Source organism: Sphingobium sp. TA15, from assembly GCF_037101235.1.
Lineage (GTDB): Bacteria > Pseudomonadota > Alphaproteobacteria > Sphingomonadales > Sphingomonadaceae > Sphingobium > Sphingobium indicum.
On the sequence record NZ_AP025355.1, the window covers coordinates 1,515,586 to 1,573,256 of the forward strand.

At 65.2% G+C, this 57,671-nt stretch carries 49 protein-coding genes (2 of these 49 only partly in view); 9 read left to right on the forward strand and 40 right to left on the reverse strand.

From position 1 onward, the window contains the following. A protein-coding gene (locus Sj15T_RS07565) for a UDP-glucose/GDP-mannose dehydrogenase family protein (protein WP_013040480.1) crosses the window boundary here: on the forward strand, positions 1–1,097 show its 3' portion. The gene continues 223 nt to the left of window position 1, outside the view; only the last 1,097 of its 1,320 coding nucleotides appear in the window; the start codon falls outside the window, past its left edge; the stop codon is at positions 1,095–1,097. Then, the gene (locus tag Sj15T_RS07570; protein ID WP_013040481.1) at positions 1,097–1,222 is read left to right on the forward strand and encodes a hypothetical protein; all 126 of its coding nucleotides are present in this window, start codon (positions 1,097–1,099) and stop codon (positions 1,220–1,222) included. Before Sj15T_RS07565 ends, Sj15T_RS07570 begins: the two co-directional genes overlap by 1 nt. 126 nt (positions 1,223–1,348) lie before the next feature. On the opposite strand, the gene Sj15T_RS07575 is transcribed toward Sj15T_RS07570, so the two are convergent. Further along, on the reverse strand, positions 1,349–2,197 hold the full coding sequence (locus tag Sj15T_RS07575; protein WP_013040482.1) for an ABC transporter permease: 849 nt from the start codon (positions 2,195–2,197) through the stop codon (positions 1,349–1,351). 118 nt (positions 2,198–2,315) lie between these two features. Between Sj15T_RS07575 and Sj15T_RS07580 the strand changes: the two genes are divergently transcribed. Next, on the forward strand, positions 2,316–2,981 hold the full coding sequence (locus Sj15T_RS07580) for a GcrA family cell cycle regulator (RefSeq protein WP_013040483.1): 666 nt from the start codon (positions 2,316–2,318) through the stop codon (positions 2,979–2,981). 79 nt (positions 2,982–3,060) lie between these two features. Here Sj15T_RS07580 and Sj15T_RS07585 read toward each other — a convergent pair whose 3' ends face one another. Continuing rightward, positions 3,061–3,486, reverse strand: coding sequence for an organic hydroperoxide resistance protein (locus Sj15T_RS07585; protein ID WP_013040484.1), 426 nt, complete (start codon positions 3,484–3,486; stop codon positions 3,061–3,063). A 134-nt stretch (positions 3,487–3,620) separates the two neighbouring features. Between Sj15T_RS07585 and Sj15T_RS07590 the strand changes: the two genes are divergently transcribed. The 3 genes from Sj15T_RS07590 (at position 3,621) to Sj15T_RS07600 (ending at position 7,407) form a co-directional block, all read left to right on the forward strand. Continuing rightward, on the forward strand, positions 3,621–4,058 hold the full coding sequence (locus Sj15T_RS07590) for a MarR family transcriptional regulator (RefSeq protein ID WP_013040485.1): 438 nt from the start codon (positions 3,621–3,623) through the stop codon (positions 4,056–4,058). A gap of 63 nt (positions 4,059–4,121) precedes the next feature. Beyond that, entirely contained in the window at positions 4,122–6,098 is a 1,977-nt protein-coding gene (parE, locus tag Sj15T_RS07595) for a DNA topoisomerase IV subunit B (RefSeq protein ID WP_013040486.1), read from the forward strand. 346 nt (positions 6,099–6,444) lie between these two features. Beyond that, positions 6,445–7,407, forward strand: coding sequence for a transglutaminase-like cysteine peptidase (locus tag Sj15T_RS07600; protein ID WP_253720648.1), 963 nt, complete (start codon positions 6,445–6,447; stop codon positions 7,405–7,407). Between the two features lie 240 nt (positions 7,408–7,647). On the opposite strand, the gene Sj15T_RS07605 is transcribed toward Sj15T_RS07600, so the two are convergent. From Sj15T_RS07605 to recO, 12 genes are all read right to left on the reverse strand, one after another. Continuing rightward, complete coding sequence (locus Sj15T_RS07605) at positions 7,648–8,922, reverse strand: HlyD family type I secretion periplasmic adaptor subunit (RefSeq protein ID WP_013040488.1); 1,275 nt, start codon at positions 8,920–8,922, stop codon at positions 7,648–7,650. Beyond that, on the reverse strand, positions 8,919–9,896 hold the full coding sequence (locus tag Sj15T_RS07610; protein WP_041385959.1) for a cell wall hydrolase: 978 nt from the start codon (positions 9,894–9,896) through the stop codon (positions 8,919–8,921). Before Sj15T_RS07610 ends, Sj15T_RS07605 begins: the two co-directional genes overlap by 4 nt. A 110-nt stretch (positions 9,897–10,006) precedes the next feature. Further along, positions 10,007–12,166 carry a type I secretion system permease/ATPase gene (locus Sj15T_RS07615; protein WP_013040490.1) on the reverse strand — a complete coding sequence of 720 codons (2,160 nt, stop codon included), beginning with the start codon at positions 12,164–12,166 and terminating at the stop codon, positions 10,007–10,009. A 53-nt stretch (positions 12,167–12,219) separates the two neighbouring features. After that, positions 12,220–13,614 carry a TolC family protein gene (locus Sj15T_RS07620; protein WP_013040491.1) on the reverse strand — a complete coding sequence of 465 codons (1,395 nt, stop codon included), beginning with the start codon at positions 13,612–13,614 and terminating at the stop codon, positions 12,220–12,222. A gap of 12 nt (positions 13,615–13,626) precedes the next feature. Then, positions 13,627–14,331: an OmpA family protein gene (locus Sj15T_RS07625; protein ID WP_253720649.1), complete on the reverse strand. Its 705-nt coding sequence runs from the start codon at positions 14,329–14,331 to the stop codon at positions 13,627–13,629. Positions 14,332–14,371: 40 nt separating this feature from the next. Further along, a complete protein-coding gene (locus Sj15T_RS07630; RefSeq protein ID WP_013040493.1) occupies positions 14,372–23,110 on the reverse strand; it encodes an Ig-like domain-containing protein in 8,739 nt (2,912 codons plus the stop codon). A 735-nt stretch (positions 23,111–23,845) separates the two neighbouring features. Next, positions 23,846–24,487 carry a tetratricopeptide repeat protein gene (locus Sj15T_RS07635; protein ID WP_013040494.1) on the reverse strand — a complete coding sequence of 214 codons (642 nt, stop codon included), beginning with the start codon at positions 24,485–24,487 and terminating at the stop codon, positions 23,846–23,848. A gap of 270 nt (positions 24,488–24,757) precedes the next feature. Beyond that, positions 24,758–25,549 carry a LysR family transcriptional regulator gene (locus tag Sj15T_RS07640; protein WP_013040495.1) on the reverse strand — a complete coding sequence of 264 codons (792 nt, stop codon included), beginning with the start codon at positions 25,547–25,549 and terminating at the stop codon, positions 24,758–24,760. Beyond that, positions 25,546–25,944 (reverse strand): Co2+/Mg2+ efflux protein ApaG, encoded by a 399-nt coding sequence (apaG, locus tag Sj15T_RS07645; RefSeq protein WP_007685418.1) that lies wholly within the window; start codon positions 25,942–25,944, stop codon positions 25,546–25,548. Before apaG ends, Sj15T_RS07640 begins: the two co-directional genes overlap by 4 nt. Positions 25,945–25,977: 33 nt before the next feature. Further along, positions 25,978–27,186: an O-succinylhomoserine sulfhydrylase gene (gene metZ, locus Sj15T_RS07650; RefSeq protein ID WP_007685420.1), complete on the reverse strand. Its 1,209-nt coding sequence runs from the start codon at positions 27,184–27,186 to the stop codon at positions 25,978–25,980. Between the two features lie 10 nt (positions 27,187–27,196). After that, positions 27,197–28,243, reverse strand: coding sequence for a 3-isopropylmalate dehydrogenase (leuB, locus tag Sj15T_RS07655; RefSeq protein WP_013040496.1), 1,047 nt, complete (start codon positions 28,241–28,243; stop codon positions 27,197–27,199). A 61-nt stretch (positions 28,244–28,304) separates the two neighbouring features. Continuing rightward, positions 28,305–29,039 carry a DNA repair protein RecO gene (gene recO / locus Sj15T_RS07660; protein ID WP_013040497.1) on the reverse strand — a complete coding sequence of 245 codons (735 nt, stop codon included), beginning with the start codon at positions 29,037–29,039 and terminating at the stop codon, positions 28,305–28,307. A gap of 223 nt (positions 29,040–29,262) precedes the next feature. Here recO and Sj15T_RS07665 point away from each other — a divergent pair, with 223 nt between their 5' ends. Both Sj15T_RS07665 and Sj15T_RS07670 read left to right on the forward strand, forming a co-directional pair. Further along, a complete protein-coding gene (locus tag Sj15T_RS07665) occupies positions 29,263–30,936 on the forward strand; it encodes a histidine kinase (RefSeq protein ID WP_013040498.1) in 1,674 nt (557 codons plus the stop codon). Next, on the forward strand, positions 30,933–31,592 hold the full coding sequence (locus Sj15T_RS07670; RefSeq protein ID WP_013040499.1) for a response regulator transcription factor: 660 nt from the start codon (positions 30,933–30,935) through the stop codon (positions 31,590–31,592). The genes Sj15T_RS07665 and Sj15T_RS07670 overlap by 4 nt, the downstream gene beginning before the upstream one ends. Positions 31,593–31,782: 190 nt before the next feature. Here Sj15T_RS07670 and Sj15T_RS07675 read toward each other — a convergent pair whose 3' ends face one another. The 26 genes from Sj15T_RS07675 to Sj15T_RS07800 form a co-directional block, all read right to left on the reverse strand. Continuing rightward, entirely contained in the window at positions 31,783–32,313 is a 531-nt protein-coding gene (locus Sj15T_RS07675) for a prepilin peptidase (protein ID WP_013040500.1), read from the reverse strand. Continuing rightward, on the reverse strand, positions 32,310–33,122 hold the full coding sequence (locus Sj15T_RS07680; RefSeq protein ID WP_013040501.1) for a hypothetical protein: 813 nt from the start codon (positions 33,120–33,122) through the stop codon (positions 32,310–32,312). Before Sj15T_RS07680 ends, Sj15T_RS07675 begins: the two co-directional genes overlap by 4 nt. After that, a complete protein-coding gene (locus Sj15T_RS07685) occupies positions 33,119–33,895 on the reverse strand; it encodes a tetratricopeptide repeat protein (RefSeq protein WP_013040502.1) in 777 nt (258 codons plus the stop codon). Before Sj15T_RS07685 ends, Sj15T_RS07680 begins: the two co-directional genes overlap by 4 nt. Positions 33,896–33,915: 20 nt before the next feature. After that, the gene (locus tag Sj15T_RS07690) at positions 33,916–34,884 is read right to left on the reverse strand and encodes a type II secretion system F family protein (RefSeq protein ID WP_013040503.1); all 969 of its coding nucleotides are present in this window, start codon (positions 34,882–34,884) and stop codon (positions 33,916–33,918) included. Positions 34,885–34,888: 4 nt separating this feature from the next. After that, positions 34,889–35,890: a type II secretion system F family protein gene (locus tag Sj15T_RS07695; RefSeq protein WP_013040504.1), complete on the reverse strand. Its 1,002-nt coding sequence runs from the start codon at positions 35,888–35,890 to the stop codon at positions 34,889–34,891. Further along, on the reverse strand, positions 35,890–37,245 hold the full coding sequence (locus Sj15T_RS07700; RefSeq protein WP_007685441.1) for a CpaF family protein: 1,356 nt from the start codon (positions 37,243–37,245) through the stop codon (positions 35,890–35,892). Before Sj15T_RS07700 ends, Sj15T_RS07695 begins: the two co-directional genes overlap by 1 nt. Continuing rightward, positions 37,245–38,480: a pilus biosynthesis protein CpaE gene (locus Sj15T_RS07705; protein ID WP_013040505.1), complete on the reverse strand. Its 1,236-nt coding sequence runs from the start codon at positions 38,478–38,480 to the stop codon at positions 37,245–37,247. The genes Sj15T_RS07700 and Sj15T_RS07705 overlap by 1 nt, the downstream gene beginning before the upstream one ends. Next, positions 38,477–39,145, reverse strand: a complete 669-nt coding sequence (locus tag Sj15T_RS07710) for a TadE/TadG family type IV pilus assembly protein (protein WP_013040506.1) — start codon at positions 39,143–39,145, stop codon at positions 38,477–38,479. Before Sj15T_RS07710 ends, Sj15T_RS07705 begins: the two co-directional genes overlap by 4 nt. Next, a complete protein-coding gene (locus Sj15T_RS07715) occupies positions 39,142–39,693 on the reverse strand; it encodes a TadE family protein (RefSeq protein WP_013040507.1) in 552 nt (183 codons plus the stop codon). The genes Sj15T_RS07710 and Sj15T_RS07715 overlap by 4 nt, the downstream gene beginning before the upstream one ends. An 8-nt stretch (positions 39,694–39,701) precedes the next feature. Continuing rightward, a complete protein-coding gene (locus tag Sj15T_RS07720) occupies positions 39,702–41,333 on the reverse strand; it encodes a pilus assembly protein TadG-related protein (protein ID WP_013040508.1) in 1,632 nt (543 codons plus the stop codon). 22 nt (positions 41,334–41,355) lie between these two features. Beyond that, complete coding sequence (locus tag Sj15T_RS07725) at positions 41,356–41,622, reverse strand: hypothetical protein (protein ID WP_013040509.1); 267 nt, start codon at positions 41,620–41,622, stop codon at positions 41,356–41,358. A 14-nt stretch (positions 41,623–41,636) separates the two neighbouring features. Then, positions 41,637–43,268 (reverse strand): type II and III secretion system protein family protein, encoded by a 1,632-nt coding sequence (locus Sj15T_RS07730; protein ID WP_013040510.1) that lies wholly within the window; start codon positions 43,266–43,268, stop codon positions 41,637–41,639. 10 nt (positions 43,269–43,278) lie between these two features. Continuing rightward, a complete protein-coding gene (gene cpaB, locus Sj15T_RS07735; protein ID WP_253720650.1) occupies positions 43,279–44,253 on the reverse strand; it encodes a Flp pilus assembly protein CpaB in 975 nt (324 codons plus the stop codon). Positions 44,254–44,279: 26 nt separating this feature from the next. Further along, complete coding sequence (locus tag Sj15T_RS07740) at positions 44,280–44,477, reverse strand: Flp family type IVb pilin (RefSeq protein ID WP_013040512.1); 198 nt, start codon at positions 44,475–44,477, stop codon at positions 44,280–44,282. A 26-nt stretch (positions 44,478–44,503) separates the two neighbouring features. Further along, positions 44,504–44,701 carry a Flp family type IVb pilin gene (locus Sj15T_RS07745; protein WP_041385965.1) on the reverse strand — a complete coding sequence of 66 codons (198 nt, stop codon included), beginning with the start codon at positions 44,699–44,701 and terminating at the stop codon, positions 44,504–44,506. A gap of 870 nt (positions 44,702–45,571) precedes the next feature. Next, positions 45,572–46,357 carry a DUF2569 family protein gene (locus tag Sj15T_RS07750; protein WP_013040515.1) on the reverse strand — a complete coding sequence of 262 codons (786 nt, stop codon included), beginning with the start codon at positions 46,355–46,357 and terminating at the stop codon, positions 45,572–45,574. A gap of 146 nt (positions 46,358–46,503) precedes the next feature. Continuing rightward, entirely contained in the window at positions 46,504–48,159 is a 1,656-nt protein-coding gene (locus tag Sj15T_RS07755; protein ID WP_338756224.1) for a histidine kinase, read from the reverse strand. A gap of 141 nt (positions 48,160–48,300) precedes the next feature. Further along, positions 48,301–50,214 (reverse strand): excinuclease ABC subunit UvrC, encoded by a 1,914-nt coding sequence (gene uvrC / locus Sj15T_RS07760; RefSeq protein WP_013040517.1) that lies wholly within the window; start codon positions 50,212–50,214, stop codon positions 48,301–48,303. Positions 50,215–50,550: 336 nt separating this feature from the next. Further along, a complete protein-coding gene (locus Sj15T_RS07765; RefSeq protein ID WP_013040518.1) occupies positions 50,551–51,177 on the reverse strand; it encodes an ATP synthase subunit B in 627 nt (208 codons plus the stop codon). Continuing rightward, on the reverse strand, positions 51,170–51,664 hold the full coding sequence (locus Sj15T_RS07770; RefSeq protein WP_007685360.1) for a F0F1-type ATP synthase subunit b': 495 nt from the start codon (positions 51,662–51,664) through the stop codon (positions 51,170–51,172). The genes Sj15T_RS07765 and Sj15T_RS07770 overlap by 8 nt, the downstream gene beginning before the upstream one ends. A gap of 88 nt (positions 51,665–51,752) precedes the next feature. After that, positions 51,753–51,980: a F0F1 ATP synthase subunit C gene (locus tag Sj15T_RS07775; protein ID WP_004207392.1), complete on the reverse strand. Its 228-nt coding sequence runs from the start codon at positions 51,978–51,980 to the stop codon at positions 51,753–51,755. Positions 51,981–52,033: 53 nt separating this feature from the next. Continuing rightward, positions 52,034–52,819 carry a F0F1 ATP synthase subunit A gene (locus Sj15T_RS07780; RefSeq protein WP_013040519.1) on the reverse strand — a complete coding sequence of 262 codons (786 nt, stop codon included), beginning with the start codon at positions 52,817–52,819 and terminating at the stop codon, positions 52,034–52,036. Between the two features lie 51 nt (positions 52,820–52,870). Then, positions 52,871–53,191: an AtpZ/AtpI family protein gene (locus Sj15T_RS07785; RefSeq protein ID WP_007685346.1), complete on the reverse strand. Its 321-nt coding sequence runs from the start codon at positions 53,189–53,191 to the stop codon at positions 52,871–52,873. Between the two features lie 189 nt (positions 53,192–53,380). After that, positions 53,381–53,782, reverse strand: a complete 402-nt coding sequence (locus Sj15T_RS07790; protein ID WP_013040520.1) for a YdbL family protein — start codon at positions 53,780–53,782, stop codon at positions 53,381–53,383. Beyond that, a complete protein-coding gene (locus Sj15T_RS07795) occupies positions 53,779–53,967 on the reverse strand; it encodes a YnbE family lipoprotein (protein ID WP_007685342.1) in 189 nt (62 codons plus the stop codon). The genes Sj15T_RS07790 and Sj15T_RS07795 overlap by 4 nt, the downstream gene beginning before the upstream one ends. Further along, positions 53,964–57,197, reverse strand: a complete 3,234-nt coding sequence (locus Sj15T_RS07800; RefSeq protein ID WP_013040521.1) for a YdbH domain-containing protein — start codon at positions 57,195–57,197, stop codon at positions 53,964–53,966. Before Sj15T_RS07800 ends, Sj15T_RS07795 begins: the two co-directional genes overlap by 4 nt. Positions 57,198–57,325: 128 nt before the next feature. Here Sj15T_RS07800 and radC point away from each other — a divergent pair, with 128 nt between their 5' ends. Further along, on the forward strand, positions 57,326–57,671 hold the 5' portion of the coding sequence (gene radC, locus Sj15T_RS07805; RefSeq protein ID WP_013040522.1) for a DNA repair protein RadC. 350 nt of this gene lie beyond the right edge of the window; 346 of the gene's 696 nt are visible here — the first part of the coding sequence; it begins with the start codon at positions 57,326–57,328; the stop codon falls past the right edge of the window.

A 57,671-nucleotide genomic window follows, 5' to 3' on the forward strand; every position in this document is an offset into this window, starting at 1 on the left:
AGGGCGCGGACGCGATCTTCATCGCCGTGGGCACGCCGTCGCGGCGCGGCGACGGGCATGCGGATTTGAGCTATGTCTATGCGGCGGCGAAGGAAATCGCGGAAGCGCTGGACGGGCCGACCGTCATCGTCACCAAGTCGACCGTTCCGGTCGGCACCGGGGACGAGGTCGAGCGGATCGTGCGGGAAGCGCGGCCTGACCTGGACATACAGGTGGTGTCCAACCCCGAATTCCTGCGCGAGGGCGCGGCCATCGGCGATTTCAAGCGGCCCGACCGCGTCGTCGTCGGCACGACGGGCAATGAGCGGGCCATCGACGTGATGGCGCAGGTCTATCGTCCGCTGAACCTCAATCAGGCGCCGGTCATGTTCACCGGGCGGCGGACGGCGGAGCTGATCAAATATGCCGCCAACGCCTTCCTGGCGACCAAGATCACCTTCATCAACGAGATGGCGGACCTTTGCGAGGCGGTCGGCGCGGAGGTGCAGGACGTGTCGCGGGGGATCGGGCTGGACAACCGGATCGGGTCGAAATTTTTGCATGCCGGGCCGGGCTATGGCGGCTCCTGCTTCCCGAAGGATACGCTGGCGCTGGTGAAGACCGGGCAGGATTATGACACGCCGATCCGCATCGTGGAGACCGTGGTGCAGGTGAACGACCTGCGCAAGCGGGCGATGGGGCGCAAGATCGTGAAGGCGCTGGGCGGCGAGGCGCGGGGCAAGACGGTCGCGCTGTTGGGCCTGACCTTCAAGCCCAATACCGACGACATGCGCGACGCGCCCAGCCTGGCCATCGTGCAGGCGCTGGAGGATGCGGGGGCGCGGATTGTCGCCTATGATCCGGAGGGCATGGCGGTCGCCGCGCCGCTGATGCCGGGGGTGAGCATGGCGAAGGACGCCTATGAGGCGGCGGCCGGAGCCGATGCGCTGGTGCTGGTGACGGAATGGGATGCGTTCCGGGCTCTGGACCTGAAACGGCTGGCGGCTTCGATGAATGGGGCGGTGCTGGTCGACCTGCGCAATATCTACCCGCGCAGGGAGGCGGAAGCGGCTGGCTTTGCGCTGACGCGGGTCGGGGGCAAGGGCATTTCGGCCTGATGCGGTTGAAACCGGAGGGCAGGCGCGACGAGCGCGCCCTGCCCCGGCTGAGTCATTGGGTGATGGCGGCGCTTGCCCTGTGCGCGATCATGCTGGTGGTGCCGGTGATTGCGGGGTTGACCTGATAGAACGACGTGCTCCTGCGAAGGCAGGAGCCTAGCTCGACGTCTGAATGATTAGGCAAGACCTGAACTGGGCTCCTGCCTTCGCAGGAGCACGTTATCTTATGCTCGCCCCTATGCTCACTTTGGTCAGGCCTTCAGCTTCCACCCTCGCTTGAGCAGCGCGTAGCACAGCACGCCCAGCGCGACGTTCAGGCCCAGCAGCACAAGGCTGCCCACCACCACATCGCCGTCCGCCGCCGCGACGAAGCCGTAGCGGAAGCCGGAAATGGCGTAGAAGAAGGGGTTGGCATGGCTGATCGCGCGGAAGACGGGCGCCAGCCGGTCGATGGAATAGAAGGTGCCCGACAGCAGCGTCATCGGCCCGATCACGAAATTGGTGATGGCGGCGGCATGGTCGAACTTTTCCGCCCAGATGGAGGTCAGCACGCCGATGAAGGCGGTCAACCCCGCGCCCATCAGCCCGAACCAGAGGATCGCCCAGGGATGCGCCGGGGTCACGTGCACGCCCGGCCACAGCGCCATCGCCGCCCACAGCGCCAGCCCCACGCAAAAGGCCCGCGTCACAGCCGCGCCCGCCAGCGCCAGCAGCAATTCGCCGACCGACAGCGGCGGCATCAGATAATCGATCAGCGTGCCCTGCATCTTGCCCGCCAGCAGGGAGAAGCTGCTGTTGGCGAAGGCGTTGTTCATCATGCCCATGATCATCAGGCCCGGCGCGATGAAATCGGCGAAGGGCACGCCCAGCACATGGCGATTGGCCCCGCCCAGCGCCAGGGTGAAGATGACCAGGAACATCAGCGTCGTCACGGCGGGCGCCCAGATGGTCTGGAGCTGCACCTTCATGAAGCGCCGGATTTCCTTCCGGTAGAGCGCGCGCGTCCCCGCCCAGTTGACGTTGCGGATGACCATTTCGCCCGGCTCGTGGAAAGGCGGCCGGTGCGACGGGGAGACAGCAATTTTGGACTGGTCGTTCATGGTCGGATCGACTATCGGCTGAGGGGTTGTGCCGCAAGGGCGTTGTGCACGGGAAATTGAACCCCGCGCCGGCGCGCCCCATATAGGGCGCGGATTTGAGATTTTGAGGAGTCATTCATTGTCCTGGACCGACGAGCGCATCGACCAGCTCAAGGCAATGTGGGAACGGGGCCTGACCGCCAGCCAGATCGCGGACGAACTGGGCGGGGTCAGCCGCAACGCCGTGATCGGCAAGGCCCACCGCCTGGGCCTGCAATCGCGCCCTTCCCCGGTGAAAGCCAACGAAGTGCCGAAGAAGGCCGCGCCGCCCGCGCGCAAGCCCGCGCCCGAAGCCGAAGCGCCCAAGCCCGCTGCGCCGGTGCAGCATGCCGCACCCACCCCGGTTCGGCCTGCCGCGCCTGCTCCGGTGTCGGCCGCTCCGGCGGCGGAAGCGCCCGCCGCGCCGCAGCCGCGCATCATCTCCGTGGGGCCTGGCGGCTTCCTGCGTCAGGGGCCGGGCGACCAGCAGGCGCCGATCCCCCCTGCCCCGCCGCGCCGCCTGGTTCCCGCCAAGCCCAGCCCGGACATTGCGGGCAAGACGTCGCTGCTGGACCTGACGGAGCGCATCTGCAAATGGCCGATGGGCCATCCGGGCGAGCCGGATTTCCATTTCTGCGGCGAAGCGGTGAACCCCGGCTTCCCCTATTGCGTCGAACATTGCGGCCGCGCCTATCAGGCGCAGTTGCCGCGCGGCACGCGCCGTCCGCCGCCGCCCTTGCCCTTCGGCGGGCCGCGGGTTCGCTGATTGCCGGCATGAAAAAAGGGCCGCTCCAGTCAGGAGCGGCCCTTTTTCATTGGCCCCGCGCCGGGATGGGGCATCCGCATCAGACGATGGTCAGCCCGACGTCGAGGTTATTGCGCGTGGCGTTGGAATAGGGGCAGATCTGGTGCGCCGCCTCGACCAGCCTTTCCGCGTCGGCGCGCTCCACGCCCGGCAGGCTGATTTCCAGATCGGCGGTGATGCCGAAGCCGCCCGCCGAGCGCGGGCCGATCCCGACCGTCGCGGTGACGCTGACATCCTGCGGCACGCGGATCTTCAACTGGCCGCCCGCGACCTTCAGCGCGCCGATGAAACAGGCCGAATAGCCCGACGCGAAAAGCTGTTCGGGGTTGCTGCCGTCGCCGCCGGGTCCGCCCAGTTCCTTGGGGGTGGACAGCTTCACGGCGAAACGGCCGTCTTCCGTGCGGGCTTCGCCGTCGCGGCCGCCGGTGGCCGTGGCGCGGGTGACATATTTCACATCGATGGACATGGGCTTGCTCCTTTATAGTCTGCGATAATCATTATCGCGATAAATATCGAATAAGCGAGTCGCGCCCTCTTGTCCAGCATTTATTTATCGCGATATATATTTCCATGCCATGGAACCGGCAAAGGAGACACGTCATGCCCGCCGCCCTGCCTTTGGACGATCAACTCTGCTTCTCGCTCTACGCCGCCAGCATGGCCATCGGCCGCGCCTACAAGCCGATGCTGGACCGGCTGGGCATCACCTATCCGCAATATCTGGTGCTGCATGCCCTGTGGGAGCAGGACGGCCGCACCATCGGCCAGATCGCGGAGCGGCTGTCGCTCGAATCCAGCACGGTGACGCCGCTGGTCAAAAGGCTGGAGGCGGGCGGCTTCCTGACCCGCGCCCGCAGCGCGGCGGACGAGCGGCGCGTGGACGTGCGCCTGACGGAGCGCGGCGCGGCCATGCGGGAGGAATGCGGCTGCCTGGGCGAGGCGCTGCTGGAACGGTCGGGCATGGAAGGAGCGCAACTGGCCGACCTCAACGGGCGGGTGAAGCAATTGTGGGGGGCGTTGCGGGAATCCCTGCCCTGACACCTTCCTGCCATGACGAACGCGCGCTTGCGCCCGCCGCCCGCCTGCTTATAGCTTGCGTCCATGTCCGAAGACCTGTTCGCCGCCAATTCCTCCACCGCCCCGCAATATGACGCCTCCGCCATCGAAGTGCTGGAGGGGCTGGAGCCGGTGCGCCGCCGCCCCGGCATGTATATCGGCGGCACGGACGAGCGGGCGCTGCACCATCTGGCCAGCGAAGTGCTGGACAACAGCATGGATGAGGCGGTGGCGGGCCACGCCACGCGGATCGAGGTGCTGCTGGAGCCGGGCAACAGGCTGACCATCACCGACAATGGCCGGGGCATCCCGGTCGATCCGCACCCCAAATTTCCGGGCAAGTCGGCGCTGGAGGTGATCCTGACCACGCTGCATTCGGGCGGCAAGTTCAGCGACAAGGCCTATGCGACGTCGGGCGGCCTGCACGGCGTCGGCATCAGCGTGGTCAACGCGCTGTCGATCAGCACGGTGATCGAGGTGGCGCGCAACAAGGAATTGTTCCGCCAGAGCTTCACCCAGGGCCTGCCCAGCAGCGACCTTCAGAAGGTCGGCGCGGCGCCCAACCGGCGCGGCACGTCGGTCAGCTTCATTCCCGACACGGAGATTTTCGGGGAGCAGAAGTTCAAGCCGTCCCGCCTCTACCGGTTGGCGCGGTCCAAGGCCTATCTGTTCGCGGGCGTGGAAATCCGGTGGAAATGCGCGCCGGAACTGATCGCCGACGAGACCCCGGCCGAGGCTGTGTTCCAGTTTCCCGGCGGGCTGGCGGATCATCTGAAGGAACAGGTGGGCGACCGGGAATGCGCGACGAGCGCCTTCTTCTCCGGATCGCAGGATTTTCCCGACGCGGCGGGTCGGGTGGAATGGGCGGTGGCGTGGCCGCTCTGGTCGGACGGCTCCTATAGCTGGTATTGCAACACCATCCCCACGCCCGACGGCGGCACGCATGAGACCGGCCTGCGCGCCGCTTTGGTGAAGGGCATCCGCGCCTTTGGCGATCTGGTGGGGCAGAAGAAGGCGAAGGACATCACCGCCGACGACATCGTGACCTCTTCGGAGATCATGCTGTCGGTCTTCATCCGCGACCCGCAATTCCAGAGCCAGACGAAGGACCGGCTGACCAGTCCGGAAGCGGCGCGGCTGGTCGAAAATGCGGTGCGCGACCATTTCGACCATTATCTGTCCGACCATATGGAGCGCGGCAAGGCGCTGCTCGCCTATGTGCTCGACCGGATGGACGAGCGGCTGAAGCGCAAGCAGGAGAAGGAGGTCAAGCGCAAGACCGCGACCAATTCGCGCAAGCTGCGTCTGCCGGGCAAGCTGACCGACTGTTCCAACGACGATCCAGAGGGCGCGGAAATCTTCCTGGTCGAGGGGGATTCGGCGGGCGGCTCCGCCAAGCAGGCGCGGGACCGCAAGACCCAGGCGATCCTGCCCCTGCGCGGCAAGATATTGAACGTGGCATCCGCCAATACCGCCAAGATCCTGGCCAATCAGGAGATTGCCGACATGATCCTGGCGCTGGGCTGCGGCACGCGCAAGGACTGCAATCCCGACAATCTGCGCTACGAACGTATCGTCATCATGACCGACGCCGATGTCGACGGAGCGCATATCGCGACGCTGCTGATGACCTTCTTCTTCCAGGAGATGCCGGAACTCGTGCGGCGGGGGCACCTCTATCTGGCGCAGCCGCCGCTCTATCGGCTGGTGGCGGGGGGCAAGAGCCTCTACGCCAGGGACGACGCGCATCGCGAGGAAATCCTGGCGAAGGAGTTCAAGGGCAAGAAGGTGGAGGTCAGCCGCTTCAAGGGGCTGGGCGAGATGAATCCCGGCCAGTTGCGCGAAACGACGATGGACCCCAAGACCCGCAGCCTGATCCGCGTCACGCTGCCCGACGATATCGAGGACCGGCAGCAGGTGCGCGAACTGGTCGAGCGGCTGATGGGCACCAATCCGGCGCATCGCTTTGCCTTCATTCAGGAGAATGCGGCGAATGTGGATGAGGAAAGCATCGACGCCTGAGAAGCGATTTACTTGAAAATCGCGGCAACCAGATTTCGCGATTTACTTGAAAATCGCGGCGATCGGATTGCGCGATTTACTTGAAAATCGCGACGGCCAGATTTCGCGATTTACTCGAAAATCGCGGCGATCGGATTGCGCGGTTTGACTGAAATGGCCCGGCAAAAAACTGCCGGCAATTTTTTGCCTACCGGCGCGTTAACCAGCGCGGGGCACCTGATGTTCAAATTTCGGCGCGATACCGGCAAGCATGTCAGGCTTCGCCCCGTCCTGTTGCACGGCCCCTTGCCGCACCGCGCTTCGCGCCGCCCCTGCCCTCCTGCTGGCAATCGCGAGCGGCCATGCCTTGGCTCAGGCTCCGCTGGCGGCGTTCCCGGACGCTTTCGGTCATAGCCGCGCCTATACGCCCGCCGAACGCATTTCCGCCAATCTCCTCGCCGGCGGCATGAGCCGTCTGGCGGCGATCAGCGCGCAGCAGGGCGGTGCGGCCAGCCCCGCGCCCTGGCCGACGCAACCGGCCGCTCCGGATGCGATCGTCAACGAAAGGCGCATCAGCGACTTCAGCGGCAAATTGCCCGGCTGGCGGTTGCAGGGCGTCCAGCTTTCCGTGGTGAGCTATCGCCAGCCGGAACTGGTGCCGGGCTTCATGCGGGGATTTTTGTCGGTGCCGACGGCTGCCGCTGTTCCGCAGGCGAGCGCCTTCGTCATTCCGGTTCGCCAGGTTCCCGTGCTTTCGGGCCAGGTCATGCCGCCGCGCAACGGCCAACCCGATGTGTTCGGATCGGTCGCCATGCCGATTTCCCGGACGCTGCTGGACGGCAAATGGGCCTCCGTTTCGGCGACGCTGCCCGGCAAGGGCGTGTGGAGCGGCATGTTGAACGCGGCGCGGGGATCGGCGGCGCAGCAGCAGGTCGAGATGATCAATAGCTGGGTCAACGGGCGGCTGCGCTTCGTGGACGACCGACAGGGCGGCGACAATTGGGCGTCGGCGGCGCGGACGCTGCAAAGCGGCGTCGGCGATTGCGAGGACTATGCCATCGCCAAAATGAAGCTGCTGGAGGCGGCCGGTTTCGACCGGCATGCGATGTTCCTGGTGATCGCCCGCGATCTGGTGCGGCAGGCGGACCATGCCGTGCTGGCGGTGCGGATCGGCGGGGAATTGATGATCCTGGACAATATGACCGATCGGGTGCTGCCTTCGTCCAGCGTCGGGGACTATCGGCCGATCATGAGCTTCAACGCCTTTGGGCGGTGGACCCATGGCTATCGGGTGACGACGCCCGCGAAGGTGCAGTTCGCTGCGCGGTGAGCGAGTCCTGGGTGGCAAATGGCCATTTCAGGACATCAATCAATTCCTCCCTACGCGGAGCGTGGGGAGGGGGACCATGCGGAGCATGGTGGAGGGGAAATGGCGTGACCTGCGTATCTTCCCCTCCACCAGCCTTCGGCCGGTCCCCCTCCCCATCTAGCGATGGGGAGGAATAGGATAGGTCCGTAATCCAACCAATCACCTGCCTGCACGTGAGCACAATTCCCATGGCGTGAAGGCTTACCGCTCCCGCAGCGCTTCCGAACGGGCCTTCATGATGGGTTTCAACAGATAGGCCAGCACCGACTTGCGGCCGGTCAGTATCTCCACGTCGCACACCATGCCCGGCGTGATCGGCAGCTTGTGCGCGCCTGAGCCGAGCCAGGCGCGGTCCGTTTCCACGACCACGGTGAAATAGGCTTCGCGGGTCGCCTCGTCATAGACGCTGTCGGCGGAAACCTGCTGCACCGTGCCGGTCAGGCCGCCATAGATGGAGAAATCATAGGCCGTCACCTTCACCACGGCGCGGTCGCCGGTCTTGATGAAGGCGATGTCGTTGGGCTTCACCCGCGCCTCCACCAGCAGCTTGTCGCCGACGGGGACGATCTGCATGATCTTCTGGCCCGGACTGACATAGCCGCCGATGGTCGTCACCTGCACGTCGTTCACCACGCCGTCGACGGGCGAGCGGATCTCAGCCCGCTGCGCCCGTCCCTTTGCGCCCCGAAGAGACTCGCTGTTGACGGCGATCTTCGCCTCCAACTGGCTACGCTCGTTGAGCGCGTCCTGACGGAACTGGTAATTCGCCTCCGATTGCTGCGCCTGCGCCTCGCGGATGGCGGCGGCGGCGCGGGAGGCCTGCTGCTGCGCGGCGTTCAGCCGGCCCTGCGCGTCCACCAGATCGCGGCGGGCGTCCAGCAATTCGGTCTGCGGGATGATCGATTTGGCGGCGAGCGGCTCCAGCATCGCCACACGCTGGCGCGCCAGTTGCACGCTGCCGCCCAGGCTGTCGATGGTCGCCTGCGCCTCGCCCAGTTCGCGGCGGCGCTGGTCGACCTGGGCCGACAGCGCGTCCTGCTTGCTGCGCAAGGCCGACTGGCGAACGGCGGCGAGCGCCTGTTCCTGCGCGCATTCCGGCCCGCCGGTCGTGCAGGCCGCGCCTTCGCCCGTGCCCTCTTTCTCCAGACGCCCGGCGCGCGCGGTCAGGGATCGGGTCTCCGCCTGAATCTGGCCCAGTTCGGACGCCAGCATCGCGTCGTCCAGCCGCACCAGAAGCTGGCCCTTGCTCACCTTCTGGCCGGATCGGACCAATATTTCCTCGATGGTGGTGGGTTCGGCGGACTGGATGACCTGCGCCTTGCTGGACGGGATCACCCTGCCCTGCCCGTGCGTCACCTCGTCCACCGGCGCCAGGCTGGCCCACATCAGGAAGACCAGCATGCCGCCGCCGCTGTAGAGAATGACCTGCTTGTTGCCCGGTTGTCCCCGCAGCCAGCCTATCCAGCGCGAAATCATGGTTGCACCCCTTGGAGATGATGGTCGTCCGCGGCCAGAGTGACCGGCGCGGCTTTTTGCTGGCGGGCGAGCATGTCGCTCAGCGCGCCGCCGCTTGCCTGAGGATCGGGGATGGAGAGTTTCCAGCCCTTGGTCGGGTCCATGCGGCCGCCCACGTCATTGGCCGCCCGCCGTTCGGGCAGGGCCGCGACGGGCGGATAGTCGATGGCCGGTTCGGCCGCCCTGGCGAAGCGCGACGGGTCGAAGGCGGGAATATGCTCGCCGCCCGCATAGCGGCCGGTGAACGCGCCGGGCATGCCCCAGCCGCCCGGCCAGCGGTAGAAGATATGCGCGCCGATCTGCGCCAGCTTCGCCAGATGCGGCGCCCAGCGCGGGAAGACATAGTCGGCGTGATAATGGGTCGCGGTGCCCACTTCCTTCTCGACCCGGCCGGTCAGCGCGTCGGCGGCGATCCGCTTCGCCCGGCTCCAGAGGTCGGGCAACGGACGGCGCGCCAGCGATCCGTCGCAGACGAAGCTGAACTGGCAGACCGAGGCATCGAAGCGCTGATAGACGACGCCGCACACCGTCTTGGCGAACGCGGGGTGGCGGACGCGGTTCAGCACCACCTGCGCGACGGCGCGCTGGCCGCTTTCGGGTTCGCGGGCGGCTTCATAATAGACGGCCTGCGTCAGGCACTGGAGGGCGCGGTCATGGTCCTCGCCTGCGGCAGCGATGGCGCGGAACGGCTTGGCTGCGCCGGTCGCGCCGGAGAAGCCGAGGCGCTGGTTTTCCTCGCGGGCCCGATCTCCTTCCAATGCGCCGCCTTCCGCCGCCGGGGCAGCTTGCTCCGTCATCTGGACCAGGGCGAGATATTGGCGGGGGATGGCGGGGGCGGCTTCCACGATCTTCGCCTGGATGGCGGGCTGGGGTTGGTCGTGGTGCCACAAAACCGTCGCCGCGAAGGCTGCCGTCGTCACAAGTCCTACGCCCATGATCGACGCACGCCGTACTCCTGCGAAAGCAGGAGTCCAGTTCCGCCGTCCGACCTGGGCTCCTGCCTTCGCAGGAGCACGTTGTGTTGAATGGGCAGGCCGTACTGCGCTCATTGCCCTGCCCCCCGCTGGAGCTGGCCGATGATCTCGTCACGCGGGCCGTCGGCCAGCACGACGCCCTGATCGATCACGATCAGCCGGTCCACGATCCGCAGCAGCGCGTGGCGGTGGGTCGACACGATCAGCGTCTGGTCCGGCTCCAGCGCCTTTTCCAGATGGTCGATGAAGAGATTTTCCGTCTGGTTGTCCATCGCGCCGGTCGGCTCGTCCAGGAAGAGCAGCTTCGCCGGTTCCACCAGCGCTCGCGCCATGACCAGGAAGCTGCGCTGCCCGCCCGACAGACGACTGCCGCGCTCCCCGATATGCAGGTCGAAACCCGCCGCGTCGCGCCCGAAGAAGCGGGACGCGCCCGACCGTTCCAGCGCCTCCAGCAGCTTTTCTTCGCTGGCTTCGCGAGCGCCGAGCAGTAGATTCTCGCGCACCGAACCGCTGAACAATTCGGCGTCCTGCCCGACATAGCGGAAGGCGGAGCGCAGTTCATGCGGATGATATTGGCGGCTGTCCACGTCATCGACGGTGAGCAGGCCCCCGGTGGGGGGATAAAGGCCGCAGATCACCCGGCCCAGCGTCGACTTGCCGGACGCGACCCGGCCGATGATGCCGATGCGCTCGCCCGGCTCGATGCGCAGGTCGATGCCCTTCAGGCTGGGCTGGCTGGCGCCGGGATAGGCGAATTCCAGGCCCTGCGCGACGATGGCGCCCTTGCGGATTTTGGGGATGATGCCCCGCGCCCCGTCCAGCCGTTCGTCGGGCTGGTCGATCAGCGTCTGGAGGCTGTCGAGCGTCGTCATCGCTTGCCGCGCCCGCACGATGACGAAGGCGAGTTGACCCACCGGCGCGAGCGAACGCCCGGCCAGCATGACGATGGCGATGATCGCGCCCATCGAAATGTCGCCCGCCGCGAACATGTAGAAGCCGCCGATGACCAGCGCGATGCTCGTCACCTGTTGGCATAGCGCCGCCAGCGTGACGCTCTTGGAGGAGAGCCTGCGCAGCTTTTCCTGCGTGGCCGCGCTCATCCGGGCGTAGCGGCGCCAGCGTTCCAGCATCCGCCCCTCGGCGCGGCAGGCCTTCAGCGTCTCGATGCCGCCTATGGCTTCGACCAGCGCCGCGCTTTGCAGGCTGGAATCCGCCTGCGCGTCGCGGGACAGGCGGGCCATCGACCGTTGCAGGAACCAACCCGCGCTCGCCATGATCCCCATCATGACGACCGGCACGATGGCCAGCCAGCCCCCCAGCAACGCGATGATGGCGACGAAGAAGAAGAGGAAGGCGATGTCCACCACCAGCACCACGGTGGTGGAGGTGAAGAATTCGCGCACGGATTCGAATTCCGAAACCCGCCGCGCCAGCGCGCCGGTGCTGCCCGAACGGGCGGAAAGCGGCGTGTTCAGCACCTTTTCGAACAGGCGTTGCGACAGGCGTTCGTCGATTTCCCGACCGGCCTCGTCCACCAGCCTTGAGCGGGCGATGCGCAGCGCGAAGTCGAGGCTGAAGGCCAGCATCACGCCGACGCCCAGCACCCACAGGCTGGAGGCCGCCTTGTTCGGGATGATGCGGTCATAGACGTTCATCGTGAACAGCGGCAGCGCGAAGGCGAGCAGGTTGATGATCGCCGCGGCCAGCATCACATAGCCGAAGCCGCCGCGGGCGCGCCACACTTCGCGCCAGAACCAGTGCTGGCGGGCGCGTTCGTCCCAGGGGCGTTCCTCCGCCCGTTCGCGGCCATGGTCGGCCATGACGACCAGCGCCTCGCCGGTGAAATAGCCCTCCAGATCGCTGAGCGGCGCCCAGACGGCTTCCGGCGCGTGCGGAAGCTGGACCAGCGCGTCGCCGCCCTTGATGTCCATGAGCAGCAGGAAGCGCCCGCCACGCAGCGGCAGGATGGCGGGCAGGTTGCCCGGCCGCCATTTGTCCAGCCGGCCCCGGACATGATCGCTGAGCAGGCCGATCTGGTCGAGCGCGGATTCCGCCTGATGAAAGGGCAGCCGCCCGGATTCATCGACGGCAAGCCCTGCGCGAAGGCTGACGATCCCCGGCGAGCGGTCGAAATGCCGCGCCGCATGGGCGATGCTTTCGACCAGCTCGTCGCCAGGCGCGCCCTGATGGTCCAGCCATTCGGCTAGACTGAGTGTGCTTCGTTCCAACATTGTTTACCCCGCGCCATCCCGGCTTGCGCCGGGATGACCCCCAATAATGAAACTCAGCCCGGATAACGCCGCCGCTGCAATTCAGCGGGCGGCAGATCGGGGACATTATAGGTCTTCCGCGCTTCCGCCCTGGCGTCCGAAGGCGCGGCGAGACCCAGCGTGTCCAACAGCGTGTTGGTGGCCGCCAGGATCTGATATTGCGCGAAAATCTCCGAGAAGCGGGCCGTTTCCGTCCGCACCTGGGTGTTGAAGCGGGTGTTCTGGCTGTCCAGCACGTCCAGCAGCGAACGCCGCCCGACATTGAACTGCTCGCGATAGGAGACGAGCAGCCCGTCGGACACCGTGCCCTGCCGCGACAGGTCAGTCACGCGCTTCTTTTCCGTGTCCCAGCGGTTCCAGGCGGTGCGGACATCCTCCTCTGCCTCGCGCAGGCGCTGGCTGAGGCGGAAGCGCGCTTCGCTGGCCCGGCGGGTCATTTCCTGGACCTTCGCCCGGTTGATGCCGCCATTATAGAGCTGCCAGCGCACGACCACCCGGCCCTGCACGTCGTTGGTGCTGCCCCGGAAGCCGTCCACATCCTCACCGATGCGGCCCGTTCCTTCCAGCGAGACCGTCGGCCCAAGCTCCGACTTCGCCTCGTCCACGACGGCGTGCGCCGCCTGGATGTCGGCTTCCGCCTCGCGCACCAGCGGATTGTGGGTGCGGGCGGCGGCGATGGCTTCATCCAGCGTCGGCGGCACGGCGCTCGTCACCGGATCGGGCATCACCACCTGATCGATGGACAGGCCGGTCAACGTGCGGAAGGAAATGGCCGCATTGGTCATGTCCTGCTCCGCCTCGCTCTTGCGGACGAGGGCGGCTTGCAGCCGTTCCTCCGCCTGTTGCTGGTCGGCGATGCTGATCGAACCCTTGGAGACACCCTCGCCCAGGTCGCCCAGCAGCTTGCGGTGGAAGGCGATATTGTCCTCCGCCGCCGCGACGACCCGCTGCTGGAGCATATAGTCCAGATATTGACGGGTGACGTTCAGCGCCACGAATTGCGAGCGTTCGCCCACGCGCAGGGCAGCGCCGTCGGTGCGGGCCGCCTGCCGCCGCTTTTCAGCGCTGCGATAGCCGGAGTCCCAGACGGTCTGTTCCGCCCGGACGCTGGCTTCCAGCGGCCAGAGCGTCTGGTCGTCCAGGTTCAGCGCGCGGCGGGTGGCGTTTTCCAGGCGGCGGACGCCCGCCGACCCTTCGACGCTGACGCGGGGCAGATAGAGGCCCTTTGCCTGTTCGCGTTCGAATTCGATGGCCTGCTTGTTCTGGATCGCCTGGTTGATCTCCGGATGGCTGTCGATCGCCGCGGCGATCGCGCTCTTGAGATCGGTGGTCTGGGCCCAGCCCGTGCTCACCATGGCCGCCGCGCATAGGGCGATCAGGCTGCCGCATGTCTTGCGCATGATAGTCATGCCTTCCTCCCCTTAATTCGCGCTGGCGGTGATTTCGACCCGACGGTTCATCGGTTCGCGCACACCATCGGCGGTTTCGATCTTCAATTGGGTTTCGCCCAGGCCGGTGACGGTGATGGCGTCGGCGGACACGCCGCCCTGGCTCATCAGGCTGGCGACATTGCGCGCCCGGCGCAGCGACAGGCCGTCATTATAGCGGTTGCTGCCCGACGTGTCGGTATAGCCGGTGACGCCGAAGCGGGTCCAACCGCATTGCGCCGCCGTCTGCGTCAGCGTGGAGATGGTGCCCGCGCCTTCGGGAAGCGGGGTGTCCATGTTCCAGTCGAAGAAGATTGACACCGCCGGCGCCGTGCAGTCCAGCGCGGGTGGGGCTGGGGCTGCCGACACCGGCGGCGGTGGCGGCGCCGAAAGGCGGGCCACAAAGTCGTCGCACTTGTTGATGCTGTCCGCATCCTTCGTGCCGGATTTGATGAAACCGATGGCGATGCCGCACTGGTTCTTCGCTTCGACCGCGTAGGTCCAGCGGCTGTCCTGCGCGGCGCGCACGCTGGCGTCGCCAACGGCCTTGACCGCCGTGTCGTACCGGCTGGTCAGCGCGTCCCGCAATTCGGACTTGCCCAGTTGCAGCAAGGGCGAGGCAGGCGCCGCCCAGGCCGCTGTCGTCAGCATGACGGTCGCCACCCCGGCGGCCGCAGCCTTTCCAACTGCATTTCGCATATTCACTCTCCCCAAAATTCCCCGCGAGAAAATCGAATTGTCAGCCATGGGCGACCGCCATCGCTTCATGCGCGACCATCGCCGCTTCGAAGATGGCCGTGGCCGCCGCCAGATGCCCGCTGTCCACCGCCTCGCCCGCGACCGGGTTCAGCAGGATGGGCGTCGAGGCATGCTCGCCACCCGGCAGGGCGGCCAGCAGCGCGTCGATGTTCGGCGCGTCATGGGCCCCCAGCGCTTCCTTCACGACATCGGCGGCATTGGCTGCCGGAGCGGCCTGCTGCGCAGCCAGGACCGCCGCCGCATTGCCGTCGAAGGCAGGCGGCAGGTCGATGGACTGGGCCAGCAGACCCTGATGACCGCTGAGGTCGGGCTGAGGCGCGTCGGCCGTTTCGACGGTCGAGACATGCGCATCGCCATCGGACAGGGTGGCATGGTCGGGCGCGGCCTCTTCAGCAGCGTGGCCGGTCGGCGCAGGCTGCTCATGGGTCGCCTGATCGTCGTTCGCGGCGAGCGTGGTGGGCGCGCTTTCCTGCGTGGCGGCAGGCTCGGCCTCGACCGTGACGGCCGGGGCGGTTTCCGTGACCGGCGCGGCGCTTTCGGTCGCGGTCGGCGCGGGCTGCTGCTCGGCCGGAGCCTCGGCCGCGCCCGCCACGGCGACCAGGCTGGCCGCGACCAGCGCCTGGTTGAAGCCGCTGGCGGTGCTTTCCGTGGTCTTGCTCGCATCGCTGCTGCCGGTGGCGAAGATAACGTCGCCGACCGTGCCCTTGGTGCCGTCGGTGCGGGTGAAGCTCGCTTCGCCCAGCACGGTGACGTCGCCATTGGCGGCACTGTACGTCTTGCCGTCGGAATTCAGGTCGATCGATGCGATGCCGAGATCGGTCAGCGACTTGAATTCGCCCTGATCGACCGCGCCATTGCCGTTCGCGTCCTGCCAGACCCCGAATTCGGCGAAGGCAGTGTCGGCCGTATCCAGCTTGCCGTCGCCATTGCTGTCATAGGCGAGGCGGAGGCCTTCCAGGTCGGTCTGCGCACCCGGAGCATCGTCGGTAAAGACGATGTCGATGCCCTTGCCCGTGACATGGCCAAGTAGTCCGTCTTCGGACGACACCCACGCCGTCGCCACCGCGCCGTTGCCATAATCATGGGTGACGCCGGCATCCAGGCCCACGAAATGCAGGCCGTCGCCGTTCAGGTCGATCGCCACCGGCGGCGTCGGGCTGGTCGCGTCGACGAAGACGTTGAGCGTCGATGTGGAGGTGACGTCGCCATCCTTGTCCGTCGCCTGCACAGTGAAATGCAGGTCGATGTCGGAGGGCAGGATCGTCTTGTTGATCACCAGGCTGGTGAAGCGGACGCCCTGGCCGCTGCCGCCCACGCCCTCGATCGAAACGCGGTTGAATTCCGACATCACGGGATCGATCAGGGTGGACGTGCCGGTGACGTTGAAATTGGTGTAGACCACCTCCGACTGACCGGTCACGTCATTATAGACGGTGACCTTGATGCCCAGCGATCCGTTGATGTTGTCGTTCTTGAGGATGATGGAGCTCACCATATCCGGATTGACAGTTGCGGCCTGATCGCCCGCCTGTCCCGGATTGTGGAATTCGATGGTGAAATTTTCTCCGTTGCCGACAAATTGATTGTCGACGCCGAAGCCCTGGGTGGACGAGTTCACGCCATTGCCGTTGCCGGTGAATTCGACCCGGCCGTCCGCCGTCTGGACGAAGGGGGTCGGACCGCCGGCGCTGAGGCCCAGCAGCGAGATCGTCTCGCTGGTCGCTGCCTGCGGCGTCACCAGCGTGAAGACCGACGTGCCGTTCGCATTCACCTGAAGGGTGAAGACGGTGACAGGCGGATTGCCCCCCGGGCCGTCGGGATCGGTCGTGGCCGTCAGCAGCGCGCCCGTAGCGTTCTGCGTGGTGGTGTAGCTGATGCCGGGCAGCACCGGGCCGGTGATGGCGAAGCTGCCATGCCCGTCGGCGCCTGCATTATAACTGAACGTGCCGTTGCCCACGACATTGGCGCCGTTGACGACGGTGATGTTGCTGAAGGCGCCAAGCGTGCCGACATCGTCCAGGAAGCTGATGGTCTGGCCGAAATTGATCTGCTGGCTCACCGTATCGGCGTCGCCGTCCACGGCGGTCGCCGTGAGGGTGATGAGGCTGCCCACATCAAGTCCGATAGCCTGATTGGGTCCGGTATCGGGCGTGTGGAGAACGGCGCGCTGCTGATCCAGCGTCACCGCGCCCAGCGCGTCGACCGTCAGTTGGAACACGACCGGCCCCCCGGCCGCATTGCCCGAACTGGTGCCTTCGCGGCCCACGACCTTGCCCGATTCCACGAACAGATAGACGCGATTGCCGGTGGCGGTATCGAAGAGGTTGGTGGCCGCGCCCTGCGCGCTGACCCCCAGCGAATAGCTGAGCGACCCCTTGCCGTCGGCCCCGTAGAGCGCAGTGAAGTTGCCTGCGAAGCTGGCCGTGGCGTCAAACGCCAGATTGCTTTCATCGACGACCAGCGAACCCGCAGCCGGCAGTGTCGCCGTAACCGCCGGGCTGTCATCGTCGATGGTGACGCTGATCGTCCCGCTGGCGCTTTCATTTTCGGCATCCGTCACGGTTACCGCGACGGTGAAGGACTTGTCGTCCTCGCTCGCCGGATCGCTGTGCTTGACCGGCGCGAGCAGTTCGAAGCGATAGGCGCCGCTGGCCACGTCGGTGATCTGCAACGTGAAGATATTATCCCCCGTCACCGCATCCTTTCCAGTCAGCGTGTGGCTTGTGCCGTCCCATATCGTCTGGATCACATGGTTGGACAGGGTCCGCAGGCCCGTGTCGGCCACCGCGCCCAGCACGATATTGCCGGCGCCGTCATTGCCGAAGTTGAGCCCTGCCAGCGTCCCTGTCTTGACGATGTCCGCGCCGTCCACGTCACCCGTCACCGGCTGGGTCACGCCGTTGGCAAGACCGTCCTCATCGACCGTGAAGGCCGCAGCCGCCGCGCTGATCGACGGTCCCGTATCGGTCAGCAGGACCGAGAAGGTCGCCGAGGAGGTGTCCCCGTCGCCATCCTTGATGGTGTAGGTGAACGTCTCGCCGATGGAGGCGTAAGGCGCCGCGATATTGTGGTGCGACGTGTAGACCAGATTGCCGCCGACTATGGAGATGGTGCCGCCCAGATTGCCGGTGCCGATCGCGATGGCGGGCGAGCCGGGGCCGTCCGCGCCGAAGACGTCATTGCCGAGCAGCCCGGCAACCGTGCCGACGACCACGCCGCTGGCATTGTCATCGACGATGGCCAACTGGCCGTCATTGACCGCTTGCGGCACGTCGTCCGAAACGGACAGGTTGACCGTCGCGGTGGCGCTGTCGCCGTCCTGATCGGACGCGACGACGCCGACGCTGCCCAGGGAGACGCTGTCGTCCAGGGCGATGTTCGGATGGCTGTCATAATTGTCGAGCAGCGTCGCCGTCACCTGCACATTGCCGCTGAGGCCCGCGCCGATGGAGGCGGGCGCCGTCAGCGTCAGCGCGACGATCTTGACGCCCGTGCCGACCGGGCCGTCCCAGCCCTCGATCAGCGTGGCGCTGACGCGGTTCCAGGTCAGCCCGCCGCCCAGGGCGGACAGGTCCGTGGCGAAGGCGAAGCCGGTCAGCGCGTCCGATCCGGCCGTGAAGCTGACGTTATCCTGCACGAAGTCGGGATTGCCCTGCGTCGTGCCGCCCGCCAGATTCTGATCGTCCAGCGCCAGGCTGATCGGCGCGCCCGCGATGGGGTTAGCCCCGTCCGTGACCGTGATCGGCTGCACGGCGGTCGACTGGTCCCCGTCGCCGTCGGTGATGACGTAGGAGAAGCCCGCGCTGACGCCGCTGGCATTGTTGAGGTTGGTCGACGGGTTGAAGGTCCACGCGCCCGCCGCCGTGAAGGTATAGGCGCCGAAGGCCCCGCTGACGTTGGTCGTGCCCACGGCGTTGATCGCCGTGGTGACGCCGCCGATGGTGACGGAGGTCAGGGTCGCGCCGTCCGCGCCGGGCGTGTCGTTGGTCAGGACGTTGCCGCCGATGTCGGCGCCATCCTCCGCCACGGTCAGGAGAGCATCGTTCACGGCCGTCGGAACATCGTCCACCACGTCGATGGTGATCGTGCCGTTGGCGATATTGCCGGAGCCGTCGACCGCCTGATAAGTGAAGACCTCCGCGCCCGCGAAGGTCAACGGACCGTCATTCGCCGTCGGGCCGTCCACCGGCGAGGTCAGCGTGTAGGTGTAGCTGCCATTGGCGTTCAACTGAAGCTGGCCGTGGCTGCCGGTGGCGGAACTGGTCAGCGTGTAGCTGACCGCGCCCGCGACGTTGAGCTGGCCGGTCGCGGTTTCGGTGGGCTGGCCCGGCGCGCTGCCGGTGACGCTGCCCGCCGCGATGTCCGATCCGGTGATGCCGGTGTCCAGCGCGGCTTCGAAGACGGTCTTGGTCTGATTGTCCGGGGCGAGCGCGACATTGGCGACGTCGATGGTCAGCGTCGTTGTCGCCAGGTCGCCGTCCGCGTCGCGGATGGTATAGACGAACACGTCCTGCTGATCGGCCGAAATGGCGTTGGGCGTCGCGTCATAGCGATAGCTGCCGTCGGCGAAGAGCGTCAGCGTGCCGTAATCGCCCGCGACCGCCGTGCCGACCTGGCCGCTGACGGGGCTGGACGGATCGCTGCCCTTGGCCACGCCGACCACGCCCGGCGCATAGCCGTCCGCGCCCGGCTGGTCATTGTCGAGCACGCCGTCGGCCGCCGCGACGATCAGCGAGCCGCCCTCGCTCACCGAACCGCTGTCGGCCGTCGCGATGGGCGCGTCGTCCAGCACGGTCACGTTGATCGTATCGGCCGGAGAGACGTCGCCGTCGCTGTCGGTCACGCGCACCGCGAAGGCGTCGCCCGCCTTGGGGTCGGCCGCGCCGCTGATGCCGTCGCCGTCGCTGGTGACATTGTCGGGATGGGCCGGGTCGTTGACCGCCAGGGTGTAGCTGTAGCTGTAATGCCCCGCCCCGTCCGAGGTCACGGTCAGCGCGCCCGCCGCGCCCGCGACGACCACCGGCGTGCTCGCCGTCGCGCCGGTGACGTCGACCCAGGCGCCGTTCTTGTCCTGCACCTCGACCTTGGTCAGCGTGTCGCCGCCGGTCGCGATGGTCATGGAGCCGGTCGCGGTCTCGCTGTTCCCGGCCTGCTGCGTGCCGCCGGGCAGGCCCGCTTCGGACACGGTCATGTCGGTGACGCTGACGGTCGGCGTCGAATCCTGGAGCAGGTTGATCGTCACCGTGGCGGTGGACTTGTCGCCGTCGCCGTCGGTGATCGTGTAGGTGAAGCTGTCGCTGCCCTCCGCGCCCGCATTGGGGGTGTAGAGGAAGACGCCATTGCCCTGATAGACGACCGTGCCCTTGGCTGCGCCGCTCTCCAGCGCCACGCCGCTGGCGAGGTTGACGCCGTCCGCCCCGGCCACGTCATTGGCGAAGACGTCGATCGTCACCGCCGCATTTTCGGTGAGCTGGCCCGCGACGTCGTTCACCGCCGTCGGCACGTCGTCGACCACGCGGATGTCCAGGCTGGCGCTGTCGGTGGACCCGTCCGTGTCGGTGACGACGACCGCGAAACTGTCCGTCAGGCTGCCGTCATTGACGCCGCTGTGCAGCAGCGTGTTGTCAGTGAGGACATAGCTGTAGCTGACGGTCCCGCCGATCACGTCGCCGTCCGCGCCCAGCGTCGGCGTGAAGCCGGTGATGCTGAGCGTGCCATAGGCGTTGGCGATGGTGACGCCGCCGATGAAGCCGCCCGCGCCGAAGATCGGCTGGCCGCCGACAGTGACGGTCGCCACGCCGTCCGGCGCGGACAGGGTGAAGCCGCCCGTCTGGGTCAGCGCCGCCACATTTTCCGAACTACCCCCCGGCAGGTCGTTTTCGAAGACGGTTTCCTCCGCCCCTTCGCCGTCCAGGCCGTTGATGGTGACGCCATCGTCGCTGCCCTGGATGGTGATGGTGATGGTCGCGGTGCGCGCATCGCCGTCGCCGTCGGTCAGCGTGTAGGTGAAGGTCTCGGTCAGGGTCTCGGTCTTGTCCAGGCCCTGGACCACGCCATTTTCATTATCCAGCGTATAGGCGTAGCTGCCGTTCGCCTGGATCACGAGCGATCCGTACAGTCCGGCCAGCGGCGCGCCGACCGTTCCGGCCGTCCCGCCGAAGGCGATGGCGCTGACCTGCGCGCCGTCGGCGCCCTGCACGTCGGCATTGCCGTCGGTGCCGTTGGCGTCGCTGCCGCCCGAACCGGTGATGACGTTGCCGTCGGCCACCAGCGGGCCGTCCTCGCGCACCGAGTCCGTGTCGTTCGTCGCGGTCGGCACGTCGTCCAGGATGGTGATGGTCAGCGTATCGGTCGCCGTGTCGCCGTCCACGTCGGTGACGGTGACGACGAAGCTGTCCGTCACGTCGTCGCCGGTCGTGTTGGTCGTCAGTTCATAGGTATAATCGATCTGGCCTTCGTTAAGGCCGGTGATCGTCAATATGCCCTTGTCGGTGGCGATGGTCGTTCCGATGATGACCGGCTGCCCGTTGATCGTCACGGTCGCCGGGCCGTCCGGCGCGGTGTAGGTGATGGTGCCGTCCGTCGTGTCGACGCCGCTGCCCGCATTGGACCCCATCGGGTTGACCAGGCCGGATTCGTCGACGATCGTGCCTTCGCCCACCTTCGGGATGGAGACGATCATGACATTGCTGTTCGCGATGTCGATCCGCAGCGTGGCGGTGGAGGTGTCGCCGTCGCCGTCGCGCAGCGTGTAGCTGAAGCTGTCGCTCACCCCGCCCGGCGTTCCGGCCGCGCGGACATAGACATAGCTGCCGTCGGCGTTCAGCGTCAGCGTGCCGTAAGCGCCCTCGAACGTGCCGGTGGTCGAAACGACCGCGCCGTCCGCGCCCCTGACGTCGGCGCCCGCCGCGCCGGAAACGGTGCCCGCCCCGGTGATGACATTGCCGGTTTCCGGGCCATAGGCGCCGGCGGCGACGCCGTCGACATCATTATTGGCGGTCGGCACGTCGTCCACGATGCGCACATCGACCGAGGCGTTGGCGGCCGATCCGTTGCGGTCGGTCACCACCACGGCGAAGCTCTGCAGGATGCTGTCCGCGCCCGCTGCGCCATGGCCCAGGCTGTTGTCGGTCAGCACGAAGCTGTAGGTGAAGGTTCCGGCCGTGGGCACGCCGCCCTGGGTGGCGGTGGCGGTGAAGCCGGTGATGGTGAGCGTGCCGACCGGCGTCGTCACCACCTGCCCCGCGACGAAGGCGCCGTTCGCCAGCACCGACACGCCGCCGACGGTGACGCTCGACAGGCCGTCAGGGCCGTTGACGCCGAACGAGCCGGTCTTGGTGAGGCCAGCCGCATCGGGCGAACTGCCGTCGGACAGGTCGTTTTCCAGCAGCACGACTTCGGCGCCCTCGATCCCCGGCGCGCCGTTCAGGCCGGTGATGGTGACGCCGTCATCCGCGCCGTTGATGGTGATGGTCAGCGTCGCCGTGGAGGTGTCGCCATCGGCATCGGTGATCGTGTAGCTGAAGCTGTCGGTCAGCGTCTGTCCGGGCACCAGGAACTGCACCGCTGCATTGCCGTTGGCCAGCGTGTAGCTGTAGGCGCCCGACGCGGCCAGCGTCAGCGTGCCGTAGCTGCCCTGGAAGCTGCCGGTGGTCGACACGACCGCGCCGTCCGCGCCCTGGATGTCGGCGACGCCGTCGGTCGCGTTCGCGTCGCTGCCGCCGCTGCCGGTCAGGACATTGCCGTCGGCGACCAGCGGGCCATCCTCGGTCACGCTGTCAGCGTCGTTGACGGCGGTCGGAGCGTCATCCGCGATGGAGATGGTCAGGGTGGCGCTCGCCTGATCGCCATCGCTGTCGGTGACGACGACGGTGAAGACTTCGGCGGGCGGCGCGCCCACTACATTGTCGCTCAGCACATAGCTGTAGCCGATGGCGGACGGCGTGATCGAGGTGATGGTGAGGACGCCGAGCGGCGTCGTGACCGTCTGGCCGACAGTGGCGATCGCAACGCCGTTGATGGTGACGCCCGCCAGCCCGTCGGTGGCGGTGATGGCGATGGTGCCCGTAGTGCGCTCGCTATCGCTGGCGGCCGCCGAACCGGCAGGCTCGCTGCCGCGCGCGGGAAGGCTAGCCTCGCTCACCCCGGCCGTGGCAGCAGTGGCGCCGGCCGGCTGATTGGGGGTGATGATGGTGACCGCCGGCTCTTCATCATCCTGCAGCGGGACCGGCAGGATCTCCCGCGTTTCTGGCTGGGTGAACAGCAATTCGGTGGGCGGCAGCAGGTCGCCCAGGCCATGGGGGTCGCCCACATTGCCGTCCGGGCCGATGAAATTGCCGCCGGAGCTGCGCGGCGGACCCGCTGCGGGCTGCGGCTCCTCCCCGATCAGCAAGGCCGCCAGGTTGACGGAGGGAATTTCGACGTCGCCCACGACCAGGCGCGGCATGACCACCGCGCCGTCCAGGATCACCATGTCGGTGCCGTCGGGCAGGTGGACGATCAGATTGCGTCCCGAAACCTCGATCTGGTTGATGTCGGTTCCGGCGGGCAGCACGACGGTGCCGTCGGGATTGGGCGCGACCGTCCGCACGACGTCCGCATGATGCATCTTGCCGGGATGGACCGCCTTGCCCTTCGCCGCCAGGGCGGCCGCTTCCGGATGAAGGGCCTGCTGATGGTCGACGGTGCCTTTGCTATCCCAATCGCGCTCGAAATCCATTGTCCATCCCACCTGTCGCCATGGGGGCATGGAAGGAGCGCGCAAAAGGCCTTTGCCCCGAATGCATGTGCACGCGGACCTGTGCCTTAACCGACATTGCGGCAATCAGCGGATCAGCTATTGCCCCTAGTCACGTTCTCCCGCCGGCAGGATCTTTTTTGCCAAGATCGACTGCCGCCCCGGATTAACCATCTGCTTTTGTGTTTTTACTGACCCGATAGCTGATCTTATTCGCCGCGCTGCTAAATGAGTCACGCAGAATCAAGTTTTGTTAACCATTTTAATGCGATAGACCCGAAAAAATAACTTAAGGATTATTACGAAAGATATAGTTTCGGAAATTCCGATATATCCTTGCACCTATGTTCAATGGGGATTTGGTTAACAAACAAGGCTTACGGCATAGGCGACTCGGACGAGTCGACCGCCTGCCCGGTTCATCCGAACCGCATCGATGGAAATGAAATGCGACAAGAGGCATGAGGAAACGGGCGACCGGCTTGTTCAGCCAGCCGCCCGTCCGAATTGCGACCCATAGGCTTATCGTGCGGAGCCGTGCTTTCCTTTCCCCGGCTTCGTCCGGTCAGCCTGCGACCGGCGATAAGCTATGGAAAATCAACCCCCTCCGACGAGAATCACGAATAACCGCCGCATTATTTTAATCAATTGTCCCGACGACTTATATCCAAGGTTAATTTTTCGAGACCGGGCAAGAAAAAGCAAGGATATCCGCGATCAAGGGCGGTTTTCGCCTGTCGATTCCATTGCGGAGGACGGCATTTTTTCCACATCATCCTCTTGTCGCGCCGTTTCAGGTGCGGACGGCGGCGGCACGGCTGGAGCCGGTTTCGGCATGGCGGCGACGATCCCTTCCATGCGCTGGCTGCGCGCGCTGCCCGCGCCGGTGGTCCGCCGGAAGCTGCGCAGCGCATAATCGGCCAGCGGCCCCGCCGCGTCAGGGCGATTGCGCGCCACATAGAAATCGACCAGATTTTCCAGGGCAAGCTGGCTATTGGGATCATCCTCCCCCCGCGTCCGCAAATAGCTGTCGAAGACGCGCCGGTACAGCCCTTCCGCCTCCCGGTAATGGCCGGTCGATTCCAGATGCAGCGCCAGGTCGTTGGCGGAAATCAGCGTGCGGGGATCGTCCGGGCCGAACAGATCGTCCGCCAGCGTCAGCCCCTTGCGCGCCGGATCGATGCCGTCCGCCGGCTTGCCCGATGCATAGGCCGCCTGGGACGCCGCCACCAGCTTGCGCCATTCCTTTTCCCGCGCCTCGGTGACGTCGGGCACATAGGGCGCCTGGGCATGCAAGGGCGGCGTCAGGCAGAGCAGCAAGGCGCTCCGCAATATCCAGCCCGTCCTGCCGCCGGTCATCGCCCATCCTCTCCGCGCTAAGCCTGTCAGTACAGGCTATGCGCGAGAGGATTAAGAAAGTGCAAGTGGCGTGGGGGTGGGTAGATGTGGAATGGGGGGAATAGCCGGTTCTGGCAAATAGGGGACATGTAATCTTCCCCTCCCCTTCAGGGGAGGGGACCGAGGGGTGGGGTCGTGCCCCAAAGGAAAACCAAGCCTGTAACGGCACGCCCCCACCCCAACCCCTCCCCTGAAGGGGAGGGGCTAAATGGCAATTATCCCCCCGACGCCCTATCCCGTCAGCGCCTCGACCAGCGCCTTGACCTTCTTCTGCCGCCATTGCGGCAGGGGCGCGATCAGCCAATAGGCCAGCGGCGAAGGGGCGGCGTCGCCCACTTGCCGGACCCGTCCCGCCGCCATGTCCGCCTGCGCCAGCAGGAAGGGCACGCAGGCATGGCCGAAGCCGTTGGCCGCCGCCTCGATCGCCAGCCCCGCGTCGGCCACGCGGATCGTCGCGGGCGCGTCTCCCTTCGGGCAGCCGGGCCATTCGATGCGGTGGTCGGGGCCGCCTTCGGCCGCTTCCACGGTGACGAAGGAGGCTTCGCCCAGCCTGATGCCCTCATTCTCGCCCGGCCCTTCGGCAAGGCGCAGGGCGAGGTCGAGATTGGCCTCGGTGAAGTCCAGCGTCTCGTCCGCCGCGACCAGCGCGAACTTCAGGTCGGGCTGGCTGGCGGCATAGCCCGCCAGGCGCGGCTGGAGCCATTTGGCGGTGATGTCGCGGGGCGCGGCGATGGTGAGCGAACTGCTGGACTGGCCCGCCTGCATGGCGCGCACCGCTTCCTCAAACTCCAGGAAACCGGCGCGCAGGGCGGCGAGGCCCGCCTCCGTCTCCGGCGTCAGTTCCAGCCCCTTGGGCGTGCGGCGGAAAAGGACGACGCCCAGCAGATCCTCCAGCGCGCGTATCTGCTGGCCGACGGCGGCGGGCGTCACCGCCAGCTCGTCCGCGGCGCGGGTGAAGGACAGGTGCCGCGCCGCCGCATCCAGCACGCGCAGGCCGTTGAGCGGCAAATGGGTACGCTTCATTCGGCCACCGCGGGCGCGATCAGCGCGAAGTGGGGGATGGCGATGTCGAACGTCTCGCCGCTGGCGCCGATCATGTGATAATGGCCCTTCATGGAGCCGGTCGGCGTGTTGAGCGGGCAGCCGGACACATAGTCATAGCTCTTGCCCGGCTGCACCACCGGCTGTTCCCCCACGACCCCGTCTCCGTCGACCCGATGCTGCGCGCCCCGCCCGTCGGTGATGATCCAGTGCCGGGTGAGAAGTTGCACCGGCTGATCCCCGTCATTCTCTATGCGGATATGATAGGCCCAGAACCATCGGCCCCGGTCCGGTTCCGACTGTTCGGGCAGGAAGGTGACGGCGACGTGCACGTTGATGTCGCGCGTCGTCGCGTGGAAGGGGAAAAGTGCGTTCACGGCTTAAGAAATGCGCCTTTCACCCCTGCCCCGTCAACGGCCTATCGACTTGAGGGCGCGATCCAGATCCTCGATCACGTCGTCCGGGTCTTCCAGGCCGACATTGAGGCGCAGCATATCCTCCGTTATGCCGACCTCCAGCCGCGCCGCTTCCGCCATGCCATAATGGGTGGTGGAGGCGGGGTGCGTCATCAGCGAGCGCGAATCGCCGATATTGTTGCTGATGTCGACCAGTTCCAGGCCGTTGAGCAGGCCATGCGCCTCCGCCCGGCCGCCGCCGACATAGAGGGAGAAGATGGGACCGGCCATCTCCATCTGCCTGGCGGCAAGGGCGTGCTGCGGGTGGCTTTCCAGGCCCGGATAGAGCACCTTCGCCACCCGGCCTTCCAAGAATTTCGCGACCTTCAGCGCATTCTCGCTCTGGCGGCGGATGCGCAGGTCCAGCGTCTCCAGACCCTTCAGCACCACCCAGGCGTTGAACGCGCTGAGCGTCGGCCCGGTATTGCGGTGGAACGGCAACAGCGTGTTGATGATGAAATCCTCCGTGCCGCAGATCGCGCCTGCGAGGACGCGGCCCTGCCCGTCCATCATCTTGGTCGCGCTATAGGCGACCACGTCGGCACCGAACTCCATCGGCCGCTGGAGCGCGGGCGTGGCGAAAGCGTTGTCGACGACGCTGACGATGCCATGCGCCTTCGCAATGCCGCAGATGGTGGCAAGGTCGGCCACGTCCATGGTCGGATTGGCCGGGGTTTCGAAGAAGAAGACCTTGGTGTTGGGACGGATCGCCGCTTCCCAGGCGGCATTGTCGGTCGCGTCGACCGTCGTCGTCTCGATCCCGAACTTGGGCAGCAGCGTATCGGTCAGCCAGCGGCAGGAGCCGAACAGCGCCTTGCCCGCCACCACATGGTCGCCCGCCGACAACTGGCACAGCAGCGCCGCCGTCATCGCCGCCATGCCGGTCGCGGTGGCGCGGCAGGCCTCCGCGCCCTCCAGCAGGGCGATGCGCTGTTCCAGCATCTCCACCGTGGGGTTCTGGAGGCGCGAATAGGTCATGCCCTGCTGCTCGCCCGCGAAGCGCGCCGCGGCATCCTCCGCCCGGTCGTAGCTGTAGCCGCTGGTCAGAAACAGCGCCTCCGACGTCTCGCCATATTCGGTGCGGGCGCTGCCGCCGCGCACGGCGAGCGTCGCGGGACGCCAGTTCCGGGTGATTTCGGGGTTCTGCCCGCTCTTGCGCTTCATCGTCCTATCCTCAGTTGAGCGCGGCCAGCACGGCGTCGCCCATTTCGACCGTGTTCATCGTCCCGCCCAGATCGAAGCTGCGCGCCCCATCGGCCAGCGCCTTGGCGACGGCGGCCTCTATGCGGTCGGCCTGTTCCGGCAGGTTCAGCGAGTAACGCAGCATCATGCCCGCCGACAGGACCGTTGCCAGCGGATTGGCCTTGCCCTGCCCGGCGATGTCCGGCGCGGAGCCGTGGATCGGCTCGTACAGGCCCTGGTTGCTGTCGTTGAGCGTGGCCGACGCCAGCATGCCGATGGAACCGACGCACATGCTCGCCTGGTCGGACAGGATGTCGCCGAACAGATTGCCGGTGACGATGACGTCGAACTGGCCGGGATTGCGCACCAACTGCATCGCGGCATTGTCGACATACATGTGGCTCAACGCGACGTCGGGATAGTCCGCCGACACTTCGATCACGACGTCGCGCCAGAGCTGGCTCGTCTCCAGCACATTGGCCTTGTCCACCGAGCAGAGCTTACCCCGGCGGGCGCGCGCGGCCTGGAAGCCCTGATGCGCGATCCTGCGCACCTGCTCCTCATTATAGGACATGATGTCATAGCCTTCGCGCAGCCCTTCAGGCGTCCTGCGCATGCCCTTTTCGCCGAAATAGACGTCGCCGTTGGTCTCGCGCACGATCAGCAGGTCGATGGCGCTCGCCACCTCCTGCTTGAGCGCGGAGGCGTCGGCCAGTTCGGGGAAGACCTTGGCCGGACGGAGGTTGGAGAAGAGGCCCAATTCCTTGCGCAGGCCCAGTATCGCCTGTTCCGGGCGCAGGTGCCGTTCCAGCGAGTCGCAATCCGGATCGCCCACCGCGCCGAACAGGATCGCGTCGGCGCGCTTCGCCAGTTCCAGCGTTTCGGGCGGCAGCGGATGGCCCACCGCCTTGTAGGCCGCGCCGCCGACCAGCCCTTCCTCATAGCGGATGCCGGGGATCGCCAGCGCGTCCAGCACGCGCTTCGCCTGGGCGACGATCTCTGGACCGATACCGTCTCCGGGAAACAGGGCGATCAACATGGGGCAACTCCTTCAAACGCGTCGCCGCCCCTTATGAAGCCGCCGCCGCCAGCGCAAGCGTTTAGGCGACCGCTCTTTTCAGCCTGTCCACCAAGCGCTCTCGCGCCGCCAGCACATCGACGCGCCAATCGGTGAGGACGGAGCGTTCGAGGAAGAAGCCGGTCAACCGCAAGCCGTCCAATATGGCGGGCCATTCCCCTGCCCCGCCCTCCAGCAGGAAAGCGGGCAAGGGCAGCAGCCGGTCCTCATAGCCGACGGCGCCCGCCCGGCTGACCGCCGCCGCGCTGCGCGGGGAGACATAGGCCAGATCGTCATTCCCGCCGGTCGCCGCGCAACGGCCGAGGTCCAGCCCGAAGCCCAGTTCCGCCAGCAGCAGCAATTCGTAACGGATCAGCGCCGTGGCCCAGCCCCGCGCCGCCGGCGCCGCCTCCACCGCGCCCAGCACGCCGTCCAGCGCCTGATGGAGCGCGGGATAGGGCGTCGCTTCCGGCAAGGCGACCGCGGTGAGCGCGCAGGCCCAATCGATCGCCGCCGCCGGCAACGGCTCCGCCAGGAGCGGGGCGCGGCTGTGCTCCAGTTCGACGGTCAGTCCGGCCAGTTGCTCCTCCGTCCGGGCGCGGAACTCGGCCTTCACGGCATTGCCCGGCAACAGCACGGGGCGCAACCGGCGCGAGCGCCCGCCCCGCACATAGCCGGCGAGCAGGCCATGGCCGGGAGTCAGAAGACGCGCGATCGCCCCATGTTCGCCATGTGGGCGCAGCGCGCAGACCAGGGCCGGGGTGATCAGCGTCGCCATGCCCCTTTCATATCGGCCAACGGCCCGGCGCGCCATCCATGTCCGCTCGCGGCCGAACTGTCCCGAAATCGCGCAAAATCGCCGCGCAAGGCCCTGCGGCCCTTTCGATATAGGTTGCTTTTCCATCAGGTCATGCGCACAATTATCGATGGGGACTTGTCGGGGGACAAATTTCGCCATGTATCACATGCCCTTGGCGTCATCTTCCGCGATGGATCGCCTGGTGCTTTGGCTGGGACGTTCGCCGACGCTGGGTTTTGCCATATCCCGCGTCGCCTTTTCGGCTGCCGCGACCTGGCAGGTCGACGCGATGTTCAGCAACGAACCGGATTTCGCCCATACGGCCTTGCTGCTGAAGGCTGCCGTGTGGACGTGGACGGCGATCAGCATCGCGCAGAATTCGCTGACGCCGCCGCTCGGCCTGCTGCTTCGCCCGATTTTCCTGATATTCGACCTGATCGCCTTCCTGACGGTCATCGTGCTGTGCGAACCGTTGCAGATCGCGGCGCTGGGATGCCTGTTCTTCGTCGCATGGTCGGCGTCCGATCGGTTCGGGCGCGGGGCCGTCCTCATCCTGGGGGTGTGCCTGATCTTCGCCTTCATCGCGCGCGGCTATTATGAAAGCTGGGCTTCGGTCCGCCATGTGCCGGCGGTGGACCGCGCCACGGACAGCCTGACCATCGTCATCGGCTGTGTCATCGCGGCATCGATGTTGAGCATGAACATTCTGGAACGGCGACTGATAAGCTGGTCGGAACGGTTGCAGGGCGTCGGCCTGTCCTTCCAGAAGTCGCTGGCGCAATTCCTGGTCGAGCAGGTCTCCCAATTGATGAACTCCCGCTATTGCGCGTTCGTGTGGGAGATGATGGACGACACCGACGTCCATTGCGAACTGTGCGACGCCGATGGCGTGCGGCATGTCATCCTGCCGCAGAAGCAGATCGACGGCCTGTCGAACGTGACGCCGCGGGAGGCGCCCTTCCTCTATTCGACCCAGTCGCCGCGGCTGTTGCTGCGCAGCCGCCTGGGCATATTGCGGAACGAGCGCGCGGCGGACCTGACCGACAGCATATCGGACGTGTTCGGCCCCGGCCAGGGCGCCAGCATCCACATCCAGGCGGGCGAACTGCGCGGGCGGCTGTTCATCGGGACCAGCCATGGCTGGTCGCCCGCCGTGCTGTTGCGATGCCTGCGCATACAGGAGGGGATCGACCTTTTCCTGGAGCGGCATTTCTTCTTCCTCGCCTGGCGCCAGCGCACCTTCGCCGAGGCGCGCCAGGCGCTGAGCCGCGACCTGCACGACAGCGTGCTCCAGACGCTGGCGGCGCTGCGCGTCCGGCTGGCGACCACGATCCACGGCCTGTCGGACGCCGCCGTTCCGGACCAGTTGACGGAACTCAAGTCGATGGAGGAACTGGTGACGGCGGAACAGGCGCATCTGCGCCGGCTGCTCAGCCAGCAAAGCCCGGTGTCGGCCGAGACCGACGTCGACCTGGGCCGCGAAGTCGAACGCTGCTGCCGCTTCATCGCGCTGCAATGGGCGATCGATTGCCGCCTGCACCTGGTCGAACGCCCCATGACCGTATCGGCGGAAACCGCGGCGGAGATCGAATATCTGATCCGCGAAGCCGCCGCCAATGCGGTCAAGCACGCCAATGCGCGCCACATCACCGTATCCATCGCGCAGGTCGACGATGAAATATTGATCGCGTTGAAGGACAATCCCGGACCGCAGGCGGTCGCCCGCGAAAACTATACCGGCGACTTCGAACTCCAGTCGCAATCGATCATGAAGCGACTGGGCAAGATCGGCGGAACGGCGTATTTTCACAATCTCAGCATGAACTCGCTGATTTCGATCAGATTACCCTCCTCTCTACCAAGGTCTCCCATATGATGGCCCAGATAGCGATAGTCGACGATCATCCGATCTTCCTGGACGGCATGGCCCAGTTCCTGACCTCCCACGGCCATGACATATTATTTTGCGCCCGGTCGGTAGAAGAGGCGCTGGAACGGATGCAGGCGGAGGAACCGGACCTGCTGATCCTGGACGTCAGCATGAAAAGCGGCGGCGGCCTGGCGATCCTGTCAGCCATAAGGGGCAGCGGCAGCACGGTGCCGGTCATCTTCATGACCGTGCATATCCGCCCGGAACAGACGCTGGAAGCGATCAAGCTGGGCGTCGACGGCGTCGTGCTGAAGGACAGCGACCCCAACGAACTGCTGAGCTGCATCCAGCAGGTCATGAGCGGCAACAAGAGCATCGCCCCCTTCGTCATGGAGCAGGCGCTGGTGCACAGCATTTCCGCGCCCGCCAGCGAGGCCAATGCGCTTGCGGCGCTGACGGAACGGGAATTGGAGATCGCCGGCCTGATCCGCGCAGGCCTTCGCAACCGGGAGATAGCGAGCCGGTGCGGGCTGACAGAAGGCACGGTGAAGGTGCACCTGCACAGCATCTTCCAGAAGCTCAACATCAAGTCGCGCTCTGAACTGATCATCATGATGATGTCGATGGACAGCGAAATGCCCGCCGTGGGGGTGGAGCATTAAAGGGGCTGTGGTGGATGATGGTTGGAAGCGGACGTTCCCCTGTTCGTCACCCCGGACCCTTCGACAAGCTCAGGACAGGCTTGATCGGGGGTTCCGCCTTTCCCTCTACACTGCACCTCGTCCAAGGCAGCGGGACCCCGGGTCAAGCCCGGGGTGACGGTGGGGCAAACTGGTCGAAATCAAGACAGCCTTATCTCTGGCGCAGGCCTTGGACGAAATCGGGCATATGGGCGATTCCGCTGGGATTCGGCCCGGCCATATGGAGCGCCATGATCGTCCCCAGCGCAATCGCAACGCCGTAGGGGATCGGCCCCTTCTTGTCGAACAGCGCGATGGACGAGCCTTCCCGCCAGCTTTGCGGCACCAGCCGCCGGCCGGCCATCAGCACCAGCGCCAGCACGCCGCCGCCGACCGTGACGTAGACCAGCCACGGAACCGCGCCCGCCCAGTCGAACCACAGCGCGCAAGCGCTCATCAGCTTGACGTCGCCGCCGCCCATGGCGCGCATGGCGAACAGGCCGCATCCAAGTGCAAACATGCCCAGGAAAACGGTGCCGTTACGCCAGATGTCATTTTCCCAGCCCGCCGCAGCGACCCAGGCCGCATAAAGCCCGATGACCAACAGGGGGAAGATATTGGATATGCGCAGCCGGGCCATATCCTCCACCGCCGCCGCGACTAGGACGAACGAAACGGCAAGCAGAACCAGATCCTTCATCATTTCCCCGCAGCCTTCATGCTGTCCAGCGCGGCCGCGGCTTCGGGCACGAAGCTGTCGGCCTCGCTCACGGCGCGGCTGAGATAGGCCTGCGCCTTCGGCAGATCGCCCATCCGCATCGCCGCCTGTCCGGCATTGCTGAGCCGGCGCGCCCATTCGTCGGCGGTGTCGGCGGGCCGGCGGCTGATGTCCCGTCCCGCCATGACATAGGCCGTGTCGCCATTGGCGATGATCCGCGCATCGTCCGGGGCGCTTTCGCGCGCCTTGTCGAAGATCGTCGCGGCCTTGCCGGCCTTGCCCTGCTTGAGCAGCGACAGTCCGTAATTGTTGAGAACCTGGGAAGGCTTGTCGGTGAGTTGGAACGCCCGCTCATAAGCGGCGTTGCTGAGCGCCCAGGACTCCGCCTGGTCATAGGCCACGCCGAGCGCGTTCCACGAGCGCCAGCGCCCCGCGCAATCGGCCACGGCCCGGCGCAGCGGCTCCAGCGCCTCCGGCGCGCGGCCGAGGCGCAGCAGCGCGATCCCCCTGCCCTCACCGACGCGGCAGTCCCTGAGGCCGCCTTGCTCCAGCGCGGCGAAACGCGCCAGCGCTTCCTCATCGCGCCGCTTTTCCAGCGCCATGCGCGCATCCGCCATTTCCATCGCCTGCCGGTCGTCCGGTTGCGCGGCGGCGCGCCACTGGCCCAGCATCGCTTGCGCCTGGATGATCCGCCCGCCGTCCATGGCCTCTTCCACCAGCCGCGCATAATCCAGCGAGGACGGCATCGCCCCGGCGGTCGGCGCGGCGGTCGCCAGAAGCAGCGCCCAGATCATCCCCGCGTCCCTTTCCGGGCGGGCCGCGCCATGCTTTTCCACAGCCGTTCGAACAGTCCGTCGTGAGCAGGCCTTGTTTCTTCGCCCGCCGCGAATTCCAGCGGAGCCTTCGCATCCGGCGTGCCGACGGTGATGATCGGCGCCATCAGTTCGGGCCGGGCCTGCGTTTCGGCCACGGTGACGATCCGGGTTGTCAGTTGCGGATTGGCGCGGGGCGCGGACGCCCCCGCCTCCATCGTCCGCAACCGCACCTCGCCCAGCGAAACGCGCTCCAGTTCCATCCCGGCCATCGGCGCCGGGCGCCCGGCCGGAACGGCCGACGCCAGTTGCGCCAAGGTCGGGCGAGCGGCGACGGGCGCACCCGCCGGCGCTCCGCCCGACTGGGCGAGCAGCGCGTCGGCTTCGCCCTTCAGGCCTTGCGCCGACAGGCTCCGCGCGAAGTTGCGGGCGATGCGCGCATCCTCCGGCGCGCGCGACAGCGCCAGTTCGAAAAACTCCCGCGCCAGATCGTGCCGCCCCATGGCCGCATAGCTGATCGCGACGCCGTTCAGGCCATGCGCGTCGGTCGGATCGTTGCGCACGGCGCGGCGGAAGGCGTCCAGCGCCAGCGCATATTCCCCCCGCGAAAACAAGAGGTCGCCCCGCGTCAGCGCATCCTGCGTCGGCGCGGCGGGCTGCCGATCGACCGGCCTGATCGAAAGCACGCCCTTTTGCGGCCCGCTGCACGCCGTCGTCACAATGATGAGAGCGACTGCCACTGCCCCTTTGTTCATGGTCCCCCCTCCCCCTTTTCCTAACGAGTCATGACCGGCAGGATGTCGCGCACCACCCGCACCACCGCCGGCAGCATCAGCACGCCGATCATCACCGGCAGCATGCAGGCGACCAGCGGCACCGACAGCAGCACCGGCAGGCGATGCGCCTTCTCCTCGGCCCGCATCCGCCGCTTTTCGCGCATCTCCGCGGCGTAGACGCGCAGGGTCTGCCCGACGCTCGATCCCAGTTGATCGGACTGGATCAGCAGCGTCGCGAAGGAGCGTATCTCATCCACGTCGACATCATCGGCCATGCGCCGCAAGGCGTCCTGCCGGCTGCGCCCCGCGCGCAGTTCCAGAACGACCTTGCCCAGCGCCGCGGACACCAGCGGATGGGACAGCGCCAGTTCCCGGCCGACGCGATCCATCGCCGCCTCCAGGCCCAGGCCCGCCTCGACGCAGACCAGCATCAGGTCCAGCGCATCGGGAAAGCCGTGGACGATTTCTTCCTGCCGCCGCGAAGCCTTGGCCGAAATATAGAGGTTGGGCATGTAAAGCCCCAGGACCGCCAGCAGCGATGCGACCATATAGAGGGTGAGCGCAGTGGGCGGTTCCGGATTGCGGAGCGATGTGATCACGAATATCGCGGGCAGGGCAAAGGTCAGCACAAGGCGAAAGAGAGTGAACAGCTTTGGCGCTTCCGGCGACATGTAGCCGGCCGCGATCAGGCGCCGGCGCAGGTCCACATTGTTCGTGTCGACCAGCGAAACCCCCATCTTCTCGATGCGGTCGACCAGCTTCTTCCACTCGCTGCTGTTGCGTTCGCCGCGCAGCGTCTGGCTGCCATTCTGGGACGCCCCGCCTTCTCCCACCAGGTCGAGCCGGCTGCGCACCCGCGCGTTGCGCATCACGACTTCCGACAGGCCGAAGACCAGCGCGACGATGGCGATGAACAGAAAGCCGAGAATGAACGGCCGCAACTGGATCAAGAACGCGGAATTCAGCATCGCATCATACCTTCAGGTCGACCATGCGGCGTATCGTGAAGAAGCCGATCAGGTAGAGGACGATCAAGCCGACAAAGCCGATGATGAACATGCTGTCCTGCGCGACGTCCAGATAAAAGGCCGGATTGACCAGGAACAGGCCGACAAAGGCCAGGATCGGCAAGGCGGTCAGCATCACCGCCGTCATCCGCCCTTCGGAACTGAGCGCCCGGACCTTCATGAACAGGCTCGCCCGCTCGCGGATCACGGTCGAGAGATTTTCAAGGATCTCCGCAAGATTGCCCCCCGTCTCGCTCTGCACAGACAGGGAGATGACGAACATGTGCATCTCGTTCATGTCCCATCGTTCGGCCATGCGCTGCAACGCGTCGCGCAGGTCGGAGCCATAGGTGACTTCATCGACGACGATGCCGAATTCGCTGCCGATCGGATCGCGCATCTCCTTGGTCAAAAGGTCCAGCGCGGCGGCAATGGGATGCCCGGCGCGCAGGCCGCGGACGAAGGTGTCCAGCGCCACGGGAAACTGCTCCTCCATCTTCTTGCGCCGCCGCTGGGCAAGGCGCGTCAGCACCATCATCGGCAACGCAATGCCCAGCGCGCCCGCAAAGGCCAGCGCCATCACGAACATCCCCGCCGTCAGGGCATAGCCCGCCGCCAGGCCGCCCACCATCACCAGCAGGAACAGCGCGCTCGTCGCGATCAGCATCAGCGTCAGCACCGTGCGCGCCGGGAAGGTCAGGCCAGCGCCGTGCAGCACCCGCATCACCCCCAGCCCCGCCCGCCCAAACAGGGAGGAACGGTCGAAGCTCACCGCCTCGTCGCTCCGCCGCAGCTTGGAAAGGACCGTGCTGCGCTCGAAACCCGCGGCGATCATCTTCAACCGCCGGTTCACCACGCGATCGGTCGTGGCGCGGGCGCGAAGCCAGCCTGCAATGCCCTCGATCGTCAGGATCACCGCCGCGAACAGCAGGACGAGGACGAAGACGCGGATGTAGAGCGGGTTCATCAGTGGATCACCGCATCGGGACGGAACAGTTCGGCCGGCAGGGCGATGCCCCGGTCGGCCAGTTCCCCCATGAATTTGGGCCGGATGCCGGTCGCCTCGAAATGGCCGCGCACCATGTTGTTCTCATCGCGGCCGGTCATCTTGAAGCGGAAGATTTCCTGCATGGTGATGACCTCCCCCTCCATGCCGGTGATTTCCGACAGGCTGAGCAGGCGGCGGCGCCCGTCGGCAAGGCGCCCCACCTGCACGATCACGTTCAGCGCCGAAGCGATCTGGGCGCGGGCGGAACGCGGCGAAATGTCGATGCCGCTCATGCCGATCATCTGCTCCACGCGGGACAGCGCGTCGCGCGGCGTGTTGGCGTGCACGGTCGTCATCGATCCGTCATGGCCGGTGTTCATCGCCTGGAGCATGTCGAACGCCTCCCCGGCGCGGACTTCGCCGACGATGATGCGGTCGGGCCGCATGCGCAGCGCATTCTTCACCAGGTCGCGTTGCGTGACTTCTCCCTTGCCCTCGATATTGGGGGGACGGGTTTCCAGCCGCGCGACGTGGCGCTGCTGCAATTGCAGTTCGGCCGAATCCTCGATGGTGACGATGCGCTCATGCTCGTCGATGGCGGCGGACATGGCGTTGAGCAGGGTCGTCTTGCCCGAACCCGTGCCGCCGGAAATCAGCACGTTGCGCCGCGCCGCCACCACCGCGGAGAGAACCTGCGCCATCGGCGCGGGCACGCTGCCCAGTTCGGTGAGGCGCGCCATGCTGATCGGCACCTTGGCGAACTTGCGGATGGAAAGCAGCGAGCCGTCGATGGCCAGCGGCGGCACCACCGCGTTGACGCGGGAGCCGTCGGCCAGGCGCGCATCGACGAAGGGCGAGGATTCATCGATCCGCCGTCCCACCGCCGCGACGATCTTCTGGATGATGCGCAGCAGGTGCTTTTCATCCTTGAAGCGGGTCGCCGTTTCGACCAGCCGTCCATTGCGCTCCACGAACACGACCTTGTGCCCGTTCACCAATATGTCGGTGATGCTGTGGTCCTTCAGCAGCGGCTCCAGCGGACCCAGGCCCAGCAGTTCGTCCAATATGTCGGACACCAGCCGGCGGCGCTCCTCCAGATTGAGGGCATGTTTCTGAAGCGCGAGCTGTTCGTGGACGATCTCGCCCACTTCGGCCTCCACCTGCGCCCGCGACATGCTTTCCAGCGCGGAAAGATTGATGATGTCGATCAGCTTCTGGTGCAGCGCGACCTTGAGTTCGGTGTGCCGGTCTTCCTCCAGAAGCGCGGCTTGGGTCTCGATCGGCCCCACTTCGTCGCGGGGGTCGCCTCGTTCGCCTTTTCGGATCTGCCACATCAGCCCTTCTCCGCCTGACGTTCGGCCTCGGCCGCCTGGGTGCAGCAATCGACGATGTCCTGCATGTCCTTGCAGATGCGGCTGCGCGCCTTCAGTTCCTGGATCAGCACGCCCTGGTCCAGCGCGGAACTGACCAGCGGGAAGTCGTTGGCGATGCTGAGCTTCACAGGGTGGTCCAGCGCCGCCGCCGCATCCTCCAGGCCGATGGCGCGAAAAAATTTCTTTTCCACGCGATTGGCGACGACATGGATGCGCGAAGGATCGATGTCCTGGTCGCGCAGCAGCGAAATCTGGCGCCGCGCCTGGCGCAGGCTGGCGATGGTGAGTTCGCACACCAGGAAAACGACCTGGGAACGCGCCACCAGGGACATCGACCAGTTGGTCCAGTTGCCCGGCAGGTCCAGATAGACCGTATCGAAACCGCGCTGCGCCAGTTCGACGATGCGGAAGACCTGATCGGCGTTCACCGCCTCGATCGGCATGATCTCCGCCGGCGCGGTCACGACCCTGAGGCCGGTGGAGGTTTCCACGGTGACGGTCCGCAACAGCTCATTGTCGACGCGGCTGCCCGCGTTGAGCAGGTCCGCCAATGTCAGGGGCGAGGAAATCCCCAGGAAGGTGCCGGCATTGCCGAACTGTATGTCGAAGTCGAACAGGCAGACTTCGCCGCCGCCCTGCTTTTTTGAGCGGGCGTGAAGACTCGCCGCCTGCGTCGCGATGGTCGTCGCGCCGACGCCGCCGACGCTTTTGATGATGGAAACGATCTGGCCGGTCCTGACGTCGTCCTGGCGGCTGGCCGCGATGCGGCTGCGCAGATCGTCCAATATCGCCGCCAGGTCATGGGCGCGCAGCGGCAGTTCGATGACGTCGTTGATCCCGCTGCGCAGCAGGGCGCGCACGACCGCGATCTGCGCATCGCGTACCGCCGCCACCAGCATCAGCTTCGGATTGGCGGCGCGCAACCCGGCGAGCCGCGCCATGGACGCGTCATTGTCGGGCTGAACCTCTATGATGATCGCTTTGGCATCGGCGGCCAGTTGCGGCGGCACGGGCGCGCCGGCGGCCAGCATGGACAGGGTGAGCGACTGGCCGGTCAGGCGGTCCCCCAATATGTCGGACGCCTGCACCTCCTGCTCCGACAGGATGAGATGAAGGCCCTCATCCCCGATATTGAGGGTCCAGCTCTCGGCGGGTTCCGCTGCGTTCGTCACGATGCCCACGATCTTGTCCCTCAATTTGATGCCGAGCCCTGGCCGTCTTCCATGGTGAGAGCGGCGCTGATGGTTCGAAGAGTGAAGCTGGTTCCAAACACAGCCAAGCTGCGCGGCTGAAAAGCGAGATTTTTTACAGATACCGTGACTATGGGATAAAAATCCCGCCCCGTAGGATCGCCCGCATAGCCCAATCCTGAGTTGGAATAGCTGATTTCAATATTCTTACGCTTCAATTCCGGAAGAAAATTCTTCATCCAGTTATAAATCGCATCGAATGAGTCGGTAGAAATATTTCCCAGAAAATTGCAGCTAGTCGCTGGAGCCGTATACTGGCATGTCGGAGCGGCGGTTTCGAGGGCATTGCCAGCGATACTATAAGTGAACCTCCCCATATCATATTGATCGAGGGAATCACCATTGGTCAGTATTTTGCCGCTTGAATCCGTCAGGCCCACTCCGGAAACCTTGGATGCCGATAGATTGCTGAGCTTTGCCGGAATAGGGGTGGTCACGATAGCATAGCGCACCCCCATTTGCGTTGCTTTCTCTACGCGGTTTATTGTCCACAATAGCCGTCCGACATCGATGATCCCGATCAGGAATATCAACAGCAAAGGAAGCACCAGAGCGAATTCAGCAGCAGACCCGGCGCGCCGATCGCTGAAAAGGATACGCAGCAGCTTCATAGCCCCATCACCGGCGCTTGGGATTGTGAATTCAGGCGTAGATTGGCGCTGGCAAACCCGACTTGCGTCAACACCGAGGGATAACGAACATTCGCTGCCACCGTTATGACAGGGATATTGCCCGGCATCCCCGACAGAGCACCTGAGAAATTACTGGCCAGTCTGCATGTGATGGTCAAAGTGATCGGGCTTCCCGTAGGCAGACCGGCCGCTTCCTGTGCCGCACTCCAATAAGAAAGGCGCGGTGTAGCGGAACCATCGATGCTGCCTGTGCGGGTGATGTTCTTGATCTGACTTTGCTGGGTGGTAGTACCAGTGGCAAAACTACCGGCCGAACCGTCGGCCCCGCCACTCGGACAGCTATAAGTCGATACGGGCAGTCGACTGGCAAAACGCGCACCATCGCGCACCGCCTTGGCGACCGCATGCTCACTCATGAAGTAGTTGCCGAGTTCAAAGCTACCGAACATCAGTGCAATAAGCATAGGAGAAACGAGAGCCATTTCCGCCGCAGCGCTGCCGGAACGGTCCATCCACAAAGATTTCACCCGCCGCCTCATTTCAGAAGATAAGGCCGATTTCGGCCATAATATTGAAATGCATTGGCTCCCCCCGGCTTGGTGGCTTCGCCGATTATCTCAACGTAGATTTGTTCCTTTCCGGTCGAATAGGGCGACGTTCTGGTGACAGACGGTTCGACGAGCAGAACATCCACCCATTTCTTGACCTTGACCGAACTCCTGCCGTTCAAGCCCGTGCAATCCACAGCGGCGATAGTCAGGATACGTCGGTCCTTCTGCGTAGCGCTGGCGGCGACGGCCGTTGCGTTTACGGGTTGGGGATAGGCGCAATAGTTGGTGTAGGTATATGTTACGTTGGCACTTCCCCCGCCGCCGCCGCCACTACCACCGCCACCGCCGTTGCTGCCACCGCCGCCATTGCTGCCGCCACCGCCGTTACTGCCGCCACTTCCCCCGCCATTGCTGCTCTGGGCCGATGTCGAACTGATCAGACGGGTCGGGAGACGCAGCGATTTTTGTTCCAATTCCCATTTATAGACGTTGTAGCGGCTCGCCGCTGCACCGCTGGGAACCGCATCCGCCGGATGGTTGGTGGCAAAATATCCAGCAACATCCCATGTACCGTTGCCGAAGTTGCTCGTACAACTGCCGTCTATATGACAAGTATCCCGCGTAAATCCCTTTGCGTTCGGATATTGTTCGAAATCAGAAATGGTAACTTTAGGGCCGTTGGCTCCAGTTCCATTGGTCGCTCCACAACCTGGATTTGCAGGGGGTAGCGCCGGATCCACATTTTTGAACTCAACCTCTTCTTTCCGCGCGAAATCCTTGCCGACATTCTCTGCCGGACAGTAATCCCCTGTGCTGGTGGAGCAACTATATTTCTTGCCTGCATCAAGATCGAATCTTGTATTCAGAGCTTCCGTGACGCTTGCCTTATTGCCAGGCTCCGTCTGCAATCCGCCGGAATTATCCATGCAGTTGGCAGCTTGGTTGTTCGCGCCCAGATTGATAGCAAGTCCACTCGCGCCGTTTCCGAAATCCAGATAGCCATAATCACCCGGCACCCAGGCCCCGGTCTGCGGACCAGGCTGCAACCGCAGTCCATCCCCTATGTCGGCAGATGAAGGAAAGGTTTCCGACGGAATGCACAACATCAGAGGCGGCACTTTGCAAATTGCCGAACCCAATCCTGCCGTCGCGAACGCGTTCAAATTACCTGACCGAAAAAGCTGGACAACCGGCGTCAGGGCGTAGACCGCCTCTCGAGTTCCCACCGACACCTGCACAAATTTCGCGGCGGTGGCGCTGGTCGTAACCGTGCCGGTATCGGCATCCTGATCATAGCTGGAATAAAATGTCAGGGTAGGCACGGTTACCGACAATCCCGAAGCATTGCCATCATTTGCAAAACGCGTCTGATTGACGATCAAAGTCTGCGCGGCGCTCGTGGCTCGCGTGATCGCCGTACTCGTTCCGTCGAGTTGGCTTGCCGCCGCCAATGCTGCCTGGTCTGCTGCGTTTTGCAGTTCGGTATCCAGGCCCGCCATCCGCGCATAGTCAAAAGCGATCCCGCCGGCCGCGATCAGCCCGAAAAGCGACAGCGCGACCGTAGGCGCAACCGCACCTCCGGTCGACTGTAACAGTCCTTTTCGTGCGCCGGGCATGGAGCCGCTCCTTATCCCTCAATCAGTTCGCACCGCCGCCGCCGCTGGAGCCGCTGGTGGTATGCGTTGGCTGGGGCTTCTTCACCTTGTCGGTGCGATAGCGTTCCACAGCCGCGGCTGAGCGCTGGCCATCACCGCCCTCGACCAACGCGCCTTCATATTGCGGATCAGGATTGATCACCTGCATCGCATAATTGCTGCGCACCGCGCCGCCGAAAGTCGGGTCGTTCGCCGTGCAGCCCGCCAGCAGCGGCAACATCAGGGCGCTTCCAAGATAAGCAACGCGCATCGTCGGCCTCCTGCTCACAATTCATATCCGCTGGGCGCCTTGCCCGAAGCCGGAGCTTCCTTCGCTGGCGCTGGCGAGGGCTCGCTCTTGGGCTTTTCTGGCGGCATTGCATCGGGATTGAGCGGGTTGATGCCTACCGCCTTGTCCGTGCGCCCCATCAGGAACAGGTCCAATTCGTGCGGATTGCCCACGCGGTCAGTCGGCAGCCGGACATCATCCGCCCGCATCGGTTTCACGAGGCGAGGCGTGACGATCATAACCAATTCGGTTTCCTGTTTCTGAAAACCGGAGGACCGAAAGAGCGCCCCAATTATGGGAAGAGAACCTAATACTGGAATCTGACGTATCGTATCCTGGAAGTCGTTGCGTAGCAGGCCCGCAATGGCGAAAGATTGTCCATCGCGCAATTCGACTACAGTCTTAGCCCGGCGCGTCAAAAGGCCTGGAATGACCAACCCGTTTATCTGCACCGATGCCGAAGGATCAATCGAACTCACCTCCGGCTCGACCACCAAATTGATGATGCCGTCGCTCAGAACAGTAGGTGTGAAGCCAAGACTGACGCCGAATGGTTTGAATTCGACCGTGATGCTATTGCTGCCACTCCCAGTTCCATTACCATTTTGAGCAACGGGGATAGGGAACTCGCCGCCCGCCAAGAAAGAGGCGGTCTCCCCAGACAATGCGACGAGCGTCGGTTCTGCCAGTGTTTTCACCAGCCCCTTGCGTTCCAGCGCATCGAGAGCGGACGAAATTCTCAAGCCGCCAAGATTAGTAACCCATCCTAAAGCACCGAAAGCAGTGGTTGGTAGGAGTAGGTCCAGCGCACCGTTACCGCCTCTTCCGGTGACAGAGGAGTTCGAGATATTAGAGAAAGCAGAACTAGAATTGACCGCCTGATTGACGGTATTCGTGACTCCATTAGTCGTAGTTATGGTGTTTGTAAGGGAAGAAGAATTTGACGTACCCGAACCCATGGATGACGTATTTCCTGTAACTGGAACGCCTGCTAATCCATTTTCACCCATTCCGCCGACAAACTTGCCGCTGTTATTAAGGAAGGTGTGGTTAAGGCCTAGTTCTTTAGCTGCCTGCCTGTTCACCTCGGAAAAACGCACCTCCAACATCACCTGCTGCGAGGCACCAACCGAAAGCATGTTGACGATCTTTTCCGAGCCACCCGCATAAGTGCTGGCGATGCGTACCGCTTGATCGACCGCCGCAGCACTCGAAACCGTACCAGTCAGTATCAGGGCATCATTAGAGATACGCGCACCGATTTGCTCGCCTGGAATCAATTCCGACAACTGCCGCTTCAGCGTCACGACATCCGGCCCGACAGCCACGTCGACCACCGCGATCATCATGTTGCGGCTGTCGTAGAGGGTCAGGCTGGTCGTGCCCATCTTCTTGCCCAGCACATAGACCGAACGGTTGGTCATGGGCAGGACATCGGCGATTTCCGCATTGCCGACCAGCGCCTTGGCGAAGGGCCGGTCGACCGTCAGCACCTGGCTCTTGTTGAGCGGCACGTCGAGTTGACCGGCATGATTGGCGTTGCTGACGTTGAGGGAGGCGACCTGCGCCTGCGCCTGCATCGGCAGCAGCGACGCCCCGGCGCCCAGCGCCAGCAGGGACGCCAGCATGGGCAAGGACTTAGCGGGAACCATAGCGCTTCACCTCATAGCTGGTGCCGGTCGTGCCGCGCACGATTTCGACCGATGCGGTTGACGGCAGGGCGTTCATGTTCTTCGGCACGGCGCGGCGCGCCGGGCGGAAGGCGGACGCGGGGCGCGGAGGGAGATAGGCCATGTCGGCGACGCGGGCGCGGGGGCCGGCATAGCCGCCCACATAGGCGCCGTCGCGCAGATCCTCTATCCCCACGGTCTGCACCGCCGGATTGGGCTTGTCGGTCAGGTTGCGCAGGACCAGCGTGAGCTGCCCCACCTGCTGGGCCAGGACCAGCTTCTGCGCGTCGACCTGGTTGACCTCCAGCGTGGCGGTCTTGCCGACGGCCGGGTCTTTCGACGTGTCGTTGGCGTTCTGGTCGATGGCGATGACGCGGGTGCCTTGCAGCAGGACGTCGGTGATCTGCTGGCTGGCGCCGCCCATCGGATCCTGAAGCGTGCGCGTCACGAAGACGTCGACCGTATCGCCGGGAAGCACGAAGCCGCCAGCGGCGGCCACATCGCTGACGCGGACTGCGACGGCGCGCATTTCCGGGGCAAGCACCGCCGACATGGTGGCGCGCCCTCCTTCTCCGGAGAGCTTGGAGGCCAGGATCGGCTCGCCCGGCTCGATCTGCCGGAGAACCACGCGGCCCTTGCCGAGCGAGGTCAGTTGGATGGGATCGCGAAAAGCGCCGGGCGGCACGGAATTGGCGGGCCAGTCAACCACGCGGATTTTCTCGGCTGTGACCGCCGATCCGAAGGGCAGCGAGACGGTCGCCACGACGACCTTCGCCATTCCGCCTTCCGGTGGCGGCACCTTTTCGGCACGGCTCAGATAGGAGTTGGCGACGAAAACGGCCGCAAGACCCAGCAATATCGCAAGGCCTAGGACTATAAGAGATCTGCGCTGCCCCACGACAACTCCCCCCGGAATTGTAAGCTGTTGGAAGCCGGCAGCCATCAGACTGCCAGCTTCCAATCGGCGATTTAGCAGTTGGCGGTGCCAGTGCTAGAAGTTGGCGGAGACTTGATGCAGTTGCTCGCTTCATTCATGGCCGTGGAAATCGATTCCCCAAGGCCAACAGCAGCAAGTGCTATTCCAGTACCCACGATGGCGAGGATCAGCGCATATTCAGCAGCCGACGCTCCACTGTGATCGTTCCACAAGTTCCTAAGGAAGTTCATGTCACTACTCCACTATCGAGACATCTTTAGCAGTTGGCAGTACCAGTGCTGGAAGTCGGCGGAGACTTGATGCAGTTGCCAGCTTCATTCATCGCGGTCGAGATAGACTGTCCCAGGCCAACGGCGGCCAGCGCGATGCCCGTCCCGACAATCGCCAAGATCAGCGCATATTCAGCCGCCGACGCACCACTCTGGTCGGCCCAAAGGCTTTTCAAAAAGGTCATATCTTTTACCCCTACTCGCTGGGAGCGATTCCCAGTTGCTCTTGCTCAGCTCCACGGTAGGGGCCTGTCCACCTCGCGACCCCGGCGTCGGTATGCTCCGATCGCCAGGCAGTTGGCAGTTCCCGTAGAACTTGCGATCAAATTGAAGCAAAGCTGATGCAAGTCAACATGGTAAAAAATATGTTTATTTATCAGTACCTTATGGCAATTTTTTGTTAACCTTTTCCTTCAACCAATTTCATTTCCATAAGTAAATGATAGTAGTTGTTGAATATATCTTTAGATATATGCTTTTAGGAAATTAGAGATTTTTGCCAAGTTTATTGAAATTTTTATTTTTTATATTTTTGATATTTGTAATAAATTCAAAATTATCAAGAATATTTCTGTGTTTATATTTAAAATAATATAGGAATTACACCTGTTGCAACAGCGCTTATTTGAGCAGAATAGTTGCACTCGCAAAGCCGGATTACCCGTTCGGCTAATACCTTCGCTCTAGGCTATTCGGGACAGGCCCATCTCATGACTTGAACGGCGCCGCCGCCCGCATCTCTGGAAATCGTCGCGAATCAGCCACGACTCGGCTTGCAAAGCCCCGTAAACAAAGCGGTTTGCATCTGTCCCATTCAGGAACAATATCGAGCTTGCCACCCTGCCGCGGGGGAATTTGGCTTGGAAGGTCCAATGGAGATGTCGGCGTCGTGCTCCCCCAAGAAGGCTGGCGCTTCTTGATAGCCCCGGTTCAGGCAATAAGAGGAGCCGCCCGGGACGGAACTCCTGCTTTCGCAGTAGCACGACCTGCCCCGGGGACGAATTTAGAGGTCGCTTTCCATCCGAATTTCCGGCCTGAAGCCTGATCCCGCATGCCTAGCTCGCGCTCACCCGATGACGGAAGGTCAGATTCACGCGATCGGACAGCAGCAGATAGGGCAGCCAGATGGCTGCGCTGATCAGCACCTTCTTCACATTGCCCGTCAGCATGTTCAGCAACGCGGCATCCACGCCATGGGGCACATTGTCGATCCCGGCGACCAGATGGGCGATGCTGATCTGCGCCAGCAGATCGATGCCCCATACCATTACCAGGAAGCGCGGAAAGAGCGGCGCCAGCCGCAGCGCCATGGCGAAGGCGAACATGTAGAGGCTGGACAGGATCACCACGTCCGCCAGCATCACGCTGTACAGACCGACAAACCACGGCGGCGAATAGCTGCCCAGGGCGGGAATGGAGCCGAGAAATTCCAGCGTGCGCACCGGCACGTTCAGCGCGATCCCCACCAGCAGCGACGCCATCACGCCATAGAGGCCGAATTGCGACATCTCCCGCGCCTTCAGGCAGTCCACCTTGCGCCAGCGCCCGACCTGCGCCAGCCGAAAAGCAGGCTGGGCATGGATGCGTCCGGCCGGAAACAGCTTCAATCCCAGCAGCAGCGACCCGACGGGCGCACCGACGACCAGCAGGTAGGGCAGCAGGCCCGTCCCGCTTCCCCAGGGCGTTCCGCTGTAGGGCGTCGCGGGAAAGGCCAGGCGAAGGCCGCAGGCGAAGGCGGCGGCCATGATCCATATGGCGACGATCCGCTCCAGATTGACCTGCATCGACAGCACGACGGCCACGCTCTTGCGGTAGAGACGGTCCCTCACCATTCGCACCATGGAACCGGACCTCCTCCGAACGCCGAACCTCTCCGCGACTATCCGCGATGTTGGTAAACGCCAGGTAAATGCGCGGCCTGGGGAAAAGTTCTATGGCGCCGAACGGATATGGCGAGCCATCGGAAAAGATAAAGTCCGGCCGCCCCTCACTTGCGTGGAACGGTGATGCGGATGGTCGTGCGCCCGCCGATATTCTGGAGGAACACCTCCCCGCCCAACATCTGTATCCGCCGCATCAGCGACCGCGAAGGCACCGCCCCGCTCGACCCCAGCCGCGCCATGTTGGGGACGCCGTCGTCGCTGACCTGGAGGGCGATGCGGTTGCCATCCGGCTCCAGCGCGAAATTCACCATGGTCGCCCCCGCATGGCGCACCGCATTGGCGACGATCTCCCGCACGGCGAAGCTCAGTTCCCGGCCGATCAGCGCGCTGGTCGCGCAATTGCCGTCCTCCACCTTCAACTCGCAGCCTATGCCCCATTGCTCCCCCAGGGAGCGCACCACCATCGCCAGCGTCTCGGGCAGATAGGCGAAATCCTCCTCATCGGCCTCCGGATTGATGATCCAGCGGATCGTGGCGATCTGGTCCTTTGCGATGCGGTCGACATTCTGGATCACGGCGCGCGGCTCAACCTGCCGCCCGCCCAGCAGCGGCGCGATCTGGAAACGGATGCTGGCCAGCGCCTGCAGGACGCTGTCGTGCAGTTCGCGCTGCAACCGTTCCCGCTCCCGCGCGCCGGCGATGACATGGGCAAGGTCCAGGCTGTTGCGGACGGTCAGTTCCTCGCACGCGCTTTCGAAGACCCGCTGGGCGATGGCGACGCGGTCCTCATGGCAGGGATCGCCCAGGCGGGCCGCGCCCACGGCCTCGAAAGTCCCGATGGTCACCCTGACGGTCAGCAGCGTTTCGGCGTCCAGCAGCGACGTCCATGCCCGGCCGCCCACGGACAATGGCCGCAGCACGGCTATTCCATCGGCCGACAGGGAAATCGACGCATGTCTCGTCCGGTCATGCCAGCCGGTCTCCGCCGTCAGCAGGTTGCCGAAACCCACCGAAGGCATTTCCCGCGCCGCGCTGCTGGCGAAGCGCGGGGGCTCATGGCTGGCAAGGCGGAACAGCACCGCAACCCCCTGCCCGCCGGTGGCAAGCCGCAGGGCATGGAGCAGGAACGGGCCGTGATCCCCGCCGGCGGGCGGCAGCTCGCCCTCCAGCAAGCGCCGGTCCCGTTCGAATTCCAGCAGCGTTTCCCGGCGCGGTCCCAGCAACACGCCGGTCACCAGGATCGCCACCGCCAGAAAGCAGGCGCGAAGCACGATCCGCTCCGCTTCGGGTTCCGAAGGCAGGGAAATGATCTGGTCGGCCCATGTGGTGCCGACCGCCACCAACCCGGCCATCAGGGCGACCAGCAGGTGCAGCCGCCGCCGCACGATCAACGCCACTTCGATGGCCACGAAGAAGCTGCCGGAAAAATAGGGGCTGTTGGACGGGTTGGTGACGACCAGCAGCGCCAGGAACAGCAGCGTGTCCAGATAGATGACCGGCCGCCTGATCCGCATGTCCGTCACCCAGGAACGCGACGACAGGAACACCGCGGCCAGCGCCAGCAACAGCATGAGCAGGATCAGCGCATGCTCCGCGATCTCCGCCCAGTGGCGGGCGCTGGAGAAGCCGAAGCTCACCACGGCATAGATGACGGCCAGCAACAGCCGGGTGAAATTGAGCGTCTGCCAGGGGCGCAGGGCCGACAGCGTCCGCGCGTCCCACCAGCTCAAGCGCATCGCGATTTCGCCCGGCCCATTCATCGCGTGACGCACATCCTTCATCCGGCCCGATGCATATTGTCTGGCGGGCCGCTCCTTATGGAAAGGAAATCATGCCCCGGTCAAATGGCGATGGTCAAACGGGGATGGCTCCGTTCGTCGCAGGGAATGCCCTGAGACCGATCAGCCGTGGAAATAGTCATAGACCTGCTGCGCCACAGCCTTGGAAACGCCCGGCGCCTTCAGCAGGTCTTCCAGCGCCGCGCTTTTCACCGCCTTGGCGGTTCCGAAGTGCATCAGCAGCGCCTTCTTGCGGGACGGGCCGATGCCCGGCACCTCGTCGAGCGAACTGACGGTGATCGCCTTGCTGCGCTTCTGCCGGTGCGCGCCGATGGCAAAGCGGTGCGCCTCGTCCCGCAGGCGCTGGAGGTAGAAGAGCACGGGATGGTTGAGCGGGAAACTGATCTCCCGCCCGTCCGGCATGTGGAAGACCTCCCGCCCTTCGCGCCCATGGTGCGGCCCCTTGGCGATGCCGATCATGCAGACATCCTCTATGCCCATATCCTCCAATATGGCGCGGGCGGCGGACAATTGCCCCTTGCCGCCGTCGATCAGCACCAGGTCCGGCCATTCGCCGCTGTCGCGATCCGGGTCCTCCCGCGCCGCCCTGCCGAAGCGTCGCTCGAACATCTCGCGCATCATCGCGAAATCGTCCTGGGAGGTTGCGGGGTTCTTCATGTTGAACTTGCGATAGGCGTTCTTGCGGAAACCCTCCGGCCCCGCGACCACCATGGCGCCCAGCGCATGGCTGCCCTGGATATGGCTGTTGTCGTATATCTCTATCCGGTCGGGCACGCCCTCCAGGCCGAACGCCTCCACCATCTCCTCCAGCACCTTGGCCTGGGTGGTGGTTTCAGCGAGGCGGCGGTCGAGCGCCTCCACGGCATTGCGCTGCGCCTGCTTTATCAGGCGGGTGCGCTCGCCGCGCTTCGGCACCTCTATCCGGACCCTGGAGCCGATGCGTTCGGTGAGCGCCTGCGCCATCAGTTCGCATTCCGCCGGCGCGCGATCGGCAAGGATCAGCTTGGGCGGCGGCACCTCCTCGTAGAATTGCGCCATGAAGCTGGCCAGCACCTCATCCTCCGCCACTTCGGCGGTGTGGACGGGGAAGAAGCTGCGATGGCCCCAATTCTGCCCACCCCGGATGAAGAAGGCCTGGATGCACATCGCACCGCCCCTGGCCGCGAGCGCGAAGATGTCCGCATCGCCCAGCCCTTCGGCATTGATCGCCTGGCTGCCCTGGATGAAGGTCAGCGCCTTCAGCCGGTCTCGCAGCACCGCCGCCTGCTCGAAATCCATGGCGTCGGATGCCGCCTGCATCGCCTCCCCCAGTTTCTTCTGCACGGCGGTCGATTTGCCGCCCAGGAAATCCTGCGCGTCCTTCACCAGTTCGCCATAGGCGGCGTCGTCGATCCTGCCCACGCAAGGCGCGGAACAGCGGCGGATCTGATAGAGCAGGCAGGGCCGCGAGCGATTGGCGAAGAAACTGTCGGTGCAGCTTCTGAGCAGGAACAGCTTTTGCAGCGCGTTGATGGTCCGCGTCACCGATCCGGCGCTGGCGAAGGGGCCGTAATAGCGACCCTTATATTTGCGCGCGCCGCGATGCTTCTGGACGCGGGGAAAGTCATGATCCTCGCGCAGCAGGATGAAGGGGAAGCTCTTGTCGTCGCGCAGCAGGACATTATAGGGCGGGCGGAACCGCTTGATGAGCTGCGCCTCCAGCAGCAGCGCCTCCGCCTCGCTGTTGGTGGTGACGATCGTCATGGAACGGGTCTGGGCGACCATGCGCTGGAGCCGCTTGGGCAGGCGGTCGACCTGGGTATAGCTGGTCACGCGGTTGCGCAGCGCCCGCGCCTTGCCGACATAGAGCACGTCCCCTCGCGCATCCTGCATGCGATAGACGCCGGGGCGCGTCGGCAGGGCCTTGAGCGTGGTGCGGATCGCCTCCACGCCCGCCTCCATGTCGGGCTGGCTGCCGGTGACGGTGAACGCCGCCTTGTCTTCATGGAAACGATCGGGAGATTGCGGGCCGGACATGCGGCAGAAATAGCGGGCCGGGCGAGGATCGCAATGGCGCCGGCGGACGGCATGGCAAAATAGGGGGGGTCGGGTGGAGAGCGGACCTCTCCTATTCCTCCCCATCTTTGATGGGGAGGGGGACCGCCGCTGAAAGCGGTGGTGGAGGGGATGGGGCACGACCTCCGAATTTCCCCTCCACCATGCTTCGCATGGTCCCCCTCCCCACGCTTCGCGTAGGGAGGATTTAGGGGCCGCTAATGGCCCACCCAAACCACAAACGCCCACACGACCAGACAAACAAAAAGGCCGGCGCGACGATCCGCACCGGCCCTTTTTTCCACCTCTGGAACAGGCTCAGACGCTGGGGCCAAGCCCCTTGATCGCGTCGTCGACCAGCAGCTTGTCGGCCTTGGCGTCATGCCCCTGCGCGATCAGCGACGCGGCGGCGCCGGTGGCGGCGCGCACGGCTTTCGCCCGGATGTCGGCGATGGCCGCGCGCTCGGCCGCGCCGATCTTGTCCTCCGCCATCTTCTGACGGCGCGAGACGAGAGCGGCCGCATTGGCCTTCGCATCCTCCAGCAGCGTGGCCGCCTCATGCTCGGCCGACTTGCGCATCGTCTCAGCCTCGCCGGCGGCGGCGGCCAGCCTGGCTTCATATTCGGCCTTGAGCGCTTCGGCTTCGGCGCGCAGCTTGGAGGCTTCCTCCAACTGCGCCTTGATCTGGGCGATCCGGCCGTCCAGCGCGCCGCCGATCAGGCCGGGCACCTTCTTGACCAGCAGGATCAGGATGAACACCGCCATCGCCAGGCTGACCCAGGCCGTGGCGTCCATGCCGACGGCCTTCGGGTCGGTATGCGGGGCCACGCCTTCATGGGCGACGGTGCCGACCGGCTCCATCCCCTCGGCATGGATAGCCTCGTTCAGGTGCGGGGCTTCCGCCCCACCCTGCTCTCCAGCTCTATGCTGTGCTGCCTCAGCCATGGGCCAGTGCCGCCTTTACTGCGTTGCGGGCTGCATCTTCCGACGCGTTGACGCCGGAAATGCGAGCCACCATGTCGCGCGCTGCGTCAGCGGCAACGGTTTCAATCTCTGCCATGGCTGCGTCGGTTGCAGCCTTGATGCGGGCTTCGGCCGCGGCGATCCGGCTTGCGATGTCCGCATCGGCGGCTGCCAGCCGGGCTTCGGAAGCCTTGGCCGCCTCCGCCTTCGCCTTGGCCAGGCTTGCCTGGGCGACGGCGCGGCTTTCGGCATCGCGGGCGCGATAGTCGGCCTCCGCCTCGTCAGCGCGGGCGAAAGCCGCCTTGGCGGCATCCAGATCGCCGGTGATCTTCGCGTCGCGCGCATCGGCCGTCGCCTGGACCTTCGGCACCATGCCGAGGCCGATGACGAAGAAAACGAAACCGAACGTCAGCAGCAGCCAGAAAATCTGCGATGAATAGGTTTCGGCAATTTGCGCGATTTGAGGCATTTTTCGGGTCCGTCCGATCGGGGCGCGGTCAATCAGGGAACGGGCATGGATGACATGGAGTCATCCATGACCGCCCCAAAGCGGCTGTTCAGGCCACGAACACCAGGATCATGGCGATGACGAACGCCAGCAGACCCAGAAGTTCCGCGGCGGCGAAACCGATGAACAGGCGGCCCTGCTGACCGTCGGCGGCGCCGGGGTTGCGCAGCGCGCCTTCGAGGAACGAGCTGAAGACGTTGCCCACACCGAGGGCGGCGATGCCCGCACCGATGGCGGCCAGGCCAGCACCGAGCAGCTTTGCGGCTTCTGCGTCCATGTTCTAAACTCCTTTTCTAAATTCTATTCGAACGTTGAGGTAATGACGGAAAATCAGTGCAGGTTCTCGGCATCGTTGATGTAGACCGAGGTCAGCAGCGCGAACACATAGGCCTGGATCACCGCGACCAGCACTTCCAGGGCGCTGATGCCGATCATCAGGATGAAGCTGGCGCTGCCGACGGTCAGGCCGTAACCGACGCCGGCATTCGATGCGTTGATGACGAAGCCCGCCAGCACCTTCAGCAGCACGTGGCCGGCGGTCATCGCGACGAACAGTCGCAGCCCCAGGCTGAACGGGCGCACCATGAAGGAGATCAGCTCGATCGGGAAAATGACCGGGATCATCGGCAACGGCGTGCCGTGCGGCACGAACAGCGAGAAGAAGTGCAGGCCATGCTTGTAGAAGCCCACCGCCAGCACGATCGAGAAGCTCATGATCGCGAGCACGCCGGTCGCCGTGAAATGGCTGGTGAAGGTGAAGGGGTGCAGGCCGACCAGGCCCAGCGGCAGCAGGCCGAGCAGGTTCGCCAGCAGGATGAACATGAACAGCGAGAAGACGTAGGGAATATACTTCTTGCCGCCCTCGCCGACATTGGCGATCAGCAGGCTCTTGATGAAGCCGGTCATATATTCGACCGCCATCTGCCAGCGGCCGGGGACCAGTTCCCGCTTCATGCCGCCGACGACGAAGATCCACAGCACCACGGCGGCCGCCACCATATAGAGGGCGCTGTTGGTGAAGGCGATGTTGAAGCCGCCGATCGACAGATGGTCCGTACCGAACAGCGGTTCGATCGCAAACTGGTGCATCGGATCGATTTTGCCGGATTCTGCCACGCTGGACCCCTGTAACGCCTAAACCTTCGGACCAAGATAAAAGCGTCCCTGTCAGTCGGGACGCTTCGTCGTCGTCAATCTGATGATGTTCCTGAACGCCGCCACGATCCCAAGACCGAGGAATGCCAACAGGAGCCAAGGGGATGTCCGCAGGAAGTAGTCCAAAGTCCCACCAACCACGGCACCGCCGGCAAGACCGCCGATCAGCTCCGCGAGAACCCTGTTGCCCAGGCGCGACCCATCGTCCGCCTGCTGCACCTGTGTCCCCTGTCTGACCTTTTCGGCTTGTTCGGCCTGTGCGATCCGCTCCTCCAAAGAAGCGATCCGCGCATCCTCCCCCGCCGGGTCCTGCCCCGGTGCATCCGCTGCCATGCCGCATCCCTCCGTCCAGGCTTTAGAAGCCAACGTCAGGCGGCATGGCGGTTACGGCTGCACCCGTCAAGGCGCGGCCCGTTTAGAAAGGGCTTTGGGGAGTGTCAACCGTCGTTGGGCAGGAGATTTTCCCGCCCGAACGAAGCTGGGTCCAAAGTCCACTAGCGCGGCCGGGCGACCCTTGGCAAATCAACCGGCCGTGGCGCAATAGCCCGGCAGCGCGATGGGGCCGGGGCCCTTGGTCTGCCACGCGCCGGCGCCGATGCGATAGACCTGGCCGGGCTTCACCCGGCTGCTGAGCGTCTGGCATCCCGTCGCCGCCGCGACATCCTGCACCGTCACGCCGCGCTTGCCGGCAAGGTCGGTATAGGCGGCCCTGCGCTTGATGTTGATCGATTCGACCTCCTGCCGCACCGCGTCGCTGACCGATCCGGCAATGCCGAGATAGCCATCGGCCTGTTCGCCCACCGTCCCCGCGCTCATGGCGGCGGCGACGGCGCCGGACTGCGCCCGCGCGGGGGAGGTCATGACCAGGCCGGTCGCCAGCGCCACCGCGGCCGAGGCGGCGATCATCAAGAACTTGCGTGTCATTGCGGGAACAACTCCGGATTATTCTGGATCAAATCCTGCGCGTCGCGTTGCAGGCGGACGACGACTTCCTGCTGCACCTTCACATTGAGGTTGATCTCTATGGGCTTGTCGGGCGCCTTCACCTGGATGCAGCCCCCCAGGGCCAAACCGGCGAAGCCCGCCGCGATGATCGTTCGCTTCTTCATTTCTGCTCCCCGTTTCGCATAGTTTCGCTTTCGGCAGGCTGAACTGCAACCCCCTGTTGGCCCATCCTGGACCGCATCGCCTCCTGCATCTGGTCGCCTATGCTGTTCTGTATGAGGGTCGATGGGTCGATGAAGGATTGCGCCGTTCCCAGGAGGCCCCGGAAAGGCGCGGCGATCCGCACGTTGAAGATGAAGGGAAGGCCGGTGAAATTCCGCGCCAGCCCCGCCGGCGCCCCGCCGATCTGCCCGCGATTGACGCCGTTGAAGACGACGTTCGTCACCATTTCGCCGTCCAGCGCGCCGTCCATCAGGATGGTAAGGCATTTATATTGGAGATTCTTGAGCGCATCGAAGGCCAGCCGGCCCATCGCGCCCAGTTGCTCGTTGGACACCGGCCCCACATAGGACAGCGTCCCCGACTGCCGCGTCGGATCGCAGGGGATGGTGGGCAGAACGCCCTCCGGCATCATCAGGGGCGGCATGCCCTGCTGCCGCGCGGTCAGCACGCCCCCCGCCACGCGCCCGCCCTGCGCGTTAAAGATCAGAGGCATGATGCCGTCGAACGTCCCCGTGGCGGAAATATTCTTAAGGTCCATCGCCTGGATGAAGGCGCCCGCGTCCAGGCCGATGACGCGGAAGGTCATGTATCGGTCGACATCGGCGCTGAAATCCATGGTCGTCGGCAGCAGGACCAGTTGCCCTCCCGAAAAGGGCCATCCGCCCCCTTCGATCCGCACCTTCTGCCCCGCTTCCAGCCGATAACGCACATGGCCGTCGCGAACCTCCACACCCGGATTGACCGACCTCATCCGCACTTCCTGCCCCGGCGCGCTGACCAGGCCGAGCAGATCGGTGAAGCGCAGTTCGCCCGACAGCCCCTCCACCGGGCCGAAAGCCGCCGCCAGGGCGGCATTGTCGGTCTGGAACAGGCCGTCGCTGGTCAAATGCGTTCCGTTCCAGCGGATATGCCCTTCCCCGCTGACCTGCGCGGTCACATTGGCCACCACGCCAAGGGCGAGGCGGGTCACATCCTCCGGCTGCAGACCCGGACCAAAGGACAATCCCGGAACCGCCAGATCCGCCTTGCCGCGCCCGCTGCCCAAATCGTGCGCGATCACGGCACGGGCGACCAGCGCGTCGTTGCGCGGCGCCCGCAGCGATCCGGTCGCGGCGATCCTCGAATCCTTCAGCGTCAGCGCGAAGTCGGGGACGTTCAGCGGTTCGAACCGGCCCGGCGCCTGCGCATCGCGCACCGTCATCCCGGCGGCCAGCTTCAGCGCGCCGTCGGCGAAGCTCCAGTCGCCCGCGCCATTTTCGACGATCAGCGGCACGGACCCGATCCGTCCGCCCGCGCCAGTCAATCGGCCGCCCAGCCCCTTGGCCGTCGCCTTTCCGGTCAGCGTCGCCGCGCTCAGCCGAACCGGCGAATCCTGCGGCCCGATCGCCAGTTCGGCATTGGCGAGCGCGAAGCCCTGCCGCCCCATGGCAAGGCGGGCGCTGTCGGCGGAAAGGCGCATCGGGCTATCCCCGCTTTTCCCGGCCAGTGCGAGCTTGCGGATTTCGGCGCCGCCGCGCACGCCGCCCGGCCCTACCGCCAGCAGCGACCGTCCGACGGGGCACAGCGTCTGCCGGGTCCGCCCAAGCGAGAAATTGCCATAGCGCGCCTCGATCAGCGAGATCGGCACGCAGCGCGGGTTGATCGCCAATGCGCCGTCGGCGCTCATCTGCCCTTCGACCGGCGCCGCCAGCCCGCGCAGCCTTCCGCCGGGAAGCGGCCCGTCGAGCCGCAGCTGCGTCGAAAAGCGCGTATCGCCCTTCGGCCCCGCGACGAACCGCACCGGCTCCAGCGACAGCCTGGCATCGCCCGCCGCATAGGGTTCAACGAACAATTGTCCGCCCAGGCCTCCGCCCGGCCGACGCGCCAGCCGCAGCGCCGCCCTGGGAAATCCGCCGCCCTCCGTCGTGATCGCCCCGTCAAGCGCCCAGTCGACCGGCTGTCCGCCCTTGCCCGGCCAGCCGACCGTCACGCGGCCGCCTCCCGGAATGGCGATCCGCGCACCGCTGCGCGCCGAAAATCGGGCATCGGTCAGGGCCAGGCTGCCACCCTTTCCCCGCTGCGCAAAGGCGAGGCCGGTTTGCAGGACATTGTCCTCGCCCGCCCGCCGCACCGCATCGGCGAGGCGCGCCGCCAAGGGGCCGACGGGCGTCCCGGCAGTCGATTCGCGCGCAGCGGCCAGGGGGTCGCGCCCGGCGAAGCGCAATTGCCGGACGGACAGGCGACCCTTCAGGCCCATATCGCCCTTGCCGGCATGCCAGGCCCCGCGAAAGTCGGCGGGGCCGGCCAGCGCGCCGCCGGCCGACAGGGCGGCCGCCCCGATTCGCGCTCGCCCGGCGGTCTCATCGGCCGTCCCGTCGAAATCGATCCGCCCGGCAGGCCGCGCCAGAACCATGCCGCCAGACCTGAGCGCCTCGCCCATAAGGTCGACGCGGCCGGTCCAGCGATCCAGCGCCTTGCCGAATCGGACATCCACATCCGCGGCCGGTTTCGCGATGGCGATGCCGGCATCGCGGCAGGCCAGCGCTTCGCCGCGCAGCGGGCCGGAGAGGTGCGGGCGTCCATCCTGCATCGCGATGTCCAGCATCGCCCGCAAATTTGCCAGGCCGCATCCCTTGCCGCCCGCATTGGGCATTGCCGCCGCCAGCCTGCCCCGGAATCCCGACCGCAGGTTCCCCTGCCCGTCAATCTGCATGCCGATAGCCCCGGCATCCGTATCCAGCCGCAGCCGCGCATCGCTCAGCGCCAGCAGAATGTCGGGCAGGCTGAAAGGCGCGGCGGACTTTGGATCGCGGAACTTGTCGACCTCCCCCAGGTTCAGCACGTCGTTGCGCAGCAATCCCCGCATCCTGACGCCGCCGGCCCGCACCGCCGCCACTTGCGGGGCCAGCCCGGTGAAGGCGATGTCCACCTCCACCCAGCGCGCCGTCAGGTCGGGACGGGCGGGATCGCCCAGCACGATATTCTCGATCCGCTGGGTGCGCAGGCCGATGTCCGCCAGGTCGTAGCTGCCCTGCACGCCCCGACGGTTGAGTTCGCGGCTGATGAAATTTTCAGCGATGGGCGCGCGTTGCGTCCACAGCGCGGCAAGGACCAGCGCCAGCGACCCCGTGCCGACGCCAAGCCAGCGGAGCCAGCCCCGGCGAATCTCCTTTTCGCCGTCTTCATCTTCCATGCTTATGGTCAAACCCGCGTGCTCAAGTCCGTAACGCCTGCATAACGTCCGATCACTCCTAAATATCCTTGCCCGATAAATCCGCAATGAATAGCGTCCGCATCGGCACATGGGGGACCGGTAGGATTTTGGCGGACCGGAATTTGAAGGCCACGCACGACGGTGTCGGGCATCGCGCCCGGCTGCGCCAGAAACTGGCGGAAAATGGCGGCGAAGCGCTGCACGACCATGAACTGGTCGAATATCTGCTGGCGCTGGCCATACCCCGCCGCGACACCAAGCCGCTGGCCAAGGCGCTGCTGCGGGAATTCGACGGCATTGGGGGGCTGATGGCGGCCGACTGGCAGGCCATTGCCCGCGTGCCCGGCATGGGCGACACCAGCATCGCGGCGATCAAGATCGTGCAGGCGACGATGCTGCGGATGCTGCGCAACGAGGTGGCGGAAAAGCCGGTGCTGGCAAGCTGGCAGGCGC

Excerpts from the sequence above, each read along its gene's own strand:
- Sj15T_RS07570 (WP_013040481.1), top strand. The coding sequence starts at position 1,097 with ATGCGGTTGAAACCGGAGGGCAGGCGCGACGAGCGCGCCCTGCCCCGG.
- Sj15T_RS07575 (WP_013040482.1), bottom strand. The coding sequence starts at position 2,197 with ATGAACGACCAGTCCAAAATTGCTGTCTCCCCGTCGCACCGGCCGCCT.
- Sj15T_RS07585 (WP_013040484.1), bottom strand. The coding sequence starts at position 3,486 with ATGTCCATCGATGTGAAATATGTCACCCGCGCCACGGCCACCGGCGGC.
- Sj15T_RS07590 (WP_013040485.1), top strand. The coding sequence starts at position 3,621 with ATGCCCGCCGCCCTGCCTTTGGACGATCAACTCTGCTTCTCGCTCTAC.
- parE (WP_013040486.1), top strand. The coding sequence starts at position 4,122 with ATGTCCGAAGACCTGTTCGCCGCCAATTCCTCCACCGCCCCGCAATAT.
- Sj15T_RS07605 (WP_013040488.1), bottom strand. The coding sequence starts at position 8,922 with ATGATTTCGCGCTGGATAGGCTGGCTGCGGGGACAACCGGGCAACAAG.
- Sj15T_RS07610 (WP_041385959.1), bottom strand. The coding sequence starts at position 9,896 with ATGGGCGTAGGACTTGTGACGACGGCAGCCTTCGCGGCGACGGTTTTG.
- Sj15T_RS07615 (WP_013040490.1), bottom strand. The coding sequence starts at position 12,166 with ATGTTGGAACGAAGCACACTCAGTCTAGCCGAATGGCTGGACCATCAG.
- Sj15T_RS07620 (WP_013040491.1), bottom strand. The coding sequence starts at position 13,614 with ATGACTATCATGCGCAAGACATGCGGCAGCCTGATCGCCCTATGCGCG.
- Sj15T_RS07625 (WP_253720649.1), bottom strand. The coding sequence starts at position 14,331 with ATGCGAAATGCAGTTGGAAAGGCTGCGGCCGCCGGGGTGGCGACCGTC.
- Sj15T_RS07630 (WP_013040493.1), bottom strand. The coding sequence starts at position 23,110 with ATGGATTTCGAGCGCGATTGGGATAGCAAAGGCACCGTCGACCATCAG.
- Sj15T_RS07635 (WP_013040494.1), bottom strand. The coding sequence starts at position 24,487 with ATGACCGGCGGCAGGACGGGCTGGATATTGCGGAGCGCCTTGCTGCTC.
- Sj15T_RS07640 (WP_013040495.1), bottom strand. The coding sequence starts at position 25,549 with ATGAAGCGTACCCATTTGCCGCTCAACGGCCTGCGCGTGCTGGATGCG.
- metZ (WP_007685420.1), bottom strand. The coding sequence starts at position 27,186 with ATGAAGCGCAAGAGCGGGCAGAACCCCGAAATCACCCGGAACTGGCGT.
- leuB (WP_013040496.1), bottom strand. The coding sequence starts at position 28,243 with ATGTTGATCGCCCTGTTTCCCGGAGACGGTATCGGTCCAGAGATCGTC.
- recO (WP_013040497.1), bottom strand. The coding sequence starts at position 29,039 with ATGGCGACGCTGATCACCCCGGCCCTGGTCTGCGCGCTGCGCCCACAT.
- Sj15T_RS07670 (WP_013040499.1), top strand. The coding sequence starts at position 30,933 with ATGATGGCCCAGATAGCGATAGTCGACGATCATCCGATCTTCCTGGAC.
- Sj15T_RS07675 (WP_013040500.1), bottom strand. The coding sequence starts at position 32,313 with ATGATGAAGGATCTGGTTCTGCTTGCCGTTTCGTTCGTCCTAGTCGCG.
- Sj15T_RS07680 (WP_013040501.1), bottom strand. The coding sequence starts at position 33,122 with ATGATCTGGGCGCTGCTTCTGGCGACCGCCGCGCCGACCGCCGGGGCG.
- Sj15T_RS07685 (WP_013040502.1), bottom strand. The coding sequence starts at position 33,895 with ATGAACAAAGGGGCAGTGGCAGTCGCTCTCATCATTGTGACGACGGCG.
- Sj15T_RS07690 (WP_013040503.1), bottom strand. The coding sequence starts at position 34,884 with ATGCTGAATTCCGCGTTCTTGATCCAGTTGCGGCCGTTCATTCTCGGC.
- Sj15T_RS07695 (WP_013040504.1), bottom strand. The coding sequence starts at position 35,890 with ATGAACCCGCTCTACATCCGCGTCTTCGTCCTCGTCCTGCTGTTCGCG.
- Sj15T_RS07700 (WP_007685441.1), bottom strand. The coding sequence starts at position 37,245 with ATGTGGCAGATCCGAAAAGGCGAACGAGGCGACCCCCGCGACGAAGTG.
- Sj15T_RS07710 (WP_013040506.1), bottom strand. The coding sequence starts at position 39,145 with ATGAAGCTGCTGCGTATCCTTTTCAGCGATCGGCGCGCCGGGTCTGCT.
- Sj15T_RS07720 (WP_013040508.1), bottom strand. The coding sequence starts at position 41,333 with ATGCCCGGCGCACGAAAAGGACTGTTACAGTCGACCGGAGGTGCGGTT.
- Sj15T_RS07725 (WP_013040509.1), bottom strand. The coding sequence starts at position 41,622 with ATGCGCGTTGCTTATCTTGGAAGCGCCCTGATGTTGCCGCTGCTGGCG.
- Sj15T_RS07730 (WP_013040510.1), bottom strand. The coding sequence starts at position 43,268 with ATGCTGGCGTCCCTGCTGGCGCTGGGCGCCGGGGCGTCGCTGCTGCCG.
- cpaB (WP_253720650.1), bottom strand. The coding sequence starts at position 44,253 with ATGGCTGCCGGCTTCCAACAGCTTACAATTCCGGGGGGAGTTGTCGTG.
- Sj15T_RS07740 (WP_013040512.1), bottom strand. The coding sequence starts at position 44,477 with ATGAACTTCCTTAGGAACTTGTGGAACGATCACAGTGGAGCGTCGGCT.
- Sj15T_RS07745 (WP_041385965.1), bottom strand. The coding sequence starts at position 44,701 with ATGACCTTTTTGAAAAGCCTTTGGGCCGACCAGAGTGGTGCGTCGGCG.
- Sj15T_RS07750 (WP_013040515.1), bottom strand. The coding sequence starts at position 46,357 with ATGGTGCGAATGGTGAGGGACCGTCTCTACCGCAAGAGCGTGGCCGTC.
- Sj15T_RS07755 (WP_338756224.1), bottom strand. The coding sequence starts at position 48,159 with ATGAATGGGCCGGGCGAAATCGCGATGCGCTTGAGCTGGTGGGACGCG.
- uvrC (WP_013040517.1), bottom strand. The coding sequence starts at position 50,214 with ATGTCCGGCCCGCAATCTCCCGATCGTTTCCATGAAGACAAGGCGGCG.
- Sj15T_RS07765 (WP_013040518.1), bottom strand. The coding sequence starts at position 51,177 with ATGGCTGAGGCAGCACAGCATAGAGCTGGAGAGCAGGGTGGGGCGGAA.
- Sj15T_RS07770 (WP_007685360.1), bottom strand. The coding sequence starts at position 51,664 with ATGCCTCAAATCGCGCAAATTGCCGAAACCTATTCATCGCAGATTTTC.
- Sj15T_RS07775 (WP_004207392.1), bottom strand. The coding sequence starts at position 51,980 with ATGGACGCAGAAGCCGCAAAGCTGCTCGGTGCTGGCCTGGCCGCCATC.
- Sj15T_RS07785 (WP_007685346.1), bottom strand. The coding sequence starts at position 53,191 with ATGGCAGCGGATGCACCGGGGCAGGACCCGGCGGGGGAGGATGCGCGG.
- Sj15T_RS07790 (WP_013040520.1), bottom strand. The coding sequence starts at position 53,782 with ATGACACGCAAGTTCTTGATGATCGCCGCCTCGGCCGCGGTGGCGCTG.
- Sj15T_RS07795 (WP_007685342.1), bottom strand. The coding sequence starts at position 53,967 with ATGAAGAAGCGAACGATCATCGCGGCGGGCTTCGCCGGTTTGGCCCTG.
- Sj15T_RS07800 (WP_013040521.1), bottom strand. The coding sequence starts at position 57,197 with ATGGAAGATGAAGACGGCGAAAAGGAGATTCGCCGGGGCTGGCTCCGC.